Source organism: Neobacillus drentensis (assembly GCF_036965425.1).
GTDB lineage: Bacteria > Bacillota > Bacilli > Bacillales > Cytobacillaceae > Neobacillus > Neobacillus drentensis_F.
In genome coordinates, this window is sequence record NZ_JBALPP010000042.1 from 22524 (window position 1) to 64167 (window position 41644).

The window sequence follows — 41644 nt, forward strand, 5'->3', positions numbered from 1 at the left end:
GAAATAAAAAATAACTCTCAGATAAACGGCATTTACTCTCTGACACAAAAATAACTCACCAGTTTAGAAAGTGTGCTAAGTAGAAATTCCTAAATAACAGTATCATACCTTTAATTGAAATAGAAATATGTTCGGTTTCGAAATGTTCCTTCAAACTTTAAATTCATACCTTGTAAAATTCGAGTAGCAGTGTGAATATCCACCCCCAAAAACTCCCGACACTCCCTATTCGTAATACTTCTCTTAAAAATCAAAAACCACTCCAGCAAAGCCCTTTGATGGGCATTGTGGTCCCTCGCCCCGCAAAATGGACAATTCCAGGTCCGTGGCAGTTTAATCATTCCAAATCTGCCGCATTCCTCACACCTCACCCCTGGCTTGAAATCCCCAAAAGGTATTGAAAAACTCTCACTTATTGGTTTTGGAATAAATCGTTGATGACTGGCTAATAATTCTTTAGAAAGCCAATGGAGGGTATTTATATCCAACTGTTTGCCTTGTTGTGGGATGCTTCGAATGTAGGATGGTATCAAATTGGGGAATAATATCTTTGTTTTCGCAGGAGGAACGGCCACAATTTGCTTCGGATAGGCCAGTACAACCGCACCGTAAATGGGGAGATTGATGCCGCGGCTTCTTAGCCAGGCACCCAACAAATCACGGTTCCGCTCTAATTGGACGACAGGGCTTTCATAGCCATCCCTATGCCCATCTTCTCTAGTCCGGATCAACTGAGGAGGATTATCCTTAAACTCCAAAATGCCCGCAATATTTTTAACTTCTAAAACCAAACCATACCAGGGAGAGAAAAAAAAGTTGTCCATTTGAAATTGCTCATCAGATGTGGGAGATAAATCGTGGAAAATGCGGTGTTCAAATGGAAATGAATGTTTTCGGAAAATCTCAGAAACTCGTTCCTCCCCTCCAATTCCGGCCTCGACCGAAGCTTGTTTTGCAGCCAAAATAGGCATACAAGGATGGCCGCTGGATAACCGATTTTGAGCAGCAATTAACCCTTCTAACTTTAATGAGGGATCTCTATTTTTAAGATTAATGTTCATCCACCTCCTTCACCATGCATGTTAGCACATCGATAAAAATCCTACTATACATTTCATAATTTTGTTAAAAATATAGATTGACCACTATTGACCACAGGAGTCAACGGGATTATAATGATGCCATTGACCCACGTGGTCAACAGAAATAAAAGGAGTGCTGGCACAGTGTTTTCAAAGTTTCTCAGCCTAGAAAAGGAAAAACAAGATCGAATCATCAATGCTGCTATAAAGGAATTTGCCCAGAAAGGATATGATAAGGCTTCAACGAATGAAATCGTTAAGGAAGCAGGGATTTCAAAGGGGCTGCTATTTCATTATTTCGGCAATAAAAAGCAGATGTATTTCTTTTTATTTGACTATTGCACCACTCTCATAACCGACGAATATTACCTAAAGGTAAATTTTAAAGAAACAGACTTTTTTACAAGAATCCGGCAGGCGATTATCGTCAAAATGGAAATGCTGGGTACCCATCCAGATTTATTTAAGTTCATTCAAGAGGTATTTTTGGAGGACTCTCCAGAAATAAAAGTGGAATTTGATAAGAAAAAGCAGGAAATGACCCATATCAACATGGAGAAGTTTTATGAGGGCATTGATTATTCCAAATTTAGAGAGGATGTCGACCTCAAAAAAATCTTAAAAATCATTACTTGGACCTTTGAAAAATTAAGTGATGAAGTCTTAAATCAAGCAAAAATGTCACCTAACCATGAAATTGATTATCAAAAAATCCTGGATGAAACGGAAGAATATTTTCAAGTGTTAACTAGATGTTTTTATAAATAAAGGGGGCTATTAACGATGAATGTGATTGAAATTAATAATCTAACAAAGACCTACGGGAAAGCAAGAGGAATCACCAACATCAGCTTCAATGTCGAAGAAGGTGAAATCTTTGGATTCATCGGGCCCAATGGTGCTGGTAAATCCACCACCATCCGCACGCTGCTGTCGCTTATTTACCCAACAAGCGGCAGCGCAAGTATTTTTGGCAAGGACTGCATTCAGTTTGCCCCGGAAATAAAAAGGGAAATTGGCTACCTGCCGTCGGAAGTTTTTTACTATGACAATATGAAAGTGAAAGATCTATTAAAATACTCAGCTAGTTTTTATAAAAAGGATTGCAGTAAGAGAATCAAAGAATTGGCAGAAATCATGGATCTCGATCTCAATAAAAAGATCGATGACCTTTCATTAGGTAACAAAAAGAAGGTTGGAATTGTGCAGGGGCTGCTTCATGAACCAAAGCTCATTATCCTTGATGAACCAACAAGCGGCCTTGACCCGCTGATGCAGCAAAAATTCTTTGAACTGCTCGAAGAAGAAAATAAAAAAGGAGCGACGATTCTCTTTTCATCGCATATCCTCAGCGAAGTTCAGCGTCTTTGCAACCGAGTAGCCATCATTAAAGAAGGCAAGATCGTTACCGTAGAAAAGATTAGCACCTTAAAAGAAAACAACTATAAAAAGTTCAAGATTGAGACGAAATCGCCAATTAACCAGAATTATTTCCAAATGAGCGGCGTGAATAATTTAGCCATTGATGGCAGCATTACCAGCTTCCTATTCCGAGGAGATATTAATGCCATCATGAAGAAAATCGCGGAAATAGAAATTGCAAATCTATGGATTGAAGAGCCAGACCTTGAGGAGATTTTTATGCACTACTATGAAAAGGAGGCCTAAGAAACTATGAATATCTTTTTACATGAGTTGAAGGCTTACCGGAAGTCGACAATCATCTGGTCGATCTCATTAGTGTTGATCATCGCTCTGTTTATGTCGTTGTATTCTTCCATTGCCAAGGATGCAGAGGGCTTTTTAAAGATATTAGAAAATTACCCAGAGGCGATTAGAAATGCAATCGGATTTAATCAAGGAAACTTCTTTACAATATTAGGTTTCTACAGCTTCCCATTATCGTTTATTACTTTGTGCGCCGGCATCCAGGCAATGAATCTCGGAACTTCCATTGTCAGTAAGGAGGTCCGTGAAAAAACAGCCGATTTTCTGTTAACAAAGCCTGTGACACGCAGCCAAATACTCACAGCTAAGTTAATGGGGGCATTCGTGTCCTTGGTCATCACCAATATTATTTATTTTGCTGCGGCAAGTGTCTTGGCATTTCAAGTGAAAACAGATGACTTTAGTATGAAAATTTTCTTTTTGCTTACGCTGACTGTTTTTTTCATTCAACTGATTTTCCTGGCTTTAGGAATCATCATTTCTGTGATTGTTCCAAAAATCAAATCGGTACTGACTATCTCGCTTGCAACGGTCTTTGCCTTCTATTTTCTGGGGATATTTAGTGATACCACTGGAGAAGAAGTAAAACGTTATATTTCGCCATTCAAATATTTTGACACTGCCTATATTATCAAACACGCAGGCTATGAAACATCCTTTTTGATAGCCGGTGCAGTCATTATCCTTCTTGCTATTATGGCAAGCTTTGTTGTTTATTCTAAAAAGGATATTCATGCCGTTTAAAAATGGAGGTGTTTCCAAGGTGAATATATATGTAAAAGAGTTGAAGTCCCACCGAAAATCAATTATCTTTTGGAGCATTGGTGTCTTCCTGATGGTGGTATCGGGTATGACAAAATATGATGCTTATTCTTCATCAGGGCAATCGATCAATGATTTGCTTAAAGATATGCCAAGGTCACTAAGGGCTGTTTTTGGCATGAGTGATTTGGATTTATCGAAGGTAAGTGGGTACTACGGGATGCTGTTTATCTATTTATTATTAATGGCCACCATCCATGCGGCGATGCTGGGGGCAACGATTATTGCCAAAGAGGAGCGAGACAAAACCTCTGAGTTTTTGTTCGTCAAACCGGTATCTAGAACTACCATCATTACGGCAAAATTATTAGCAGCATTAACGAATATCATCATTTTCAATCTGGCAACCTGGATTTCTTCCATTGCTCTTATCGCAAAATACAATGAGGGTGAAGCGGTGAATAGGGATATCGCCCTTTTAATGGCAGGGATGTTCATTTTACAGCTGCTGTTTATGGTCATCGGCAGTGCCCTCGCGGCGGTTAAAAAGAGACCTAAGACGGCCGCCTCACTGGCAACTGGTATCCTTTTAGTAACTTACATGTTGTCGATATCGATTGATTTAAATGAGAATATAAAGGGTTTAAAATATTTGACTCCCTTTAAATATTTTGAAGCTAAAAATGTCATGTTTGGCAGTGGGCTCGATCCCGTTTTTATTGTGCTTTCAGTTGTATTGATCGCCGCACTGTCAGCTGTGACATATGTTTTTTATAAAAAGAGAGATTTAAACATATAGAAGACCGGGAGTTAATTCCCGGTCTTCTTATTTTTCATTGGCCATTTTTACAAGGGTAATAATATCAGTTGAAAGCTTGCTGTAAGAAGGTGCTTTCGCTTTAATATTGGTTTTGATCCCGTCGATGAGCGGCATGGCTTTTGGATTAGTGATCGTTAGGATCTGAACTTGGCCGTTGAAGGCTTTTGTCATGATATCCTTCGCCCGTTCTAAATTGTCATCGGTATTGACCTTTTTCATGTCGACCCCGTCTAAATTCCCTTTGCCGGAAAGGCCATTCGTATTGGTTAACACCTTTGACTGCATTTCATCATAACGGGTGGAGGTGGTTTCTTGATTCGCTCTTGCGAGGATGATGGTGTCATCAAGGACGAACACCTTAATCCCTGGAACCCCTTCCCCTGCAAGTCGTGACTCTAAGTGTGATGAAATTCCCCCGTCATGTAAACTGGAGCTGCCAATTAAGCTGTAGACATTGCTGCCAAGCCCGCTTGTCGCTTGAGTTGTTTTCTTCTTGGCTCGGTCCACGCTTGGAATCACATTGATACTATTATGATTGCCGTGGACGACTCCATTTCCCTTGTTGTTCAGGGACTGTTGGTGCAGATCATGATTAATGGCCGCATCTGCCTCATGTGCTTTTAGATCTTGCTGCCCAGAACATCCGCCTAGTAACAAAAGGGTCCCAATTAAAGGTGTACAGCAAATTTTCCAATTCTTCTTCATTCCTTCGTCGCCTCCTTTTTAAAAATAAATTTCCCTTTTCCTTTTGTGCGTATGAATGGTTTATTTTGGGAACATTATCAAACAGAAGGCAGAAAACTGCCTAAGTCTACAATTTTTTGATTCATTTTCCTTGGAGGTGTTTGGAATGACAGAAGAAAAAAAGGAAAGGCCGGATTTATTATCAAGGAGAAAATTTATTCGTAATACGGGCTATACAGTTGGGGGTCTTGCCGTTGGCGGCGTTTTGGGGAGCATCCTCCCGCTTGGGACGGCAAAGAAAAATAAAGAGGAAACAGCCCAGAATTTTAATCGAGCGCTCATGTATTTTACCCCTGAACAATATCGGATTGTTGAAGCAGCAACCGAGCGGATTTATCCGAAGGATGATCATGGTCCAGGTGCCAAAGAATTGGGAGTTGCCTTTTTTATTGATCACCAATTAGCAGGTGATTGGGGCTTTAACTCACGGGAGTATATGCAGGCACCCTTTTTTAAAGGGGAAAAGGTTCAAGGCTTCCAAGGCCGGTTAAAACGGAGAGATATTTTTGACATTGCCTTACGCGAACTGAATAACCATAGCCAATCTGTTTATAAAAAGGACTTTGTCGACTTAAAGGGCGATGAGAAGGATGCTATCCTCAAAGACTTTGAGGAAGACAAAGTGAATATTACCACGATTTCACCAAGTGGATTTTTCAATATGCTGAGGAGTTCAACCCTAGAAGGTGTTTATAGTGACCCGCTTTATGGCGGCAATAAAAATATGGACGGCTGGAAAATGCGCAATTATCCAGGAAGTCAAATGGCTTATGCCTCTGTTATTGAAAAGGATTTTAAGAAAATTAAACCGCAAAGTCTGCAGAATCATATGGGTAAGTAGAATTTTTTAAAAAGAAGGTGAGAACATGGCGAGAAAGTTACCGAAAGTAGATGTTGTTTTGGTTGGTGTTGGCTGGACTGGAGGAATTATTGCCGCCGAGCTAACGAAGAAAGGCTTAAAGGTAGTCGGCTTAGAGAGAGGAAAGGAACGAAAAACCGAAGATTATTATATGGTTCATGATGAATTGCGCTATGCCTTGCGCTATGACCTTATGCAGGACTTGTCGAAGGAAACGATCACCTTCCGCGGCAATGAAAATATCCGTGCTCTGCCAATGAGGCAATACGGTTCGTTCCTGCTTGGTGATGGTTTAGGCGGATCAGGTGTTCATTGGAATGGACAGACATACCGGTTCCTTCCATATGATTTCGAGATCCATAGTAAAACGATTGAAAAGTACGGAAAAAATAAAATCCCGGCGGAAATGTCCCTGCAGGACTGGGGCATTACCTATGATGAGCTTGAACCCTATTATGATCGATTTGAAAAAACAGCGGGGATTTCCGGTGAGGAAAATCCACTGGGAGGCAAGAGGTCCGATAAATATCCGACTCCGCCAATGAAAATGTCTCCGCCAATGAAAATGTTCGAAAAAGCGGCGAAGAAATTGAATCTCCATCCTTATATGATGCCATCTGCTAATTTATCGGAGTCGTATAAAAACCCGGATGGGATCCAGAGGTCAGCTTGTCAATACTGCGGCTACTGCGAAAGGTTTGGCTGTGAGTATGGGGCAAAGGCTGATCCGGTTGTGACAGTAATTCCGGTAGCACTAAAATCGGGTAATTTTGAGATCAGGACGCATTCCAATGTTAGAAGAATTTTAAAACAAGGTAACAAGGTGACGGGAGTTATGTATGTAGACACGACAACCGGAGAAGAAATTGAGCAGCCAGCTGACATTGTTGTGATGACAAGCTATGTATTCAATAACATCCGTTTGCTCTTGATGTCTGATGTAGGAAAACCGTATGATCCGAAAACAGGGAAGGGCGTTATCGGAAAAAATTATGCTTACCAGGTTATGAAAGGTAATGCTGTCGGGTTTTTTAAGGATAAAGAATTTAACACCTTTGCCGGGGCAGGTTCGCTTGGTATTCTGTTTGATGATTATAATGGCGATAATTTTGACCACTCCAAATTAAATTTTATTCATGGTGGCGGCATATCGCTTACACAAACGGGCTACAGACCGATTCAAAACAATCCTGTACCAAAGGGAACGCCAATGTGGGGGAAAGAATTTAAGAAGCAGTCGTTAAAATATGCAAACCGTGTTTTAACTGTTGCAGCACAAGGGTCATCCATGCCATTTAAGCATCATTTTCTTGACCTCGATCCTACATATAAGGATGCATTTGGCGACCCGTTAATTCGGATTACCTTTGATTTTGAAGAACAGGACCGTCAGCTCGCTGTGTTCCTAGCTAATAAATGTGCCGATGTCGTTAAGGAAATGGGTGCGGACCATATTGATTCATTGAAGGAGTTAGGACCGTATGATATTACCACTTATCAATCGACGCATAATACAGGCGGGGTGATTATGGGGGCAGACCCGTCCACCTCTGCGGTCAATAATTACCTGCAAATGCATGATTATGATAATTTATTCGTTGTGGGTGCATCCGCTTTTGCGCATAACTCGGGGTATAATCCGACGGGAACAGTCGGGGCTCTGGCCTACCGTGCGGCCGAAGGCATCCTGAAATACCACGATAAGGGTGGACAAGTGGGTTAGAAAGTGTTTAAAAAGATACCAACAATGGTAATATGGTAAAATAAACATATTAAAGGAGGAGAAACTCTATGACGACACAAAATGAAAGCAAGTCCTTACCGCCAAAAACATGTTCTGTTGAACGACTCGTAACATTGGAAGCGGATGTAAAGAAGGTCCTATCCGGAGAAAAAACAGCCACACGCCGGAATGGCCGTTACGCTGATCCAGGTGAAATCATGACACTTGAAGGCCGGAAGTTCGTTGTTGATAAGGTTTATTCACAAAGCCTAGGCGAGCTGACAGATGAAGATGCCCGCCGCGAGGGCTTCCAAACAGTGGAAGAATACAAGCAATCAATTCTATCCATTCACCCAGGTATGCCCTGGCTCCCGCAAATGCGCGTTTGGGTTCATGAATTCAGCCCGGTTGAATAGAAAAGAAATGGTCCATTGCCAATGATGGGCCATTTTTTAATGGAATTTTAATCTTTCGGCAGTCGTATAAATTTGTTTAATACAGGAACACAAAATTATAATAGCTATATCAAAAGATTTCCGACAAGCCGGGGTGACTAGAATGAAGTTTTTTAATAAATACATAAACAAGTATTGGAAGTCTTTTAGCATGGCTGTCTTATTCCTCACCTTCGAGGCGATTAGTGATTTAATGCAGCCTACAATCATGGCTAAAATCATCGATAAAGGTGTGGCGGAAAAGGACCTTCATTATGTATTAAAAATGGGCGGCGTCATGCTTCTGATTACGGCGGGTGGTGCAGTTGCGGCCTCGACAAGGAGTATCATCGCCAGTATTGTTTCGCAAAATTTTGGCACGGAGCTCAGGTCCGATTTGTTTAAAAAAATCCAAACACTTTCGTTTAAACATATTGATCGGTTTGACCGCGCGTCGTTAATTACACGGCTCACCAATGATGTTACCCAGGTGCAGGTCTTCGTCAATGGCTTAATGCGGATATTCGTTAAGGCACCGCTTCTCGCCATTGGCGGCCTGATCATGGCGACGCGCCTTAACCTCCACCTTGCGGTCGTCCTCGCAGTCGTCGTGCCAATTGTGGCCATTCTCATTATTTTCAATATGAAAATAGGGTTTCCTCTTTTTTCTAAGGTACAAAAAGCGCTCGACCGAGTCAACGCTGTCATGCGTGAGTACTTATCAGGGGTCCGCGTTGTCAAAGCTTTTAATCGATCCGATGTGGAGATTGGCAAATTTACGAAGGCAAATGAGCATTTTCGTGATCAATCCATTACCGCCAGCCGCTTGATGGCGACCTTCAGCCCGGCGATCATGCTGACTGTGAATCTTGGAATCGTTGTCGTGTTATGGATCGGTGGTTTAGGGGTAAATAAAGGGAATATCCAGGTCGGCCACATTATTGCCTTTACCAACTATATGACGCAAATCTTATTTTCTTTAATGATGATCTCAATGGTTTTTAATATGTTTGTCAGAGCGAGGGCTTCTGCAAGCAGAATTGGTGAGGTCTTTATGCTTGAGGATCCTTCCGTTATGGATACGGAAGCCGCACCAAAACAAGGAGAAAAAGGCAGCATTGAATTTGAGAATGTCTCTTTTACCTATGAGACTGCATCGGGCCAGCCCATCTTAAAACATATCCATCTAACCATTTTACCCGGCGAAACCGTCGGTATTATCGGCTCGACAGGCTCGGGAAAAAGTACGCTTGTTGGGCTTATTCCACGCTTCTACGATATCACAAGCGGTACGATTAAAGTCGATGGAGAGGATATTAGCCAGGTAAATCCCAAAAAACTAAGGGAGAAAATTGCGATTGTCCCGCAAAAGAATATTTTGTTTACGGGAAGTATCGCAGAAAATCTCCGCTGGGGAAAAGAGGACGCCACTGAGCAGGAAATGGAAGAAGCGGCATTAATCGCCGGTGCACACGACTTTATCTCAGCCTCACCTGAAGGCTACAACACGAAAATTGGCCAGGGAGGCGTTAATTTTTCCGGCGGGCAGAAGCAGCGGATTTCAATTGCCCGGGCATTGGTGAAAAAACCGGAAATATTAATCTTGGATGACAGTACAAGTGCTGTCGATGTGGCAACTGAGGCCAGAATTAAGGAAGGCTTGAAAAAATATGCCAGGGGCCTTACGTGTCTCCTGATTGCCCAGCGGATAACCTCGATTATGGATGCCGATAAAATCATTGTCCTGGACCACGGAGAAATCGTTGGGGTCGGCAGTCACCCTGAATTAATGAAAGATTGTAAGGTGTATCAGGAAATTTACCACTCGCAAATGGGCAAGGAGGTATCATGAAATGTCAAACCAACAAACAAGCAATCCCCCTTCCCCTCCCCCATTACGGCCAGGTGGTGCCCAGCGATTAAGGGGCCCGGTGGTAAAGCCGAAGAACTTTAAAGGAACATTAAAACGGCTGTGGGAATACTTCGGGAAAGAACGGAAAATGCTAACCGTCATCTTTATCTTTATTCTTGTCGACGCTGTCCTTATGCTGGCAGCTCCGTACCTGATTGGGAAATCCATCGATGCCATGACTCTCAAACGTGGCAAGGTAGATTTCAATGTTCTCGAAATGCTGATCATCATTTTAATAGCTGCTTATATAGCGGATGCCCTCCTTACCTTTTTGCAAGGTTGGCTGATGGCCGGCGTAGCGCAGCGAATAGTCAAAAGCTTACGGGAATCTATTTTTCAAAAATTGCAAAAGCTGCCTGTCTCGTTTTTTGATTCGCGCACCCACGGTGAGCTGATGAGCAGGCTGTCCAACGATGTCGATAATGTCAGTAATACCATTTCCCAATCGACAACCCAATTAATGTCCGGGGTGATTGTCATCGCCGGATCGTTAATCATGATGCTGGTATTAAGCCCATTGTTAACATTAGCAAGCCTAATTACCGTGCCGCTTGTATTTTTGCTGACAAGGACGATTGCGAAAAGAACGAGCGTCATGTTTAAAAATCAACAAATCCAGCTGGGCCAATTAAACGGCCATATTGAGGAAACGATTTCCGGGATTGAAGTGGTCAAAGCCTTTAATCATGAGGAGAAAGTAATTGAGGAGTTTAGTACGGTCAATGAACGGTTGCGTGAGGTCGGCCTTAAGGCGCAAATTTGGTCAGGGTTCCTGATGCCGATTATGAATGTTATCAATAACCTTGGCTTTGCGGTCATTGCCGTAGTCGGCGGTATTCTTGCAGTAAAAAGCCTGATTACGGTTGGGGCTATTGCCAGCTTTATCACCTATTCGAGGCAATTTGTCAGGCCGCTTAATGATTTGGCGAACATTTTTAATATCCTTCAATCGGGCGTCGCTGGGGCGGAGCGGGTTTTTGAAATCATTGATGAGCAGGAAGAACCTGCTGATTCGAGTGATGCAGTGCCATTGGAAAACCCAAAAGGTCATGTTGTTTTTGAAAATGTCAGCTTTGGTTACAGGGCAGATGTCCCGATTCTAAAGAATGTCAGCTTTGAAGCGGAGGTAGGCAGCAGTACGGCCTTGGTGGGGCCAACCGGTGCGGGAAAAACGACGATTGTGAATCTGCTGACAAGATTTTACGATGTGACTAACGGGAGAATCCTGCTCGATGGCCGTGATATACGTGATTACACAAGGGACAGCCTTCGAAGCTGCTTCGGTTTTGTTCTGCAGGATACGTATTTATTCTCCGGAACCATTAAGGAGAATATCAAGTACGGAAAGCCGGAAGCATCTGATGAAGAAGTCGAGCAGGCAGCAAGGATGGCGAATGCGGATGCTTTCATTAAGCGGCTGCCCCGTCAATATGACACTGTGCTTTCAGAAAATGGCGGAAACCTCAGCCAGGGGCAGCGCCAGCTGTTAGCAATCGCCAGGGTTTTCTTAGCGAAACCTTCGCTGCTTATTTTGGACGAGGCAACCAGCAGCATCGATACGAGAACGGAGCTCCATATTCAAGCCGCACTGCTGACTTTGATGAAAGACCGGACCAGCTTTATCATTGCCCACCGTTTAAATACGATTCGCGATGCCGATATAATCATGGTCATTGACCAAGGGCAAATCATCGAAAAAGGAAGCCATGATGCCTTAATGAGCAGGCAAGGACGATATTACCAGATGTTTTTTAACCAATTTAAAAATGTAGAAGGTGCACTGGATTAAGTGAACTCGAAAAGCTCCCGCTGTAGGCGGGGGCTTTTTGTTATGTTTTCTATAAAAAGTAAACTTTATAAAATATTATCTAAAAATGCCAAAATATGATAATGTAAATAGGTGAATTTGTCGAAATAAAGGTGGATCGAACGTGAAAAAGTGGACAATTTTTTTAAGCAGCATCGTTGTCATATTAGCAGTAGGGGCAGGGTCGCTTTATTATTACCTCAATATTAAAGAATATAAGACGGCTGATCCAAAAGTAGATAATATTGTTAAAACGGATTTTACTATCAAATTACCTGATGATAACACTACACAGACTGGATCTGTGGCAGATGCAAAAGGTCAAAATTTAAGCAAGGCGGTTAAGAAGGTTTCGTCGAGCTCAGCAAATGAAACGCATGAACCTACAAAGATAGAAAGTAAAACAACAGCTCCTATCGTCAAAACAAAACCGACTGCCGCTAGCATTATCGGAAAATATCAAGCGTCCTTTAATGATCTCGAAGGCCAAGCAGACAGCAAACTTAATAATCTTCTATCCTACGCCATGAGTGAATATCAAGAAAAACAGGCCAATGGTGAGGACATTTCTTATTTCTATTTCTATTCAAAATATAATGGTGCGGCCAAAAGATTGGAAGCGAGTACCGATAATTCATTTTTCATTATTTATAATGCCCTTGTGAAAGAATTGGGAAGTTATGGGTACAGCGCTGACGAAGCGAAGCCGATTAAGAATCATTATGTAAGTCTGAAAAAGCAGAAAAGATCTGCGCTAATGGATAAAGCAGTCGGCGCATTAAAATAATGAATAGGAAAAATGTATTATTTTGTTGTAGAAAATGGTAGTTTTATGTAAAATAAGACTATTACTTCTTATAGTAAACTAGCATTCTAGTTTATAGATTCAGAGGTTCAGTACATAATAACTAGGAGGATTATCGTGAAAAGAATTATTGTATTATCTAGCTTTTTATTCCTTTTCCTATTAGCTGTGCTTCCAGCAAATGTTTCTCATGCTGCTGAAGCTGTTAATGTTAAGGGAATATCATTAGAAACAGACAAAGGCGAAATCAAAGCGACTGGCACTGGAAACAACTTTACGTTTGATTTAATTGGGGAAACTGGAGACGTAAAAAAATTAGTTATTGCTTCAGATAACGCCGATAGCGCGACAATTCCTGGAGAACCAGCTTTCGGAATTCCTGACATTACCGGCCATTTTTCTAATGGTCAATTGGTTATTGATAAGGGAAGATTTCTAACATGGTTGGATAAACCTGAGAATGCACAGTTTAAACAGCTTTACAATTTGGCATTTCCACAGTATGCAGCACCAGGGATTGATACGATTGTGTCAATTCAAGATATCAGGAATAATGTCACTAGTGACGATGTATATGGTGGCTATGTAACAGATATTAATGGTAACCAGTCAGAAGTTAATATAACTTTTAAAATTGATGGCTGGAAGTTAGAAAACGGCAAATGGTATTACTATAATGATCAGGCTAAAAAATTAACTGGATGGTTAAATGAAGGCGGCAAGCGGTACTACCTTGATCCAAAAGCAGATGGAGCTATGGTAACTGGCTGGTTTAAAGTGAATGGCAAGTGGTATTACTTTAATCCTTCTGGTGACATGAAAAAAGGCTGGTTCAAAGATAAAGGCAAATGGTACTACCTCGATGCAGTAAATGGCGATGCGTCAATCGGCTGGGATAAAATCGGCGGCAAATGGTACTATTTTGATCTAGTTAATGGTGATATGAAAACAGGCTGGATTAAATTAGGTAACAAGTGGTATTATTTAGATACAGTTAATGGCGATATGAAAACAGGCTGGTTGAAATTAGCTAACAAGTGGTACTATTTAGATTCAGTTAATGGCGATATGAAAACAGGCTGGTTGAAATTAGGTAACAAGTGGTATTATTTAGATCTTTCAAGTGGTGTAATGAAAACTGGCAAAGTAAAAATCGGTTCCAAATGGTATACTTTTGCTAGCGACGGACACTGGTTATATTAATTATTTAGTAAGAGAGAATGCAATTTTGCATCCTCTCTTTTTTCATGGGATTTTTGAAAAAGTAGTGACAAGTGTAAAGACACTTGCTAGAATATCTATGTTTAGTAGCGTTTACTATTCCTTTTCAAATATAAAGAGGACAAATTGGGGAATAATGTTAATGAACGCTACAGCATAGGGGGATTTTAATGGACAAAAAGGAAATATCAGGCCGTAAATTACTTGGCATTGCCGGGATGGGTTGGATGTTTGATGCCATGGATGTCGGAATGCTTTCCTTCATCATTGCGGCTTTAAAAGTAGAATGGAATCTAACCCCGGGGCAGATGGGCTGGATTGGCAGCATCAATTCTATTGGGATGGCTGTCGGTGCCCTTATGTTCGGCTTAATGGCTGACCGTATCGGGCGGAAAAATGTCTTTATTATTACGTTATTATTATTTTCAGTTGGCAGCGGCGCCTCTGCTTTTACGTCAACTTTAACTGTCTTTTTAATTTTTAGATTTTTAATAGGAATGGGCTTGGGGGGAGAGCTCCCTGTCGCTTCCACTCTCGTATCCGAAAGTGTTCCGCCGGAAAAACGCGGCCAGATTGTCGTTCTTTTGGAAAGCTTTTGGGCGGGCGGCTGGCTGATTGCAGCCCTGATTTCTTATTTTGTCATTCCCAAGTTTGGCTGGCAGACAGCATTAATCATTAGTGCCATCCCTGCCCTTTATGCCCTATACTTACGAATGGGGCTGCCGGATTCACCGCGGTTCTCAGCCATAAAGGATAAAGAGAAAATTTCTGTTTTCCAAAGTCTTGGGAAACTTTGGTCGAAAGAGTATGGACGCCAAACGGCGATGCTTTGGGTCTTGTGGTTTTGCGTTGTTTTTTCTTATTACGGGATGTTTCTCTGGCTGCCAAGCGTGATGGTGATGAAGGGCTTTAGTTTAATTAAAAGCTTTGAATATGTCCTAATCATGACATTGGCCCAATTGCCGGGTTATTTTACCGCTGCCTGGTTTATCGAAAAATTTGGCCGCAAATTTGTATTAGTTGTTTATCTAATCGGTACTGCTGCCAGCGCTTATTTCTTTGGCACGGCCGAATCAACCGCCCTTTTGATGACCTCTGGAATCCTGCTGTCCTTCTTTAATCTTGGAGCCTGGGGAGGATTATATGCCTATACTCCTGAACAATATCCAACGATTATTCGCGGGACAGGTGCAGGTATGGCTGCTTCCTTTGGGCGGATTGGCGGAGTGCTGGGTCCATTATTAGTGGGTTATCTTGTGGCCCAAAAAATGTCGATTCAGTCCATCTTTACGATCTTTTGTATCTCTATCATTATTGGAGCGTTAACAGTATTGTTTTTTGGAAAAGAAACGAAAAACAAAGAATTGGTATAACAATTTGTTGAGAGAGACTCCCTTTTGGGGTCTCTTTTTTTTTCAATTTAAGAAGAAAGAAATATATTTAGACAAAATATTAATCTGATTATAACCCTTTTAATGGAAAAGTAAATTCTTATTCACTTTAGTTGAATAAAGCTTTAAAATGTACGAAAACCGAAGAAAATATTATTTTCAAAATTATTTTAAAATAACGCGGAAATAGACTAGACGAACTATAAAATTTTAGATACAATGTTTTCAGAATATTATATGTTTTTTAAACAGTAGCACAAAAGGTTGGGAAAATTTTTCGGAAAAACAGGGGGTTAAGTATGAGAAAGAAAAAGGTAGCTGGAATTTTTATGTCGCTGATGATGGCGGCAGGCGTAATGGCAGGATGTGGCTCTGCGAGCACGAGCGGAGATGCTGAAAAGGGCGGCACAATCAAGATCGGTGCAAACCTAGAGCTATCCGGCGGTGTAGCTTCTTACGGCCAGTCTGTAAAAGAAGGTGTTGAATTAGCCTTTGAAGAAATCAATAAAAAAGGTATTGACGGCAAGAAATTAAAATTAGTGGCAGTTGATAATAAATCAGATGCTGCAGAAGCAACAAACGGTGCTATTAAGCTAGTCAGCCAAGATAAGGTATCAGCAATCATCGGTTCCGCAACAAGTACAAATACCCTAGCCCAAGTTCAAATTGCCCAAGATAACAAAGTTCCATTAATTACACCAACTGCTACTAACGCTACAATTACAAATAAAGACGGTAAGGTAAATGACTTTGTATTCCGTACTTGCTTTATCGATCCATTCCAAGGTACTGTTGCTGCAACTTTTGCACTAGACACTCTAAAGGTTAAATCTGCAGCCGTTATTATCGACAGCTCCAGTGACTATTCAAAAGGCCTAGCGTCTTCCTTTAAAGCGAACTTTAAGAAAAATGGCGGTACTATCGTTGCAGAAGAAGCATACGTAGCGAAGGATACAGATTTTAATGCAATCCTAACAAATATTAAAGCAAAAAATCCAGATTACGTGTTCCTTCCTGGGTTCTATGAAGAAGTTGGTCTAATCGTAAAGCAGGCTCGTGCTCTTGGTATTAATGTTCCAATTATGGGCGGCGATGGCTGGGATTCTCCTAAACTAGTAGAAATTGCTGGTGCCGATCCGCTTAAAAATACATTTATCACAAACCACTATTCTTCTGGTGATAGCGATAAAAAGGTTCAGGAATTCGTATCTGCATTTAAAGCTAAGTATGATGGTAAATCACCTGATGCCTTTGCTGCTTTAGGTTATGATACTGCTTACTTCGTTGCCGATGCCATTAAACGTGCAGGAAGCAGCGATCCTAAGAAAATTCAAAAAGCCCTTGAATCAACTGACGGCCTTCAACTTGTATCTGGAAACTTAAAGCTTGATAAAAACCATGATCCAATTAAAGCAGCAGTAATTCTTGAGTATGTAAACGGCCAACAACAATTTAAGACAAAGGTAAATCCTTAATTTCTATAAGTGTTTTAGTTGGATAGGGAGCGAAATGCCTCCCTATTCCAATTTATTAGAAACAAACACTTTTTCCAACATGTTAACCAAGTTAACGCCTAATTTTTTAAAAAAGTTGAGTCCTTCTAAAGGAGTGTTACACAAATGGAAATCATACAGCAGCTAGTCAACGGAGTTTCCTTAGGCAGTATTTACGCTTTAATTGCCTTAGGGTACACAATGGTATATGGTATCGTAAAATTAATTAACTTTGCCCATGGGGACGTCTTCATGGTTGGTGCATTTATTGGATTTTATTGTATTTCAATTTTTCATTTAGGATTTTTCCCAGCATTAGTGATTGCCATGGTGGCCTGTGCCATTTTTGGAGTCTTAATTGAGCGGATTGCCTATAAGCCGCTAAGAAATGCGACAAGGATTGCGGCGCTGATTACAGCGATTGGTGTATCCCTGTTTATCGAGTACGGAACAATTTATGCTCGCGGTGCACAGCCGGAAGCATATCCAAGCAACATCGTTCCACTAAAGAGCTTAGAGATTTTGGGTGTTAAAATCAGCGGACAATCTCTTTTAATCTTAGGTACATCAGTTTTCTTAATGATTTTACTGCAGTTTATCGTTCATAAAACCAAAATTGGTAAAGCAATGCGTGCCGTATCACACGATATGGATGCTGCAAGATTGATGGGAATCAATGTAAATAATACAATTTCTGCGACTTTTGCGATTGGTTCTGCCCTTGCTGGAGCAGCAGGCGTTATTTTCGGAATGTACTACACAAAAATTGAACCATTAATGGGAATTATCCCAGGACTTAAGGCTTTCGTTGCTGCCGTTTTAGGCGGAATCGGCATTATCCCTGGTGCAATGACAGGCGGTTTATTACTAGGTGTTATCGAGGCCCTTGTAAGTGCATCCGGATATTCTTTATGGCGTGACGGTGTAGCCTTTGTAGTTTTAATTCTAATTTTAATTTTCCGACCAGCAGGTTTATTTGGTAAAAATGTCAGGGAAAAAGTCTAGGGGGTGGCTAAAGCGATGAAAACATTAAAACAAACAAAGACTTTTTGGATCTGGATCGCTGCTGCCGTTGTTTTTGCAGTAGTAACACAGTTTTTAATTAACGGAGGTACATTAAACTCCTTCTATGTAAACACACTCTTCTTTATCGGTATTAATATCATTCTTGCGGCTAGTCTTCACTTAATCATTGGGATTACAGGACAGTTTTCAATTGGACATGCTGGCTTCCTTGCCGTAGGTGCCTATGCTTCGGCAATCGTAACAACTAAATTAAGTCTGCCATTCCCGGTCGCTTTAATTGCAGGCGGAATCGTCGCGGCAATTGCCGGATTAGTTATTGGTATCCCTACACTAAGATTAAGAGGCGACTATCTTGCCATTGCAACATTAGGTTTTGGCGAGATTATGAGAATTTTATTTTTAAATATGGATTATGTAGGCGGAGCAAGCGGTATGACCGTTGCCCACCTGATCACATGGCCTTGGCTGTTTGCCTGCGTACTGATTACAATTGTTGTCATCGTTAACTTTACGAATTCTACTCATGGACGAGCGTGTATTTCGGTCAGGGAAAATGAAATTGCCGCAGATGCCATGGGAATCAATACGACTTATTACAAGGTTATGGCTTTTGCTATCGGTGCTTTCTTTGCTGGTATTGCTGGTGCCTTACATGCTCATAACTTTTATATTATCCAGCCGACAAACTTTGGCTTCTTGAAATCCTTTGATATTTTAATTTTCGTCGTGCTTGGCGGTCTTGGCAGTATGTCTGGTGCCGTTATCGCAGCCATACTATTAACGATTATCTCAACTTTCCTTGCCGATTTTCCAGAGGTTCGGATGGTCGTTTACAGCCTTGTGTTAATTGCAATGATGCTTTTCCGTCCACAAGGATTGTTAGGAACAAGAGAAATTACCTCATTCTTCAAGGTTGGTAAGTCTGCTAAGGGAGGTTCTCATGATGCAAGCAAACAAACCGTTGCTTAAAGTAGATAATGTAGGAATCCGATTTGGCGGATTAAGGGCTGTATCAGATGTAAACTTGGAATTAAATCAGGGTGAACTTGTCGGTTTAATTGGCCCAAACGGTGCTGGAAAGACGACATTTTTCAATCTTTTAACAGGTGTCTATATCCCTACTGAGGGAAGCATTTCGCTCGATGGCGAAAAACTAAATGGGCAAGCACCCTATAAAATTACGAAAAAAGGCATCAGCCGTACATTCCAAAATATCCGTTTGTTCAGTGAATTATCGGTATTGGATAATGTAAAGGTAGCCTATCATTCTCATGCAAAACATTCGATCTTGAGCTCAATCTTCCGCCTTCCTTCCCACTTTTCCGGGGAAAAGGAAATGGAAGAAAGAGCGATTGAATTTTTAAAAATCTTTAAACTTGATGAGGTCATGCATGAGAAGGCAAAGAACCTTCCATACGGCCAGCAGCGCCGCTTGGAGATTTCCAGGGCCCTCGCAGCCAATCCAAAGCTGCTTCTGCTAGATGAACCTGCAGCAGGGATGAATCCGCAGGAAACAGAGGAACTTATGAATCTAATTGCCTTGATTCGTGAGCGCTTCTCCTTAACCATTCTCTTGATTGAGCATGATATGCCCCTAGTCATGGGAGTGTGTGAAAGAATTTATGTACTTGACCACGGCCAATTGATTGCCAGCGGTACTCCAGAGGAAATCAGAAATAATCCAAAAGTCATCGAAGCGTACTTAGGCGAGGAGGTCTCTTAAAATGCTAAAAGTCAACGATATAAATGTCTACTACGGAAACATACATGCATTGAAGGGAGTATCCCTCGATATCAACCAAGGTGAGATTGTTACACTGATTGGCGCTAACGGAGCTGGAAAAAGTACACTTTTAAAAACGATTTCCGGCTTATTGAAGCCGAAGAACGGTGAAATTGTTTTTAAAGACGAGCACATTGCTGGCAAGGTTCCGCAATTGATCGTGAAAAGAGGCCTATGTCAGGTACCAGAAGGCCGTCGTGTTTTTTCCAACATGTCGGTTGAAGAGAACCTTGAATTAGGGGCTTACTTGCGTAATGATAAAAAAGGCATCCGTGAAGATTTTGAAAAGGTCTATCAGCTTTTCCCGCGTTTGCATGAACGCCGCAAGCAGCTATCAGGAACTTTATCCGGTGGTGAGCAGCAGATGCTGGCAATGGGCCGTGCGTTAATGGCCAAGCCTCGTCTATTGCTTTTGGATGAACCTTCGATGGGTCTTGCACCTTTATTAGTAAAACAGATTTTTAACATCATCGAAGAGATCAATAAAACAGGTACAACAATCCTGTTGGTCGAACAGAATGCCAACATGGCATTATCAATTGCTGACCGTGCCTATGTCATCGAGACTGGGAAAATTGTTGCCTCTGGCTCGGCTGCAGAACTTAGTGCAAGTGATCAAATTCGAAACGCCTATCTGGGCGGGCATTAAAAAAGGGAATCGGAGTTTTCCGGTCCCTTTTCCTTTTATATTTTCATTTTCCTCCGCTCTGGTTCGAGTTTAAATTGCCGGCGAAGTTTTGGCTGAAGGTGATTTCTAATTTTATTGGCATAATCAACATAGAGCTGCTCTAAGCCTACCAGGGCAAGCGAAAAGAAATTGGCGTAATTTTTCTGGACCTCCCACTTTAGTTCATTTTTGCCGCAGATGCTATAACTGTTTAACTCTTCTATTTCCCGGTAGATTTTTTTGAAGTCATCGCTTTGTTGTTCTTCCGGCAAGGCCAGCAGGTAATCAATCTTTGCGATATAGGCCATCGATTTTTCTATCTTCCACTTAATGTCTTTATACCCTATCAGATCAATCAAATGATATTTTAATTTAAATTCATTTAGTTTTTGTGCGGCTTCATACGTGGCATTGACAATATCATCCCGGGTCATATCTTTTGTTTCATAGCTGAGCATATGCTTCCAGGAAGGCTGGATAATGGCATTGCGATGGTCTTCAAGCGTATGGCAAAGCTTTTTATAGCCATGAATTTCCGGATGCTCAAAAGCTGGGCTGGCAGGGTCAAGGAACGGTGCCGGCGGTGCAACAAAGTAAAAAATCCGCGGGTCCTTGTTACAGGCAAGATGGATCTCTTCACAAAAATCAATGTTTTCAATGGCGCTTTGATACGTTTGCCCTGGAATCCCAACCATAAAGAACAGGTCAATTTTTTTACAGCCATGCCTTAATGCAAAACGAAGCGTATCGATAACTTTATTATTGGAACAGCTGAATTTACCATTATAGTGTCTGATGTTTTCATCATGTGTTTCCAGTGTTATTTCGATGCTGTATTTTGAACAGCTGGCATTAATTTTTCGAAAGAAATCCTCATCTGCATATTGGAAAAGTTCAAACACGATTTCATTTTTCAAATTGAGCTTTTTTAAGCGGTTAAAAAATTCATTTACATAGTCACGGCCGCCTTGTCGAAGATCATGGAGGATAAAAATCGGCGCCCGGCTAAAGCGGGAGATAAATTGAATATCCTCCACAAGCTTGGCTGGTGACCTTAGTGCAAGGGAATGGCGGTTGCAGTTTTGATCATAGGCCTCCCTTGATCCGCCGCAGATCAAGCAGTTTTGCGTACAGCCCCTAGCGGTTAGGAGCGCCGTGTTTGGATTTTCCTCAGTTTCTTTTCCACATCGAACGTTTCATTTATCAGCATGCGATTGGCGATATTGATAATTTTCACTCGCAGCCCATATCTTTCTAAGTAGTCAGCAATACTGGTTAATCCAATCGGATACATTTCGAATACGGGTGACGATGGCACGACATCGCTGATTGGCCCAGCCAGCAGGGGATTTTTTCGAAAGTCAAAAACACTCGGAGCATGCAAAAGCACTAAATCATATTTCATGAAAACCACCTCTCTTGAGTTGTGAATTATTTCACATATTTTCAAAAATATCTATCATCTTGTTTCAGTTTACTATATTACTGTTTTGATAGAGTGACAAACGAGTGACAAAATTTGGGTAATTTTGTTAACGATTGATTTTACTACAAAGGTACTAGTGTAGAATAATCCTTTTAGTAAATGGAAAAAAAGTGTTACCTGTGTGATAATGTTACTAACAAACCTCCACCAGGTTTGTGGGACCCAGTATCGGTTAGTGTGATCATTGTGCCGGTCTGGGCTTTTTTGTGAGGTTAAGAGGTTGGAAATTCAACTGGCCCAAGGGTGTGGTTCAATTTCGATAATTGTTTTTCTTGTATAATTCCTTTACAATAATAATTAACTGAAAATTATGTTATTTGTAACAAAATGAGGAGGTGTTTCATGGCCAATACTGTGATTTTTCATAAAAAGGAACGACTTGCACGGCTCTTTTTGCTGCTAACATCTATTATTGGAACGGGGATTTTCATCCAATTTGGACTGTTAAAATTAACAGCGCCGAAAGAGCCGATGATTTTTGCCCTATTAGTGACTTTCCTTTTTATCGTCGAGTTCTTCCCCCTCCCGATTTGGAAAGGTACCGTTACGATTTCTTTTTCGCTTGTTTACGCCATATTCTTCATAGATGGACTTGCGTTTACCCTTGTATTTTACGGATTGATCGTTGCAGCTGTTAATCTTATTAAAAGACGCCCATTGCGACTTGTCTTTTTTAACCCGGCTCTCTTGGTTATCAGCTTCTTTCTCGCATACATACTATGCATGTCCTTGTTTCCAACCTTACCAATTGCAGACCAATCGAAAGTAGTAAGAGGAACAATCTTTTTTACTCTTCTGATGATTCCTTTTTATTTGGTTAATAACATACTAGTTGATTTTTTGCTTGTAATTCGGCCGCAAACCTATAGTTTTAAGGCATGGAAGCGCAAATCACTGCAGGAATTGAATAGTTTTTTTATTTCGTATGCATATCTCATTCTGTTTCACTTTTTAGGTAACCAAAACAGAGGCGAAATTGACGCCATTTCCTTTTTTTTCTTTTTCTCACCATTGGTTTGCTTTGCCTTGCTAAGCTCGATCATTGCTAATTTGAAAAGGGAAAAAGCTAAAATGAAAGCACTCTTCAGTATTTCCTCGGAATTAAATAAAAAAATTGCTGCTGCCGACTGGATGATTTTTTTAACCGAAAATCTCCAAGAATTTATTGATGTTGATGCCTGGATTTTATGGAAAAGGCAAGGAAACAGCTGGATATTAAAGACCGCCTCCGGACTCCTTAAAAAAGAATGGGCTTTATCTGGGCAAATGGCGGATTCTTTAGATGAATTTAAGCAATTAACGGTCTATCACAATACGAAAAAGGATGCGGGCCCTGTCGGGGGACTTTTTACGGAAGAAGTAGCATCGCTGTTATATGCACCATTGATACTAGAGAACGAACTGGTCGGCATGTTTGTGTTTGGCAGGATCCGCACGAAAAGCTTTGCCGAAGAGGATATACAGTCAGCAGCGACCCTTGCCAATCAGATGGCCGTCTTGATAAAAACAAGGTGGCTGTTTGCCGAGCAGGAAAAACGATTAATATTAGAAGAAAGAAATCGGATTGCCCGTGAAATCCACGACGGGGTTGCCCAGTCGCTTGCCGGGGCAATTATGAATTTAGAGACGGCTCAGCGAAAATTTGCGAAGCTGCCTGAAGACTCCCTCCGCTTAATCAATGGCAGCACGGAAAAGCTGAGGAGAAGCCTTAAGGAGGTCAGGGAATCAATCTATGCGCTCCGGCCTTACCCAACGGAACGTGTCGGTTTGCTTGCGGCTATTTCCACGAAGATTAGAGCAGTGGAGCTGGAAGCAAAAATCCCTATTTCCTTAGAAACGCGGGGACCAGAGTTTCAGTTAAGTCCAATGGTGGAAAAAATTATGTTTGAGATTTGCCGGGAAAGTGTGCAAAATGCAATCAAGCATGCTGGTGCATCCAAATTGGAAATTCTCTTAAGCTATCAAAAAGAGCATGTCTTATTAAAGGTGAAGGATAATGGCAAAGGATTTTCACTTTTCCAGGCCATGATTAAGGCTCGTGAGCACCCGCATTTCGGAATCTTGCATATGAATGAAGCGGCTGAAAAAATCCAGGCCACCCTCCAGGTTGACAGCAAGGAAGGGGCGGGAACAGAAATTACCTTAACGGTACCAAGGATGGGGATTGAAGGGAGTGAATTACGTGATCAAGCTTATGTTAGTCGATGACCATGCCGTCTTACGGGATGGGTTAAAGAATATTTTGGATATGGAAACAGATATTGAGGTGGTCGCGGAAGCTGTAAATGGAAATGATGCCATTGCCAAGGTGAAGGATGAGCAGCCTGACGTCATTTTGATGGATATTAATATCCCGGAGAAAAACGGTATTGAAGCCACAAGTATCATTAAGCAGCTGTATCCATCAGTAAAAATATTAATGCTGACGATGTACGACCATGATGAATACTTTATGTCGGCGATCCGTGAAGGGGCGGATGGCTACCTTCTGAAGGACGCCCCTTCACAGCAGGTGGTTGATGCCATCCGTGCGGTTGCGGGCGGGCAATCGGTGATTCATCCAACGATGACCAAGAAGTTTCTTGCCTTTCAACAGCCAAAAGCGGCAGAGCCTGTTGAGGAGAAAGTGGAAGGTGCCTTGACTGGAAGGGAAAAAGAAGTCCTTCTGTGCCTTGTAAAGGGAATGAATAATAAGGAAATTGCTGGATCCCTTTACATAAGCGACAAAACCGTTAAAATTCATGTGTCAAACATTTTCAAAAAACTCGGTGTCAAAAGCCGTTCCCAGGTCGTCATCTACGCCGTCCAAAACCAGCTCGTCCCATTGACATAAGGTGTCAGGCACCATGTGAAATCTTCACATGGTGCCTGACACCTTTTTTAACCTTTTGGTCTGGTTAATATTACTTTTGTACGAGTTGAAAATAGTACCTTTTCTTTTTTTAATTACTCCCTTTGCTGAATAGTAAGGTGGTCTGAATTTTTAGACAATAGTCCTATCAAATGTAATTTGGAAAAGGGGAATGGATTGTGAAAAGGTGGTTTTCAGGATTACTTGCTTTCTTATTACTATTTTCACTCGTTTTACCAAATCTATCAAAGGCACATGCCTCGGTTACATCTGCAGTTCTTGATAGTAAACTAGTCAAAGCACTTGAAACAGCAACAGACCCCTTACAGGTCATCGTAACCTTTGACGGACAGGGTGCTCCGACAAAGGGCAATTTGGATGTATTGAAAGGCCTTGGAATTGCCAAAGGAATAACGATGAAGGCATTACCGATGGCTGGAATTGTAGCCACAAAGGATCAAATTAATAAGCTGGCTGCTTCACCTGGAGTTAAGTCTATCTATTTAAATCGAAAACTTGAATATTACAATGCTGATGCTACCAATATTACAGGAGTGGATAAGGCCCGCACAGACGCTGCAATGCAAAAGGCAAATGGCGGTCTGCCAATCACAGGCAAGGGTGTCGGAGTTGTGATCAATGACAGCGGTGTCGATGCAACTCATAAAGACCTGCAATTTGGCAGCCATGTTGTTCAAAACGTGATGGCAAGCTTAAATTTAAGCAGCCTGGAACCGAGCTTACTTCCCATTACGTATGTTGAAAATGTTCCAAACACTGACACGAATTCTGGCCATGGAACCCATGTTGCCGGGATTGTCGGTGGAACCGGCGCAGCCTCTAACGGAAAATATGAAGGGGTTGCCCCGGGGGCAAACTTAATCGGCTATGGTTCGGGTGTTGCCCTACTGGTACTTGATGGAATTGGAGGTTTCGATTATGCCATTACTCATCAGTCTCAATACAATATTCGTGTGATTACAAACTCTTGGGGCTCTTCCGGCGATTTTGATCCGAATGACCCTATTAATCTAGCAAGTAAAGCGGCCTATGACCGCGGCATTACCGTTTTGTTTGCGGCAGGAAATGAAGGCCCTGGCGAAAATACTCATAATCCATATGCCAAGGCACCATGGGTCATTTCCGTAGCCGCCGGTGAAAAGGATGGCTCACTAGCAGACTTTTCTTCGCGGGGAACTAATGGTGTGGGCGGCACATTTGAACTGGATGGCCGCACATGGACTTGGAAGGATGAGCCAAGTGTTACCGCCCCTGGGGTGGACATTATCTCGACCCGGGCAGTGGCCCCGGTATCTTCCTTAGCGGCAACGGATGACGCCGCGGTGATTGAACCGGCCTATCTCCCATACTATACGGTGATGAGTGGTACTTCCATGGCAACGCCGCATGTTGCCGGGATTGTCGCCCTTCTCCTTGAAGCAAAGCCAACGTTAACGCCGGATGAAATCAAAAAGGTGTTGCAGGATACCGCGACGAATATGCCTGGATATGAATCGTGGGAGGTCGGAAGTGGATATGTTAACGCTTATGCGGCACTCGATGCAGTTCTTTTTGGGAGCACCTACGGAAAGACCGTGAATGCGAATCAAACATTTAATAGCAATGCAGTTGCTTCTGTTGAAAGGTCACCTTTTCAAGTTGACTATAACCCATTGCTGTCAACGTCAAACACCTACTCGTTTGATGTTCCGGCAGGTGTCTCCCAATTGACAGCACGAATTGATGCCTATGGATTACTTGGTCAAACCGGGAACCCGGTCAACCTTATATTAACTGCGCCGGATGGCACAAAGTACAGCTCAGGGATCAGCCTATTGTTTACGCTTTATCCTGACCGTACGGCGACCGTCAATTCACCAATGGCTGGTACATGGCAGGTAAAGATTGACGGTCTGCACTATAATACGGCCAATCCGGTTGGTGTCGGCTTGCCTGAAACGATTCAAGGGACGATATCTGTAGCGAAGGTCAGTGGCTTTTCAGGTTTGAATGATATTGCCGGCAGCCCTGCAGCCTCCGCGATTCAAATGGCGGTAAGTGAACGTTTAGTAGATGGGTATGCGGATGGATCATTTAAGCCGCAGCAAAATCTGCTACGGAAGGATTTAGCCCGGTTTTTGGTAATGGGAGCTGGAATTCGTCAAAGCCAGGCTCCTGCCTTGAAGGATGTTCAGTCAGCTGACGTTCCGTTTGTTAAGGCTGTTACGGCCAATGGGGCTGCCATTCGTGATGGTTTACAGACGCAGGGCGGCGTAATGCTGATGGATTCGGCCGGTAATTTTAATTCAAACGGTGAGGTCAGCCGCTTGGAGCTCGCCTACTCGCTTGTACAAGCGCTTGGTTTAGAAAAACAGGCCAAGGATTTCAGCGGTGATACGGTAACAGTTCTTTATAAGGATGAGCGGATTCCTTTGAAGGATAATGCGTCTATTCCGGCAACGCTTAAAGGTTATGTCCAAACAGCGCTTGACCTCAATATTTTAAATGCCACTTTTGCTGTAAAACAAGGACCTTACGATTTGGTGCCAACTGTCGAGGCCAGCTTTGATCCAGCGAAAAAAGTGACAAGAGGCGGCTATGCGGTTGCCGTAATGCGTTACTTTCAAGCGTGGCTGCAATAATCGTTTTTGGAGGAGAGCTTAACTGTGAGCTCTTCTCTTTTTTTTGATAAAATAGTATTCAAAAAAGAAGGATGATCAAATTGGCACTTGCAAAAACAAATGCAATGCGGATATTGGATGCAAAAAAAATCCAGTATGACATGCTTACATACGACAACAAAGATGGAAAAATTGACGGAGTTTCCGTGGCTGAAAAAATTGGCAAGGATTCGAAAGAGGTCTATAAAACGCTTGTGGCACAGGGAGCAAGCAAAAATATTTATGTTTACGTTATTCCGGTTGCAGAAGAACTAGACTTAAAAAAAGCGGCGAAGGCGGCTGGAGAGAAAAAAGTTGAAATGCTTCCGGTGAAGGATATTCAAAAATGGACGGGTTATATCCGCGGCGGCTGCTCCCCCATCGGCATGAAAAAGGAATATAAGACCTTTATCGATGAAGGCTGCCGCGAGATCCAGACAATTGTTGTGAGTGCCGGAAAAATTGGGATGCAAATCGTCCTCGCCACTGCAACTTTAAAGGAAGTAACAAATGCCGACATTACCGATGTTGTTAAATAATTTCCATAGGCATTCACCTATAAATGGCAAAAGCATAAGATAGGGTGAAATAAACTTAAGCTTTCGTCATAAAAAGGGAGTGTTGAAGAGTGGCAGGTAAAATTAAGAATTATTTTGCCGGCGGTAATACAGCTAGGGGGTTCCACAATCTGTACGATTCAAATCTCCAAGGACTTGACCGGTTATTTATCTTAAAAGGCGGGCCTGGAACAGGTAAATCCTCGCTGATGAAAAAAATTGGCAATGAGTGGGTTGGAAAAGGCTTCGATATCGAGTTTCTCCATTGCTCATCAGATAATAATTCTATTGATGGTGTGATTATTCCAGCGTTGAAGGTGGGAATTGTCGATGGAACCGCACCGCACGTCATTGAACCGAAGGCACCTGGTGCAGTCGAAGAATATATTAACCTTGGTGAGGCTTGGAATGCCAAGGCACTAGCTATTCATAAAAGCACGATATTAAAACTAACAAAGCAAATCAATCAGTCCTTCCATAAGGCCTATGATACGTTCAAGGAAGCCTTGGATATCCATGACGATTGGGAAAAAATTTATATCAACAGCATGGATTTCAAAAAAGCTGATCAATTAACGAACAAATTAATTGATACGTTCTTTGGGAAAATGAAGCTCAGTAAACAATCCGATATCCGTCATCGCTTTTTAGGGGCGGCAACACCAAAAGGCGCCGTTGATTTTGTACCAAATCTAACAGAAGAGATTCCGAAGCGCTATTTTATTAAGGGACGTCCAGGTTCAGGAAAGTCCACCATGCTGAAAAAACTGGCGGCAGCTGCTGAAACGAGAGGCGTTGACACTGAAATTTACCATTGCGGTTTTGACCCTCATAGTTTAGATATGGTTATTTTTAGAGAACTGGGGATCGCTATTTTTGACAGCACTGCACCGCATGAGTATTTCCCGAGCCGCGACGGCGATGAAATCATTGATATGTATGAATTGTTAATTGCTCACGGTACAGATGAAATTTTTGAAGATATCCTCAGTAAAATTGCGGCTAACTATAAAAGCAAAATGCAGGAGGCAACCTCCTATTTGGCGAAGGCAAAAGAGCTGCATGATGAATTAGAAGAAATTTATATTGCAGCCATGGATTTTTCCGTTGTTGAGGGAATTCAGAATGAAATTGCCGAAGAAATAAGAAATTTAGCTGCTGCCACGGTTGAATAGGACTGAGATTTCACCAAATTAGGCCAGTTGCATACATTAGAGGGAATACAAATAGAAGGGGGTTTTGTGCCTTGGATTATTTGAATTATCCTTATGGCTACGGCCTAATACATGGTATTTCTCATGAAGATTATTTGCGTCAGACACAGTTTCAAGGAGGAGGCCAGCATCAACCGTCAGGACCGCCGCCGCAGAGCGGGGTTCAACACATGCCGCCGCACGGGGGTGGCCAACATCAACCACCACACGGGGGATTTCCGCCACCACCGCCGCACGGAGGTGGTCAGCATCAACCACCACACGGGGGATTCCCGCCACCACCACCGCATGGAGGAGGACAGCATGGAGGACCTCCGACTGCCCCGCCGCCGGCTTTTATACCACATGAACAAGCGGGATTATATGCGGTCGACCCAGGCGGCATCCGACCGTGCCTCTACCGTTACACCTATATTTGGTTAAGGAATGGGAAAAACTTCTGGTACTACCCAACCTATGTGGGCAGAACGTCCATCGCCGGTTATCGCTGGCGCGGCTACCACTGGCAATATTATGGAATGGATTTAGACCGAATTCGATCCTTTACCTGCCATTAATTTCAAAAAAATCGGCTTTCAATGGAGAAAGCCGATTTTTTTGCTAGATTTAAGCATGTGGATTTGTCTTGCTTTGCTGGCCTTTATTGCGCTTGTTCCCTTTACTGTTATCGCCGCTTACAAATTCATTGGCAAATTCTGCTTCCGCGTGTCCTGCCTGCGGTGAATTTTGGTTGCCGCTGCCTTTATTAAACTTTTTTGTCAATGCTTTTGCCCCCCTTTCTTTATCCACTTTTAGTTTGGCATTGGTAAATTCGTTTATGCGGAAGGAATTGAAATAAATAGAAAGGGAAAAAAAGTTAAAAAGAGAATAATTCATAATGGAGAGGAGTGAATTTTTTGCAAATAGATTTGTTAACCAATCTTTTCGAAAAAAACCGCAATGAAATAAATGCCGGGCCGATGGAAAGCTATATGAAGGGGCATTTTCCCTTCTTAGGAATTAAGTCTCCCTTGCGTAAAGAGCTTGAAAAGCAATTTTTCAAAGAGAGCGGGATTCTAAAAGAAACATTTAATAGAGATTTTGTCAGCGAGCTTTGGGACAAGCCTGAAAGGGAATATCAATATACAGCCCTTACTTATATAGAAAAATCACTTAATAAGCTGGAAAAACAGGATTTGGAATTTATGAAACGGCTGATTATGACGAAATCATGGTGGGATACCGTGGATGCAATCTCCCCAAAAGCGGTCGGGAAAATCGCTCAGGAATACCCTGAAGTCGTTGAGGAAACGCTAAATGACTGGGCAGAACACGATTATATGTGGCTTCGCCGGGCGGCAATCCTTTTTCAATTAAAATATAAAGAGAAAACGAATGAAGAACTGCTTTATCGGTACATTGAGCTCAATGCTGAAAGCAAAGAATTTTTTATCCAAAAGGCAGTCGGCTGGGCGTTACGGGAATATTCCAAGTCAAATCCCGCATCGGTAAAGGCGTTTATCGAAGGTCACCGGTTAGCACCCTTAAGTGTACGAGAAGGCAGCAAGTATGTAGGCTAAGCCTTCTGGAGGAAAATTGCCAGCCAAACATGTTAGAATGTCTTTATCAAAAAATAGGAGCTGGACATCATGATTAAGTGTATTGCATCAGATATGGATGGAACCTTATTAAACAGTATTCAACAAATCACACCGGAAAATAAAGCGGCCATTTTAAAAGCGCAGGAGCAGGGTGTCGAGTTTGTCGTCGCGACAGGAAGGTCGTATCAGGAGGCAACCTTCGTGTTGGCTGAGTCGGACCTAAAATGCCCGATTATTTGTGTGAACGGGGCCGAGGTACGCTCGAAAGATGGCGAGATTATTTCGGCAAACCCAATTAGCAAGGAATTGGCAAGGGAAGCCGCTGCCACGCTAACGGAGCATGATATTTATTTTGAAGTCTACACAAACCAAGGTACGTTCTCGCTTGATTCGGAAAAAGCGGTTTCGATTCTTGTTGACATTGTGATGAGCGCGAATCCGGAATTGAATCGGGAGGAGATTGTTTATAAGGCAGGGGCACGGGTACGAAATGGTCTAGTTCATGAAGTTGAGGATTACGAGATGATTTTTGCAGATGAAAATCACCAAATTTATAAATTACTGGCGTTTTCTTTTGACGCAGACAGACTTGAAGCGGCTAACAAAGCACTTGCAGCAATTGAAGAATTGGAGATTTCCTCATCAGGCCATGAAAATATTGAAATTACCCATAAAAATGCCCAAAAGGGAATTGCGCTGGAGTCCTTTGTGAAAACAAACGGGATTGATTTATCTGAGACAATGGCGATGGGTGATAATTTGAATGATGTTTCGATGTTCGAACGGGTAGGAAGAGCGGTCGCAATGGGCAATGCCAGCTACTACATAAAGTCACTTTGTGACCATGTAACAGACACCAATGAAGAAAGCGGAGTGGCAAAGGCGATATTAGAAGTTTTGTAGAAGATAAGCGGAATCGTCTTGCCCAGGGGGGCGAGTGTTATCCGCCAATTAAAGCAGCTTATCCGCTAATTGGGTGACGTTATCCGCTAATTGAATTTGCTAGATCTTCAATAAAGTCATAAAAAGGTCACTTTTGGTTGTAAAAGTGACCTGAGACTCGTGCCATTTTAGAGAACTTCAATTTTTAACGAGTTTACCTGGGAAACTAATAGCTCCTCGTAAGCCTTTTGAGCGAGATAGTAGACTTCTTGTTCACCGACATTTGGATTGTCCTTTTTAACCTTTTCAATGACGTCCTTTTGTACCTTTTGAGAAAGAACGATTAATTGGTACTGTTGCTTTTCGGTTGCCCAAAACTTGTCTTCGCCGTACTCTTGGATTAAGCTCTTGGAGGACTCGAATTGATTATATTGATCGCGGGCTTTAGCAACGGCCTGTTCAACTTCAGCACCTGCTGCCTTATGTCCTTTTTCACTGGCCAGCATCGCCATTGCGCGCAAGCGGATAATTTGCGTTAATAATTGGTTTTTATCATCATTGATTTTTTCCTGTGAATCAAGATAGGCCAGTTCCTCCTCTAACTGCTTGCTGGTATATTTTTTCTTGGCCGCCTCGCGGTTAATTTCCAGTTGTAGCTTATTAATAAACTGATAAAAAGCAATGTCATCATTTGTGATCCATCCACCATTAATTTTGGCCACACCTTTAGGCTTTGTGACATTAAGGTTGATGACTTCCTCCGTTTTATCTCCATCATTTTTGAGCGTAAACGTCGCTTCATATTTACCGCCCATTGGCAGCTTCACATTGCCTGAGTAAGTGCCATTTTTCCCTTCTTCTAACTTCACATCATAGGTGCCATGGTCCATATTTGTCATCGATATCTGAGCTGACACATCCAGCCCTTTCACCGCTTTTTTATTCTCGGTTACTTTAATTTCAAACGGCAGAGCTGTGTCCTTTTGGAAATAAAGATCTTTTGTCACTTCGATTTCATATTCAGGCCCTTTGCTGCAGCCGGCCAACATGGCAATCAAAAGCAGCATGGGGAATAGTAGGCGTTTCATCATGACTCATTCCCTCCTAATTGATGAGTTTGTAAAAATTCTTCAACTGTATATTTTTTCATTTTTCCATGATCTAGATAAGCAACGTGTGTGCAGACCTGCTTGATTTCATCGAGATGGTGCGAGGAGAGCAGGATGGTCTTATCGTGAAGATTCCGTAGGACCTCCAAAATTTCCTTTCTTCCCATCGGATCGATACCGCTTGTCGGTTCATCAAGAATCAGAACGCTCGCATCCTGATAGAGGGTGATGGCTAAGCCGAGGCGCTGCAACATTCCTTTTGAGTAGGACTTAACCTGGACATCCCGGTCATCCCAAAGACTTACCGATTTCAAAATCTGTTCCATCCGGCCAAGGTCAGCCTTTTTAAAAACAGCTTCCGCAAAAAACGTCATATTTTCTAGCCCGGTCAGCATCGGATACAGCATAAATTTTTCTGGAAGATAAGCAATGGCCTTTTTCCATACCTGACTTTTTTTCGTGACTTCGATTCCGTTAATCGAAATGGTCCCCTGCTTACCCGGGAGCAGTCCGAGCAGGCTGTTAATAAATGTCGATTTACCGGCCCCGTTTCGGCCGACAAGGGCACAAATTTCATTTTTTTCAATCTCGATTGAATTCGAATTCAATACCGTCTTTTTCCCGAAGGATTGGTTTAAATTTGCCACTTTAATCATTCGTAGCCCTCCTTGCGGTTAAAAACAATCGCAGTACTAAAAGAAACAGCAAGCCAGAAAATCAAATTTCCGAGTAAAAAGAACACGGGCTTCGTCCACATAAACGATTGTAAAAGCCTTGACATATGGCCGAAGGAGTAGACGCCCATGCCGGTTTCTAAAAACATCCTGACTGACTGCAGCGGATTTAAGAAATAAACCGCTGAGAAGAATTTAACATTTTCATACTGAACATCCGGTAAAAAGGATAGCAGAATAAAATCATGCAAGAAGAAATAGTAGAACCAGACAAAAATCGTAATCCCTAAAATTTGCATCCTTGAGCGGCTAATACTGCCAATCGCAGTGCCCATTTGCAAAAACACCAGTGCCATGCAAATAACAGCGATCATAAAAATCAAATAGCTTTTAATATCGAGTTGAAAGCTAAATTTTAATAATAATAGATAGATAAAAAACCAAGTAAGGATCGGAACAAGTACAACGGTATAAAGCCCCAGGCTTTTTCGAGCCAAAAAGCTGGAGTAATTCTCCTTCTTTGTCAGCAGCATAATCAGCGTTTTTTGTTCCTTTTCCTGAAAAATTGAAAAGGCGCCGATAAACAAACACAGGATTGGGATAAAGTAAATCAGCGTATCGAACAAATTGATTAATAGAATATAAAAGCCTTTATCAAATGAAAGGTTGGTCGAGCGGAACAAAATACTAATGCTTAAGAGCACGATAATGCTTAAACTGAGCCACAAGCCTTTACCTCTTATATTTTCCTTCCATTCCTTCCAAATGTAATGCATAGCCTTTGTCTCCCCTTTAGTAAAATCAATACCACAAGCACTCCTAACGCGAAAAATAGAATCGTATGCGGCTTGCCTTTTGCGGCAGCTAGCGGGCGAGGATCCTTAAACATCGTATCCTCATCCTTCAGCGTGGCATTGATTTTTTCATAGATCGAAATTGCTGGACTTTTTAAAAATAAATACGTTAGTTCTTGATCCTCGATTAATTGATATAACGAGGAACGATAGGTGACCGGGAAATCACCGATGCCGTCCTGGTTTAAATCGGTGAGCGGAAACGTGCGTCCCCAATCATTGCCTTTCCCATGCTTGCTCCAGGAATTATGCTCGCCTGTACCGCCAAGGGTTACAGCAGGAATCGTATTTTCAGAGATGTGATTTAACGTGAACGTCTGGTCATTGGAGCTGGCCCACAGCTCAATGCCAATTTGGTTCTGGACGATATGGTTGTTCTTAATGGTGTTTCGCGTTGCCTGATCAATGTAAAGGCCCCGTTGGTTCATATAAAATGTGTTACCCGCTATATAATTATCGTTGGCCTGCAGAAGCATTAAGCCAAATGATTGATTTCCATAGTTAACGATAAATTGATTATCTTCTAATTTAAGATGGTTCGAGTTCATGATGGCGGCTCCGCCGGTGTTCATGGTAAAGGTATTTTTCTTAAAAATATTTTCATCAGAATACATATAGTGCAAGCCATACCGGGTATTGCTTATATTGTTTTCATAGCTTTTATTGTTGTTAGCATAATCGAAGAACATCCCGTCGCGGGCGCCGTCGATCGTATTGTGCTCGAGCAGATTATCATTGGCATAATAAATGTGAAGTCCATTCCCCTGGGCGGCAATTTCGCCTTTGCCCATGCCTTTGATGTTATTATTACGGATGATATTATGGTGTGCCTGACTTAAATAAATGCCGTGAAAGGAATAGCGGATCTTGAGATTCTCCACCACATTATTGTTTGTATAGATCTTGATGCCTGCATATTCTTCAGCCGAATTGCGGTCCATACTGCTGTTGGTCACGATTAGGTGGCTAAGCTTCACCTTTGGAGCTTTAATGGAAATGACATTTCCCGTTCCGTCTCCCTTAATCACGGTATTACTAGAACCCAATATCGTCATACTTTTGTTGATGACGATATTGCCTTCATACGTTTTATCTTCCAGTCTCAATACCGCCCCCTCTTTCATGGAGTCGATAATTGCCTGAAGGTTTTCGGCTGCCATATTTTTCTCAGGTTTCATAAATAAAAAGAGAGAAAAAACTAAAGAGATGAGCGTGAGTTTTTTCATTTTACTTTCGATCCTTCCATAACGGAATTAGTAATAATAGAAACGCCACAATGACGAGATACATTCCAGTTCCAAACAGGCTGGTTGTATGAAAGTTGGCGATCGTATTGTGACCCAAAATCGGCGGGATAAAGGGATCAATTTTAATCGGTGCTTCTGGGCTTAAATTCGTTCCAAATTTTTTCAAGGCGGAGTGGAGATCAAGAACGCCCAGCAGGCCGCCAATGGCAAAAATGCCAATCAATCCATAAAGAACCGGCTTTTTCCGAAGCAGCGCTGTTAATAGAGTAATAGCTGCCAAGCCTCCAATTAAATAAGGCAGATACTGAAGCTCAGGGAAGTTTGCTTCACTAAAGTTGGCCATTCCAATATAGTGATTCAGTCCGTTCACGATATCAATTTGACCCTCAAGCTTATTCGGAAAAACAATGATATTAAGCCCTTCCGGATATTGCGGGGCAATGAACACCATTTTCCACCACGGGAAAAAGAGAGAGCCTGCAATCAAAATGGCTGAAACCGTTAAAATTAAGGAAGAAACCACTGATAACTTTTTACTGGTGCCAATCAAGTTAACCACTCCTAATATAGTGTTAATTAAGGAAAAGGCGAGGGTACCAATTGATCGAATTGATACCCATCACCAATGACTAATTCTTTGGTTTTACTAGGAAGTAACCGGTCATTTCCTGGTGCAGTGCGGAACAGAAGTTTGAACAATAAAGCGGATAAGTTCCAGCCTTTTTCGCCACAAACTCCATTGTATTCGTTTGGCCAGGCTGTACTTCCATGTTCAAGTTATAGCTGTTGATCGCAAATCCGTGGGTAATGTCTTCATCGAAATCGATGTTTGTTAAATGGATGGTGACATGGTCGCCTTCACTAACTTCAATGACATCTGGACGTTTTGCCTTCGCATCAAAGATAAACTTCGAGCGCATGGCAATTCCGTATACATCAACTTGATTGCCATTTCGGACAATGCGGGCGTCAGACTTTTTATAAACCGCGTCTTTGTTCTTTTCATCTTTAGGGTACACGTTAATCGTCTTGATCTTATCGGCTTTAATCATTTGTGCGTAGTGCGGCTCTGGGTTAACCGGAGCAGATTGGATGACCTTCATTTTGCCGCTGATGTCGATTAACTGCATGGACTCAGGGTGTGAAGGACCAACAGATAAGTAGCTGTCTTTCGCAATCTTGTTAAGGGCAACTAGGTATTTACCATCCGGTGATACGGTGTCGCCTTCAGCTGCTACAGAGTGACCTGGAGAGTATTGTACAGGTACACGGTCTAAAGTTTTACCAGTGTTTGGATCCCATTTTACAACTTCAGAAGAGATGAACATCGTTGTATACGCCATGCCTTTGTCATCGAATTGAGTATGAAGCGGTCCAAGAGCGTTTTCTGGGTTAACTTCTCTTTCCATAACAGATTTGTAGTTAAGAATCGGAATACCGTTGCGGTCGCCGGCAAAGTCTTTGTTTTCAATCGCCTTAAATGCTTTTTCAAATGAGAATACAGTCATCGTAGGTGCCAGTTTACCGGAAGCAATGAAGCGTGTGCCGTCTGGCGTTACGTCAACGCCGTGCGGTGACTTCGCAACCGGAATTAAATAGATGCCGCCTTTTTGTTTTTCAGGGAAAATCATTTTTTGGCCGTTAACATCCTCATACTTGCCGTCTTTGACCATTTTCTCAAGCTCTTTCCAGTTAAAAAGAACAATATAGTCGCGGTCTGCTTGTGACGCGTTAATTTCAAGGTTTGTCGTTGATTCTTCGGTATTATAAGTCGTTAATACTGCCCAATCCTTGGAGATTTTTTTACCAGCATCAGAAAGGTCGTAGGACCATGGTGGAAGAGCCACTTGGTAAGCAATATTAAGTTTTTCTTTGTTCTGGTCGAACGTTACGGCAGACATTACACCCCGGTATTTCGTGCTGTAGTCATCCAGTGATTCGTACTTTTGACCAAGCGGTACAGCGAAACGAGTTGGCAGGAACATGTACTCGGTATTTTCGGTAACGAAGGCCGCACAGTGCGGGCCGCTTGTGTTAGGAACCTGAATAATGTCTTTGACTGTGAAGGTTTTTAAATCCATGGCCGCCGCACGGCTGTTACCAACGTCGGTTGCAAACATAAATTTACCGTCATAGTCACCGTTTGTTTCCGAGAAGGCAGGGTGGTGAAGGTCTCCCCATGTATAGTCACCCATTAATTTCTTGGAGTGCTCATCAAAGCCATATCCTGTTGCCGAATCTGGTGAGAAAACAGGAACGGTACGAATTTGGCGCATCGATGGAACACCGTAAATAAACATTTGTCCAGAGTGTCCGCCGGAGGCGAATAGATAATACTCATCTTTTTTGCCAAATGGAACATAAACTTTTTCAGCATCACTTTTGTTGCTTGTGGATGCAGCTTCCGTATTGGTCTTTGCGGAAAAATCAGCAAACGAGATTGTCGCAGCTACAAAGCCGGCAAGTAATCCCGATGCGATTGGAATCCATTTTTTCATTTTCTTACACCACCTTTTGGATTATTTTGCTTCAGATGCTTGCTTAAGAAGATCAAGGACTTGCTTGCGCTCGTCGTCTGTTAATGGGTTTTTGCCGATGACGCCAGACATAACGGCTGAAGTAGGTGCCTTAAGGAATTCTTCAATTGGCTTGCCGTGCTTGCCTTCCACATTTACAAAGGCTTGGGAAAGATCCGGTCCGACGGCACCGCCTTTTAGATTAAGAGCTTCCACGCTGTGACAGCCAAGGCATCCTTTTTTATTTAGGATGTTATCCTCATTTGCCGATGAAGTTTTTGCGGGTTCCTCTTTAGCTTCTGTGGTTGTAGTCGTTGTTTGCTTTGAATCAGCTTGAGCAGTTTGCGGCTGTTTTGCGGAGTCTCCCATGATGACCCCAAAAACAAGGTAGCCTAAACCAAAGCCAAGCAGCGCGCAAATGACAAAATTCATAATGGCTTTATTCATTTTGATTTGACCCTCCTTTTTGTCTAATGAACAACTTTATCCTACTCAAGGAAGGTCCGTTAAATTGTGATGCACCTCACACCTTTTCGGATGTTTTTGAACGTTCTGTGAAAAGGTTTGCAAACCCTAGAGATAACGCGATTTTAAAATATTGAACGATTTGTGAATCTTAAGAATACAGGGGTTTGTGACGTTGGGATGGACATAATGGCAAAACGAGTGACGGGAATTTTTTGAGGCGGAAAAAAGTTATATTGAAGTCTGGAAAAATTATTTTGTTACACATTTATTATTATTAATTGGATAATTCATATTTTGCTAGTAAGACATTTCGAGTGAAAATTCATTACTAAAAGTCCTTATTTATGCAAGGGTTTTATTAATAGTCTAAATTTTTTGTGTTTTTTAAATAATATTGACATTATTCTAATACGATTATAGAATGACACTGTAATATATGAAACGATATACTTCTAATAAAGTTTAGTTGAACTTTTTCTAGTTTGGTTGTAACCGCTTCCAACTTTTGCCTCACACTATGAAACTATGAACAAAGGGTTTACATGCATCTTTTCTTGAAAGCAACAATAAGGAATAAAGGGGAGGTAAAGAAATGGCAAACAAGGAATTGAGCAGGGGTTTAAGTTCACGCCATATTCAAATGATTGCTTTAGGCGGGACGATTGGGGTAGGTCTATTTATGGGATCTTCTAGCACAATAGGCTGGACTGGTCCATCTGTCATGCTCGCCTATGGAATTACAGGAATTTTTCTATATTTGATTATGCGCGCCATGGGTGAGATGCTCTATTTAGAACCAAGTACAGGTTCATTCGCAACATTTGGATATAAGTATATCCATCCAATCGCAGGATATATGACTGCTTGGAGCAACTGGTTCCAATGGGTAGTTGTCGGTATGTCTGAAGTTATCGCAATAGGCGCATATATGCAGTACTGGTATCCAGATCTTCCTGCATGGATTCCGGGACTTATTGCAATGGTTATTCTCGGAACAGCAAACTTTATTTCTGTTAAATCATTTGGTGAATTCGAATTTTGGTTTGCGCTAATTAAAGTAGTTACGATTGTATTGATGATTGTGGCAGGTTTTGGCTTGATTTTCTTTGGCTTTGGCAACGGTGGAGAAGCGATTGGCCTATCAAATCTCTGGAAAAATGGCGGCTTCTTTACTGGAGGCTTAAAAGGTTTCCTTTTTGCACTATCACTTGTTGTTGGTGCTTATCAAGGGGTAGAGCTTATCGGTATTACAGCAGGTGAAGCCAAAGATCCTCGGAAAACATTAAGAAATGCGATTCAGAGTACAATTTGGCGTATTCTTGTATTCTATATCGGTGCTATTTTTGTTATTGTTACTGTTTATCCTTGGGATAAGTTGACTACACTTGGAAGCCCTTTTGTAGCAACTTTTGCAAAAATCGGTATTACAGCTGCAGCTGGAATCATTAACTTTGTTGTAATTACTGCTGCGATGTCAGGCTGTAACAGCGGTATCTACAGCGCAGGGCGCATGCTTTATACTCTTGGAGTCAATGGACAAGCTCCAAAATCGTTTGCGAAGGTTTCAAGCAACGGGGTGCCATTAGTCGGTACAATCGGCGTACTGATTGGCCTTGGTGTTGGCGTAGTGTTAAGCTATCTTGCACCAGAAAAACTGTTTGTGTACGTCTATGCGGCAAGTGTTCTTCCTGGGATGGTTCCTTGGTTTGTCATCCTGATCAGCCACACCAAGTTTAGAAAGGTCCATGCAGACAAAATGGCCAGCCATCCATTTAAAATGCCATTTGCGCCGGTTACTAACTATGTAACTATCGCCTATCTCGTAGCGGTCCTTATCGGTATGTGGTTCAATGAAGATACGCGTGTTTCGTTGATTGCGGGTATTGTCTTCCTGGCTATCGTGGCCATCAGCTATTATGCTTTCGGAATCAACAAACGTGTACCTGCAGATCTTCAAGCAGAGGATTTTACAGATAAGAAAGCAATTTAATTTTTAATATAAGAAACGATAATATAGTAGTTACTTTTATAAATTGGTTTTCTATAGGGTATAGAAAAATAACCATCAAAAATCCCTTCGCAAAAGCGAAGGGATTTCTTCTTTTATTTGGCAAACCTATAAGTCCAAAACCGCTCGTTGTTGATCCATACCATGATTTGCGGATCTTGGTTTTTCAACTTTGCCTCCACATCTTTAAACATCTGCTCAGTCTGGGAGCGGTGCGCCTGAATAGCAGCGAGCTTTTGTTTAGCGACAGGGGTGATGTTGTTGATAATGTCGGCCTCACCAAGCTCCTCGACGCAATTATTTGAAAAAGCGACACAGTGTAACGTTGGCCTTGCTGCGGCAGGCAGCTTTTCAACAGCTCTCACGACAGCCGCACCGGTGGCGTCATGGTCCGGGTGAACGGAATAGCCAGGATAAAAAGTAATGATTAACGAAGGATTCAATTCCTCAATCAAAGCAGACATGGTATTTGTCAGCTTTTCTTCATCCTCAAATTCAATTGTTTTATCACGGAAGCCGAGCATCCTAAGATCCTGAATGCCGAGAACCCTGGCAGCCTCCTGCAGTTCTTTTTTTCTGATTTTAGGAAGGTTTTCCCGATTTGTAAACGGAGGATTCCCCATGTTTCGCCCCATTTCCCCCAGCGTTAAACAAGCATACGTCACCGGGGTTCCATTTTGCACATGTGTGGCAATCGTTCCGGATACTCCAAATGCCTCATCATCAGGGTGAGGGAAAACGACCAGGACTTGACGTTCTTTTTCCATCTTCATTCTCCTTTCCACTTTGCTTAAGCAAATGGTGTAGTACTGATTTCTAGTGCAACGGCGAGCCTTCCTTCATTGTCGTGGCCGGCCATTAAAAGGTGATTTTCTTCATCTATTTCAAAATGTGTGATCCCTTCAGCATAAATCCAGCCGAGGTTAATTTTTAAACCGACCCGGTATGGTCCTTTGCCGGTGATTTTCCCTAATTCATAACGGACAAGGGCGTTCCGGATGTAGGCTCCCGCATTAAAGAAAGATTGATCTTTATGGGATGCATAGGCTCCGTTCGTTGTTTCAAGGTGAATGTAGACATCTTTATTCGCAAAATGATTAATGGCTTCTTGAACCTTTTTAATATCAACTAACTCCAAGGCTAATGTCTCCTTTCCCTTTCGTACCTAATGACTATTTTTCATTAATAATGTATCCATCATACTAAAATCTGTTAAAAAATGCGAAATCTGTGCTTAATAAGAAAGCGCTGTTAGACACGGTTGTTGATTTCCGCTCCAGG

39 protein-coding genes are annotated in these 41644 nt (G+C 42.0%); 25 read left to right on the forward strand and 14 right to left on the reverse strand.

From position 1 onward, the window contains the following. Positions 1-110 precede the first annotated feature (110 nt). Positions 111-1061 (reverse strand): nuclease-related domain-containing protein, encoded by a 951-nt coding sequence (locus V7161_RS11425; RefSeq protein ID WP_335445220.1) that lies wholly within the window; start codon positions 1059-1061, stop codon positions 111-113. A 165-nt stretch (positions 1062-1226) separates the two neighbouring features. Here V7161_RS11425 and V7161_RS11430 point away from each other — a divergent pair, with 165 nt between their 5' ends. From V7161_RS11430 to V7161_RS11445, 4 genes are read left to right on the forward strand one after another with little or no spacing between them, the layout of a single operon-like run. Further along, on the forward strand, positions 1227-1850 hold the full coding sequence (locus V7161_RS11430; protein WP_335445221.1) for a TetR/AcrR family transcriptional regulator: 624 nt from the start codon (positions 1227-1229) through the stop codon (positions 1848-1850). Between the two features lie 15 nt (positions 1851-1865). Beyond that, on the forward strand, positions 1866-2750 hold the full coding sequence (locus V7161_RS11435; protein ID WP_335445223.1) for an ABC transporter ATP-binding protein: 885 nt from the start codon (positions 1866-1868) through the stop codon (positions 2748-2750). Between the two features lie 6 nt (positions 2751-2756). After that, positions 2757-3554, forward strand: coding sequence for an ABC transporter permease subunit (locus V7161_RS11440; protein ID WP_335445224.1), 798 nt, complete (start codon positions 2757-2759; stop codon positions 3552-3554). A 19-nt stretch (positions 3555-3573) separates the two neighbouring features. Next, positions 3574-4371: an ABC transporter permease subunit gene (locus V7161_RS11445; RefSeq protein ID WP_335445226.1), complete on the forward strand. Its 798-nt coding sequence runs from the start codon at positions 3574-3576 to the stop codon at positions 4369-4371. Positions 4372-4398: 27 nt separating this feature from the next. Here the strand turns inward: V7161_RS11445 and V7161_RS11450 are convergent, their stop codons facing one another. Beyond that, complete coding sequence (locus tag V7161_RS11450) at positions 4399-5097, reverse strand: hypothetical protein (protein ID WP_335445228.1); 699 nt, start codon at positions 5095-5097, stop codon at positions 4399-4401. 145 nt (positions 5098-5242) lie between these two features. Here V7161_RS11450 and V7161_RS11455 point away from each other — a divergent pair, with 145 nt between their 5' ends. The 13 genes from V7161_RS11455 (at position 5243) to V7161_RS11515 (ending at position 20239) form a co-directional block, all read left to right on the forward strand. Further along, a complete protein-coding gene (locus V7161_RS11455) occupies positions 5243-5977 on the forward strand; it encodes a gluconate 2-dehydrogenase subunit 3 family protein (protein ID WP_335445230.1) in 735 nt (244 codons plus the stop codon). Positions 5978-6002: 25 nt separating this feature from the next. Continuing rightward, positions 6003-7718 (forward strand): GMC family oxidoreductase, encoded by a 1716-nt coding sequence (locus V7161_RS11460; protein ID WP_335445231.1) that lies wholly within the window; start codon positions 6003-6005, stop codon positions 7716-7718. Positions 7719-7786: 68 nt separating this feature from the next. Then, on the forward strand, positions 7787-8134 hold the full coding sequence (locus V7161_RS11465; RefSeq protein WP_335445233.1) for an ASCH domain-containing protein: 348 nt from the start codon (positions 7787-7789) through the stop codon (positions 8132-8134). Positions 8135-8276: 142 nt separating this feature from the next. Further along, on the forward strand, positions 8277-10004 hold the full coding sequence (locus V7161_RS11470) for an ABC transporter ATP-binding protein (protein ID WP_335445235.1): 1728 nt from the start codon (positions 8277-8279) through the stop codon (positions 10002-10004). Position 10005: 1 nt separating this feature from the next. Continuing rightward, a complete protein-coding gene (locus V7161_RS11475; RefSeq protein WP_335445237.1) occupies positions 10006-11853 on the forward strand; it encodes an ABC transporter ATP-binding protein in 1848 nt (615 codons plus the stop codon). A 142-nt stretch (positions 11854-11995) separates the two neighbouring features. Further along, a complete protein-coding gene (locus V7161_RS11480) occupies positions 11996-12658 on the forward strand; it encodes a hypothetical protein (protein WP_335445238.1) in 663 nt (220 codons plus the stop codon). A 135-nt stretch (positions 12659-12793) separates the two neighbouring features. Continuing rightward, entirely contained in the window at positions 12794-13879 is a 1086-nt protein-coding gene (locus V7161_RS11485) for a hypothetical protein (protein ID WP_335445239.1), read from the forward strand. A gap of 188 nt (positions 13880-14067) precedes the next feature. After that, positions 14068-15270: an MFS transporter gene (locus V7161_RS11490; RefSeq protein WP_335445241.1), complete on the forward strand. Its 1203-nt coding sequence runs from the start codon at positions 14068-14070 to the stop codon at positions 15268-15270. A 317-nt stretch (positions 15271-15587) separates the two neighbouring features. Beyond that, positions 15588-16763 carry an ABC transporter substrate-binding protein gene (locus V7161_RS11495; protein ID WP_335445242.1) on the forward strand — a complete coding sequence of 392 codons (1176 nt, stop codon included), beginning with the start codon at positions 15588-15590 and terminating at the stop codon, positions 16761-16763. A gap of 144 nt (positions 16764-16907) precedes the next feature. Beyond that, entirely contained in the window at positions 16908-17786 is an 879-nt protein-coding gene (locus tag V7161_RS11500) for a branched-chain amino acid ABC transporter permease (protein ID WP_335445244.1), read from the forward strand. Positions 17787-17801: 15 nt separating this feature from the next. Next, positions 17802-18776 carry a branched-chain amino acid ABC transporter permease gene (locus V7161_RS11505; RefSeq protein WP_335445246.1) on the forward strand — a complete coding sequence of 325 codons (975 nt, stop codon included), beginning with the start codon at positions 17802-17804 and terminating at the stop codon, positions 18774-18776. Then, positions 18751-19530, forward strand: a complete 780-nt coding sequence (locus V7161_RS11510) for an ABC transporter ATP-binding protein (protein ID WP_335445380.1) — start codon at positions 18751-18753, stop codon at positions 19528-19530. The genes V7161_RS11505 and V7161_RS11510 overlap by 26 nt, the downstream gene beginning before the upstream one ends. Before the next feature lies 1 nt (position 19531). Next, a complete protein-coding gene (locus V7161_RS11515) occupies positions 19532-20239 on the forward strand; it encodes an ABC transporter ATP-binding protein (protein ID WP_335445247.1) in 708 nt (235 codons plus the stop codon). Between the two features lie 35 nt (positions 20240-20274). Here V7161_RS11515 and V7161_RS11520 read toward each other — a convergent pair whose 3' ends face one another. Both V7161_RS11520 and V7161_RS11525 read right to left on the reverse strand, forming a co-directional pair. Next, the gene (locus V7161_RS11520; RefSeq protein WP_335445248.1) at positions 20275-21375 is read right to left on the reverse strand and encodes a hypothetical protein; all 1101 of its coding nucleotides are present in this window, start codon (positions 21373-21375) and stop codon (positions 20275-20277) included. 26 nt (positions 21376-21401) lie between these two features. Further along, positions 21402-21662 carry a hypothetical protein gene (locus tag V7161_RS11525; protein WP_335445249.1) on the reverse strand — a complete coding sequence of 87 codons (261 nt, stop codon included), beginning with the start codon at positions 21660-21662 and terminating at the stop codon, positions 21402-21404. A 423-nt stretch (positions 21663-22085) separates the two neighbouring features. Between V7161_RS11525 and V7161_RS11530 the strand changes: the two genes are divergently transcribed. The 5 genes from V7161_RS11530 (at position 22086) to V7161_RS11550 (ending at position 28986) form a co-directional block, all read left to right on the forward strand. Next, positions 22086-23951: a GAF domain-containing sensor histidine kinase gene (locus V7161_RS11530; protein ID WP_335445251.1), complete on the forward strand. Its 1866-nt coding sequence runs from the start codon at positions 22086-22088 to the stop codon at positions 23949-23951. Further along, positions 23926-24576: a response regulator transcription factor gene (locus V7161_RS11535; RefSeq protein ID WP_335445252.1), complete on the forward strand. Its 651-nt coding sequence runs from the start codon at positions 23926-23928 to the stop codon at positions 24574-24576. The genes V7161_RS11530 and V7161_RS11535 overlap by 26 nt, the downstream gene beginning before the upstream one ends. 197 nt (positions 24577-24773) lie before the next feature. Continuing rightward, positions 24774-27236, forward strand: a complete 2463-nt coding sequence (locus V7161_RS11540; RefSeq protein ID WP_335445254.1) for a S8 family serine peptidase — start codon at positions 24774-24776, stop codon at positions 27234-27236. Between the two features lie 80 nt (positions 27237-27316). Continuing rightward, complete coding sequence (gene ybaK / locus V7161_RS11545; protein WP_335445256.1) at positions 27317-27793, forward strand: Cys-tRNA(Pro) deacylase; 477 nt, start codon at positions 27317-27319, stop codon at positions 27791-27793. Positions 27794-27882: 89 nt separating this feature from the next. Next, positions 27883-28986 carry a PRK06851 family protein gene (locus V7161_RS11550; protein WP_335445257.1) on the forward strand — a complete coding sequence of 368 codons (1104 nt, stop codon included), beginning with the start codon at positions 27883-27885 and terminating at the stop codon, positions 28984-28986. Between the two features lie 645 nt (positions 28987-29631). On the opposite strand, the gene V7161_RS11560 is transcribed toward V7161_RS11550, so the two are convergent. Beyond that, positions 29632-29787 carry a hypothetical protein gene (locus V7161_RS11560; RefSeq protein ID WP_223595268.1) on the reverse strand — a complete coding sequence of 52 codons (156 nt, stop codon included), beginning with the start codon at positions 29785-29787 and terminating at the stop codon, positions 29632-29634. A gap of 134 nt (positions 29788-29921) precedes the next feature. On the opposite strand from V7161_RS11560, the gene V7161_RS11565 reads away from it, so the two are divergent. Together V7161_RS11565 and V7161_RS11570 are read left to right on the forward strand one after the other, a co-directional pair. Continuing rightward, positions 29922-30584: a DNA alkylation repair protein gene (locus tag V7161_RS11565; RefSeq protein WP_335445259.1), complete on the forward strand. Its 663-nt coding sequence runs from the start codon at positions 29922-29924 to the stop codon at positions 30582-30584. A gap of 69 nt (positions 30585-30653) precedes the next feature. After that, positions 30654-31508, forward strand: a complete 855-nt coding sequence (locus V7161_RS11570; RefSeq protein ID WP_335445261.1) for an HAD family hydrolase — start codon at positions 30654-30656, stop codon at positions 31506-31508. Positions 31509-31675: 167 nt separating this feature from the next. Here V7161_RS11570 and V7161_RS11575 read toward each other — a convergent pair whose 3' ends face one another. The 7 genes from V7161_RS11575 to V7161_RS11605 all read right to left on the reverse strand — a co-directional run bounded on the left by V7161_RS11575 (position 31676) and on the right by V7161_RS11605 (position 38334). Next, entirely contained in the window at positions 31676-32578 is a 903-nt protein-coding gene (locus V7161_RS11575; protein WP_335445262.1) for a FixH family protein, read from the reverse strand. Beyond that, positions 32575-33252, reverse strand: coding sequence for an ABC transporter ATP-binding protein (locus V7161_RS11580; protein WP_335445264.1), 678 nt, complete (start codon positions 33250-33252; stop codon positions 32575-32577). The genes V7161_RS11575 and V7161_RS11580 overlap by 4 nt, the downstream gene beginning before the upstream one ends. Beyond that, the gene (locus tag V7161_RS11585; RefSeq protein ID WP_335445266.1) at positions 33249-34046 is read right to left on the reverse strand and encodes an ABC transporter permease; all 798 of its coding nucleotides are present in this window, start codon (positions 34044-34046) and stop codon (positions 33249-33251) included. Before V7161_RS11585 ends, V7161_RS11580 begins: the two co-directional genes overlap by 4 nt. Next, positions 34010-35350 (reverse strand): nitrous oxide reductase family maturation protein NosD, encoded by a 1341-nt coding sequence (nosD, locus tag V7161_RS11590; protein WP_335445268.1) that lies wholly within the window; start codon positions 35348-35350, stop codon positions 34010-34012. The genes V7161_RS11585 and nosD overlap by 37 nt, the downstream gene beginning before the upstream one ends. A 1-nt stretch (position 35351) precedes the next feature. Beyond that, a complete protein-coding gene (locus tag V7161_RS11595; protein WP_335445269.1) occupies positions 35352-35921 on the reverse strand; it encodes a hypothetical protein in 570 nt (189 codons plus the stop codon). A 79-nt stretch (positions 35922-36000) separates the two neighbouring features. Beyond that, positions 36001-37869 (reverse strand): Sec-dependent nitrous-oxide reductase, encoded by a 1869-nt coding sequence (nosZ, locus tag V7161_RS11600; RefSeq protein ID WP_335445270.1) that lies wholly within the window; start codon positions 37867-37869, stop codon positions 36001-36003. A gap of 21 nt (positions 37870-37890) precedes the next feature. Continuing rightward, positions 37891-38334 (reverse strand): cytochrome C, encoded by a 444-nt coding sequence (locus V7161_RS11605; protein ID WP_335445272.1) that lies wholly within the window; start codon positions 38332-38334, stop codon positions 37891-37893. Positions 38335-38947: 613 nt separating this feature from the next. On the opposite strand from V7161_RS11605, the gene V7161_RS11610 reads away from it, so the two are divergent. Further along, positions 38948-40345, forward strand: a complete 1398-nt coding sequence (locus V7161_RS11610) for an amino acid permease (RefSeq protein WP_335445274.1) — start codon at positions 38948-38950, stop codon at positions 40343-40345. Between the two features lie 113 nt (positions 40346-40458). Here V7161_RS11610 and bshB2 read toward each other — a convergent pair whose 3' ends face one another. Further along, the gene (gene bshB2, locus V7161_RS11615; protein WP_335445276.1) at positions 40459-41130 is read right to left on the reverse strand and encodes a bacillithiol biosynthesis deacetylase BshB2; all 672 of its coding nucleotides are present in this window, start codon (positions 41128-41130) and stop codon (positions 40459-40461) included. A 23-nt stretch (positions 41131-41153) separates the two neighbouring features. Beyond that, complete coding sequence (locus V7161_RS11620; protein ID WP_335445278.1) at positions 41154-41501, reverse strand: YojF family protein; 348 nt, start codon at positions 41499-41501, stop codon at positions 41154-41156. Positions 41502-41644 lie beyond the last annotated feature (143 nt).

What these genes read in the sequence shown, in the direction of transcription:
- V7161_RS11585 (WP_335445266.1), bottom strand. Translation starts at nt 34,046, where the DNA reads ATGCATTACATTTGGAAGGAATGGAAGGAAAATATAAGAGGTAAAGGC.
- V7161_RS11510 (WP_335445380.1), top strand. Translation starts at nt 18,751, where the DNA reads ATGCAAGCAAACAAACCGTTGCTTAAAGTAGATAATGTAGGAATCCGA.
- V7161_RS11440 (WP_335445224.1), top strand. Translation starts at nt 2,757, where the DNA reads ATGAATATCTTTTTACATGAGTTGAAGGCTTACCGGAAGTCGACAATC.
- V7161_RS11515 (WP_335445247.1), top strand. Translation starts at nt 19,532, where the DNA reads ATGCTAAAAGTCAACGATATAAATGTCTACTACGGAAACATACATGCA.
- V7161_RS11435 (WP_335445223.1), top strand. Translation starts at nt 1,866, where the DNA reads ATGAATGTGATTGAAATTAATAATCTAACAAAGACCTACGGGAAAGCA.
- V7161_RS11470 (WP_335445235.1), top strand. Translation starts at nt 8,277, where the DNA reads ATGAAGTTTTTTAATAAATACATAAACAAGTATTGGAAGTCTTTTAGC.
- V7161_RS11495 (WP_335445242.1), top strand. Translation starts at nt 15,588, where the DNA reads ATGAGAAAGAAAAAGGTAGCTGGAATTTTTATGTCGCTGATGATGGCG.
- V7161_RS11605 (WP_335445272.1), bottom strand. Translation starts at nt 38,334, where the DNA reads ATGAATAAAGCCATTATGAATTTTGTCATTTGCGCGCTGCTTGGCTTT.
- V7161_RS11610 (WP_335445274.1), top strand. Translation starts at nt 38,948, where the DNA reads ATGGCAAACAAGGAATTGAGCAGGGGTTTAAGTTCACGCCATATTCAA.
- V7161_RS11475 (WP_335445237.1), top strand. Translation starts at nt 10,006, where the DNA reads ATGTCAAACCAACAAACAAGCAATCCCCCTTCCCCTCCCCCATTACGG.
- bshB2 (WP_335445276.1), bottom strand. Translation starts at nt 41,130, where the DNA reads ATGGAAAAAGAACGTCAAGTCCTGGTCGTTTTCCCTCACCCTGATGAT.
- V7161_RS11425 (WP_335445220.1), bottom strand. Translation starts at nt 1,061, where the DNA reads ATGAACATTAATCTTAAAAATAGAGATCCCTCATTAAAGTTAGAAGGG.
- nosZ (WP_335445270.1), bottom strand. Translation starts at nt 37,869, where the DNA reads ATGAAAAAATGGATTCCAATCGCATCGGGATTACTTGCCGGCTTTGTA.
- V7161_RS11505 (WP_335445246.1), top strand. Translation starts at nt 17,802, where the DNA reads ATGAAAACATTAAAACAAACAAAGACTTTTTGGATCTGGATCGCTGCT.
- V7161_RS11465 (WP_335445233.1), top strand. Translation starts at nt 7,787, where the DNA reads ATGACGACACAAAATGAAAGCAAGTCCTTACCGCCAAAAACATGTTCT.
- V7161_RS11570 (WP_335445261.1), top strand. Translation starts at nt 30,654, where the DNA reads ATGATTAAGTGTATTGCATCAGATATGGATGGAACCTTATTAAACAGT.
- V7161_RS11575 (WP_335445262.1), bottom strand. Translation starts at nt 32,578, where the DNA reads ATGATGAAACGCCTACTATTCCCCATGCTGCTTTTGATTGCCATGTTG.
- V7161_RS11455 (WP_335445230.1), top strand. Translation starts at nt 5,243, where the DNA reads ATGACAGAAGAAAAAAAGGAAAGGCCGGATTTATTATCAAGGAGAAAA.
- nosD (WP_335445268.1), bottom strand. Translation starts at nt 35,350, where the DNA reads ATGAAAAAACTCACGCTCATCTCTTTAGTTTTTTCTCTCTTTTTATTT.
- V7161_RS11460 (WP_335445231.1), top strand. Translation starts at nt 6,003, where the DNA reads ATGGCGAGAAAGTTACCGAAAGTAGATGTTGTTTTGGTTGGTGTTGGC.
- V7161_RS11525 (WP_335445249.1), bottom strand. Translation starts at nt 21,662, where the DNA reads ATGAAATATGATTTAGTGCTTTTGCATGCTCCGAGTGTTTTTGACTTT.
- V7161_RS11490 (WP_335445241.1), top strand. Translation starts at nt 14,068, where the DNA reads ATGGACAAAAAGGAAATATCAGGCCGTAAATTACTTGGCATTGCCGGG.
- V7161_RS11580 (WP_335445264.1), bottom strand. Translation starts at nt 33,252, where the DNA reads ATGATTAAAGTGGCAAATTTAAACCAATCCTTCGGGAAAAAGACGGTA.
- V7161_RS11500 (WP_335445244.1), top strand. Translation starts at nt 16,908, where the DNA reads ATGGAAATCATACAGCAGCTAGTCAACGGAGTTTCCTTAGGCAGTATT.
- V7161_RS11530 (WP_335445251.1), top strand. Translation starts at nt 22,086, where the DNA reads ATGGCCAATACTGTGATTTTTCATAAAAAGGAACGACTTGCACGGCTC.
- V7161_RS11450 (WP_335445228.1), bottom strand. Translation starts at nt 5,097, where the DNA reads ATGAAGAAGAATTGGAAAATTTGCTGTACACCTTTAATTGGGACCCTT.